A 57671-nucleotide genomic window follows, 5' to 3' on the forward strand; every position below is an offset into this window, starting at 1 on the left:
GGGCTGGTCGGGTAGGTGCCGGTGTCGAGGGCGGCGGTGTCGACCGCGGCGGGGGCGGCGTCGCCGCCGGACTTCGCGCTGGGCTCGCCGTTGGTGTCGTTGCTGCAGCCGGCGAGGAGCACGCCCGCGCAGAGCACGGCCGCGGCTCGCGGCATCCAGGTTGTTGTCCGCACGGTGGCGTTCCTTTCGTCGTGTCCCCGCGGCGATGCCCGGGGTTCGGCCCGGGTGGCAGGGGTGGTGTCACTGGGTTGGATGCGGCGAAATCGGTGAAGGTTCCCAGGTTCACGACGAATGTGCCCTGGATCACATCTGGTGGTGGGTGGGGTGTACCTGCACGCCGCGATGGCTGGTGCGCCGCGTTACTGTCTGACCGCACCGGTGCGGGACCGGATCGCCGCCTATGGGGGAGGAAGGGGAATCGTGAACGCCACACCGCAGGCAGGACAGCCCGCCGCGGCTGCCGCCGCGCCGCCGCGGCAGCGCGCCGACGCGCTCCTCACCTCGATCACCGGGAAGATCCTGCGCCCGTTCGGGCAGGACGCCCTCTCCGACCTCGCCGTGCAACGCGCCGCCGGCACCGAGCAGACCCGTTCGGTGGTGGTCGTCGGCGAGGTCAAACGAGGGAAGAGTTCCCTGGTCAATGCGCTCGTCGGGCTGCGGGATGCGTCCCCGGTCGGGGTGGATGTGACGACGTCGACGACGATCGCGCTCGGGGAAGCCACGGACGAGCAGCCCGGGGGCACCGCGCAGTTGCTGTTCCCGGATCGCACCGAGCAGATCCGGCACGACGACCTCGCGTCCTGGGTGTCCTGCGAAGGCGCCCACGTCCTCAACCCCGCCATCGACGAGTTGCCCACGCGGGCGATCGTTCCCGTCGCCGGCAGCCGCCTCGGGGACGTCGCGGTCATCGACACCCCCGGGGTGGGTGGGCTGAACCCGGCCTACGCATCGCTGGCGACCGCATCCGCGGCGCAGGCGTGCGTGCTGGTGATCGTGTGCGACGCCTCCACCCCGCTCACCGCCCCGGAGATGGCGTTCATCCGCGACACCGGCGGCGCCGTCGAGGCGTTGATCGTGGTGGTCACCAAGACCGACAAGAACGTGCGCCGGTGGCGGCCGATCGTCGAGGAGAACCGGGCGCTGTTGCTCACCCACCTCGGCCGCGACGTCCCGGTGATCGGGGTCTCGAGCCTGCGGGCCGTCGCCGCGGCGGAGATGGCGCCGGGGCGGGCCCGCGACCGCACCGAGCAGCGATCCGGCATCACCGAACTGCGGGCCCTGATCCACGCGAAACTTGCTGTCGCGGAGAACCTTCCCGCCGCGAGCGGTCTGCGGACCGCCCTCGAAGGGCTGCGGGCCCTCGAGAAGGACATGAGCACGCAGATCGACGCGATCACCACCAGCGCCCAGGTGATCCCGGACCTGACCTCTCAGCTCACCGAGCTGCAGGAACTCAAGGACCACTCGCAGCAGTGGGAGCAGTACCTCCAACGCGACCTGACCCTGATCCGGCAGAACGCCACCGACACCCTCGACAGCGAACTCGATGCGCTGCGCGAGAAGTGGACCACGACGATCAACAAGAACGGGATGGCGGTGCTGCGCAAGAACCCGCAGCACTTCACCGCGGAGATGGAGAAGGACTTCCACGCCGCGATGGCCGCCTCGCTGACGGTGTTCCTCGACCAGCTCTACAACCAGATCGTCAAGCCCCGCTTCAACTCCGAAGTCGTCTGGAACGAGATCTACCAGCAGGTCGTGGAGACGCTGGCGAACCGGAAGATCGAAACGCACCAGGTCGCCGGGAAACGCCAAGGGCTGCTCGATCCGTCGATGCTCACCATGGGTGTGATGGGGTCGTCGATGCTCGGTGGCCTGATTGGGGTGACCACCCTCGTCGGGGTCGGCGCCGTCGTCGGTGTCACCTGGGTCGGGGTCAACCTGGGATTCAAGGCGATGCGCGCCGGGAAGACGAACCTGCTCGCGTGGATGCGGGAAACGATCGGCACCACCAAGACCACGACGGCGCGGATGCTCGAATCGGCTCTCGCGCTGACCCGGCCGGAGATCGTCATCCGCTACCGCGATCACCTCAAGACCTCGATCGAGCATCTGCAGAAGCAGATCAAGGACGCCGAAGAGATCGCCCGCACCGACAAGGCCACCCGGGAGAAGAAGCTGACGCGGCTGGAAGGGAACCGGAAGGTGGTCGTCGACAACATCGCTCGCGCCGAAGCTCTGATCGGTGAACTCACCACCGCCCCCGTTGGCGGCGCGACCGCGTCCGCTGGCGGCGTGGCCGCGGCGGGGGGTGCGGTGTCGTGACCACACCGATGATGCCGCCGATGGACCCGGCGCGCGCGAGCCTCGACCGCGCCCTGCATGCCCTCGCCGCAATCGGCCCCGACCTCGCTGCGCACGCCAACCGGATCGGCGCACGGTTGTGGTCGCCGCCGCGGATCGTGATCGTCGGCCGCCTCAAGGCCGGAAAGTCCACCCTGGTGAACGCGTTGATCGGGGCGCCGGTCGCCGAAACCGCCGCGCTTGAAGCGACCCACGTCGTATCCGTCTACCAGGACGGTGCCCCGGCCCGCGCCGAGGCGGTCCTCCTCGACGGCACCCGCCGCCCCATTGAAACGGTGCGCGGGCACGTCACCGCGCTGCCCGTCTCCGCCGACCAGGTCGCGTACCTGCAGCGGTGGCTGCCGTCCGCGGCGATCCGCGACCACACCCTCATCGACACCCCGGGCCTGGCGACGTTGACCGCGGAGAACGAAGCCCGCACCCACCGGGTGCTGATCGACGGGTTCGAGCAGACCCGCACCGCATCCGTCGACGCCGACGCCGCGGTGTTCCTGTTCGACTCCACCCCCCGCGCCGACGAAATCGCGTTCCTCAAGAAGCTCGGCTTCACGCCGTTGACGACTCTCGGGGTGCTGTCGCGGGCAGACGGATTCGGTGAAGGCGCGCTCGGGGTGCGGGATCCGCTCGAGCATGCCGCCGCGCACGCCGCCGTCCTCGCCGCCCGTATGCAGGACACCGTGATGACGGTGCTGCCGGTCGCCGGTCTGCTCGCCGAAACGTCCCACACCGGTGCCCTGACCGAGGCCGATGCCCGCGCCCTCGCCGCCCTGTCCGGGGTCGAACCGTTCGACCTGCTCGACCTGCTCGACTCCGAAGCCCCCGACGCCTCCGTCCCGGTGCCGCCGGAGGTGCGGGGCCGGCTTGTGGACCTGCTCGGCGAGTACGGCATGATCCACGGCCGCGCCATCGCCGCCCGCGGCGCCGCTGCCCTCAACGATTGGCTCGTCGCCTGCTCCGGAGTACCTCAGCTGCGCAGCGTTCTCGCGCACCACCTCGGGGTGTTCGCCGGGGTGCAGCGCGCCGGCCAGATCATCCGCGAACTCGACCTGCTCGCCTATTCGCATCCGGCGCGGGACCGGATCCGCGGCATCGTCGACCAACTGAGGATGGATCCGGCGCTGCACACCGTGGTCCTATTCGAGCACCTGCAGGCGATGCTCGAAGCCGACCCCGTCTCCCCGGTCACCGGTGAGCTGCGGCGCCTCGTCGAACAACCCACCCCGGCAGGCAAACTCGGCCTCCCACCGCATGCCACCGTCGACCAGGTCCGCGCCGAGGCCATCGAGAAGCGCTCATGGGCGCACGCTCAGGCCCTGTCGACGATGACCGCCGCGGAGGACGCCGCCCTCGTCGTTCTCATCCGCACGTACGGACTGCTCGCCGCCTGAACGCACGCCGCCCCGTAGGCATCACGGAGTGACGCGAAGCGCCCTTTACTCGACAGTATCGAAGTCAGATCAGCGGGCGCCATGAGGGAGGCTGGGGTAACTCCGGGCGTATGGATCTGGGTTGTCGGTCTGTTGCTCTAGGGTTCCGGCTCGTGCACCAGAGATCGTTTCGTTTCTCCTTCGAACTTCGGGCTCCTCTCCCTATGAGCAGGCCAATTTGATAGTGCCCGCAGTCCGTGCGCTGATGAAGCGAGAGGGGCTGGAGCCGAACTACGGACAGCTCGAACCCAAGGGCGAGGATCAGTGGATGCTGTCCAGTTGGACTGCCGATCTCGACTACGACGTATTCCTGGATCGCTATCCGGGGGGGGGTCATTCCCTTGGCATGCCGGTCTTGACTACCAGGTATACCTGGAGCGCAATAGGGAAATGTCGTTCGAGGATTGGCAAGAGTCGGTGGAGCAAGCCATGAAGCAGATAGTGGCGGAAGCGAATCCGGCGGCGTGGGCGTCCTGTGAGTGGCGCTACTCGGATGACGAGGACTTTGAAGTCCTCGTCTATGAGGACGCTGATGACGAGTGATGCACTCGGTCTTTGGGTTGTAGTCGTCGTGGGTCCGGACCACAGCCAGTCGACCTGGGCAGGAGGTGGCCGATGCGCCTCCGACTGCGGGAGGTCGGTCGGGTACGGTGCCAGGCGTGCCCAGCACTGCTCGTTTGATGCAAGATGGATCCGGCGCTGCACACCGTGGTCCTGTTCGAGCACCTCCAAGCGATGCTCGACGCCGACCCGACGTCCCCTGTCACTAGCGAGCTGCGGCGCCTCGTCGAACAACCCTCTGCGGCAGGCAAACTCGGCCTCCCGCCGCATACCACCGGCGATCAGGCCCGTCGTCGGGCAGCGAGCAAGCCAACTGGGACGGTGAGCCCTCGGTCGACCCATACACTTCGTCAGGTGTGTGGGCGGTCCCCGACCAGATCGAACCCGGACGGTATGCAGTCACCGCCGGAACGGGTCCCGTTACCTCAGTTCGGTGGTATCAACTCTGCCGAGACGCCTTCTGCAAGGACACCATCGCTGGGAGCACTCAGTACGCGCCCGAAGGTGGCGGCCAGGTGTACGTCACGGTCCCCGCGGACGGTTCTGTTCAAGGGTTCCTGAACAACGGTGTTGCCCTCGACCGAGTTCCCTGACCGATCCGACGTGTACGTCCTGCTGCGTAGCGCTCAATCTCACTGGTGCAGCAGGCGCCGAATGAGGCGGACCCATAGTGAGGTCTGGCGCGGATCACCCCTGCCGGGTCGAAATGTTCCCTGCCGCGGTCAGAGACGAGACCCCTAGCTGGTTGGATGCTCCTGGCAGGTAGGCACTTGGGAGATGAATGCCAGCGCGTTCGACTCCGCGTTCTCGGCTTCCCGCGTGATCGCCTCCTGATCGTCGGCGTCCGTAGCCTCATCGGTGGCGCCCGTAACCTCGTAGGTGGCGACCGCCAGCGCGAGTTGCTCGGCGACCTGATCCTGTGTCATGCGCTCGTCCATGAGCTTGCAGAACTGGGATACGAACTCGGTCGAGGTCATTGCTACTCCGGGGGCGGTGACCGTATCAGCGAGCGACTGCAACGAGTCACTGATGGCAGCAGCATCACTTGTGGTCGACGATGCCTCCCCACCGCACGCGGCGATTCCGACCAACGCTGTCGTCGTTGCTACGCACAGCAGCATCTTCCGGACAATTCTCATGACGAGGGTTCTCCTACCGTGTTCAATCCGAATCGGTTTCCGCAGGCAAAACGCCTATATCTGCACGATTTTCGGCGAATGCTACCGGAGCGAAGAGATGGGTCATTGGCGGGCTTGTTCGCACGAGAAGGCCTCAATTGTCCTGGGCGAGCATCTACGACTTGTCGGGCGGAGCAGAAGGGCGTGAATCGTGGCGGACAGGTGCTCGAGTACGAGATATCTACTGACGCGTTAGTCGTCCGGATGCCGTGCAGTTCGCCGGCGGAGGTCTGCGACCATGTGAGCCGAAAGAGACTGTGTGACTGTAAGTCATCCCTGTTATGGCCACCGGCGGCCCGCGCTGCCTCGTTGCACGTCGACGGATGTCGGCTCAGCGGTCGTCCTGATATGAAAGCTCAGTCGGCCGGGGCATGGCCTCCATTTCCGGGGGATGTGACCGTCCCGTCCGCGCCCGACGGTCAGCCACCTGCGCCCAGGCCCCCGCCGGCCCGTCGTGGCCGCGAACTTCGGGTCGCGTAGCCACACGGGCCGGGGGTGGGCATCAGAAACTGAGCTTGGGAAACTCCAGATCAGGAAAGTTGGCGTTCTCGACGGCCTTCAGCTGTTCCGAATAGCTGTGGTCGGTCTTGGCCTGTTCCACCAGGCGTTCGCGTTCGGCGCCGGCAGGTTCACCGAGCAAGCGTGCGGCGGCTTCGGATGGGGTGAGGCCGCTCGCCACCAGGGTTCGCCACTCGGAGTTCCCGGTCGCCTGCTGTAGCAGGCGACCGATCGCCGAACCGGTGTTGTATGAACGCCCCGCGGCAATCGATACGAAGAGCGGTTTGGGCTCAGCGGATCGCTGCTGATCGTCTTCGTAGACGACTTTGTAGCCGGCATATCGCGCGAAGAGGTCGTCGACGTACCGGCCGAGTCCTTCCATCTGCTCCCCGGAAGCCTCCTTGTCGCGCACACCCGGCTGTGTCTGCCAGCGGGTGGCGCGGATGGCCAGGAAAGTGCGCAGCAGATCGCGTGCCTCTTCGTGGGTATCGGCCTGCTCGGCCAGGACGCAGTCTTCCACCAGCGCGAGTCCATGCACGTCTGCTGGTTCCCGCGGGTATGTGGACAGATCCGTGGTGCCGCCGGATTCGCTGGGGATCTGGCTGAACTGGTCGCCGCCCTGGAATACATGGAACCACTCGTGGACGTAGCCGAGCATGAGAAGTCTGTTGTCGGCGCCGTACGCACGGGAGCCGGGTTGCTGGTGTGGGGAGTAGACGCCGGCGTAGGCGCCCTCGTATTCGTAGATCAGGGATTCATCTCGGATCTTCTCCAGGACGGGGCCGTCGTCGATGCGGTAGACCGGGGGCAGTCCCAGCTCCCTTGGCAGGTCCACCGATGTGGGGTTTGTGCCCAGTGTTTCGGGGTGGGGATGACCGATCGTATAGAGGTACTGCGGGTTGATCGTGCCGTCGTCGCTTCCGGCATCAGCTGCCATGATCACGCCCTGGTCGAGTCGGTAGTTCTCCGACCAGATCTCCGCCGAATGCCGCGAGAACGTCCGGTAGACCTCGCTCATCTGGGTGAACATCTGCTGATCGGCCAGAGGGAGGTTCTGCCATATCGGGGATGCGGGGAAGGAAGCCGGCTCGACCGTCGCCCTGACGTCGGTCCTGCCATCTGGCGCGTCATCGGATCTCGCCACTCGGGAGGGCGAAGGAACCTCATTACATATTCCGGCAGCCGTTTCTGTCGCTGATGTCGCCTGGACTGTCGACTGCCCTGTGAGGGCCTGCTCGCCGCATCCGGTGGCCAGAGCCAATGTGAGCAAGACGGCCGCACTCCGAACCGCGGACGTTCTCATCGAGGTCCGTTTGGGGCGGATGTATGGGGACGGGGGCGTGTGTGGCGGCCGGAAGGTGCGCATCGGGGGGTTGCTGCTTTCGTCTGGGTGTCATGTGAACTACCCCTGGATCGTTACCGAAACCGATGTTTCGTTTCTCTAACCGGCTTTGCTCCCCGTTCTGGTCACAAGGGTTCCCGAAGGCACCAGATCGTCCGATCAGCGAAAAACAGGCATGGACGCAGACCACTACGACCTGCTGCCTCGAGTGCGTCTGGGGAGGGACCACGTCAGCGGGTTCGCCACTTGCGGCTCAGGAGTAGCAACCGACGCCGGGCTTGATCTCGCAATCTGCGCGTCCGGCCTGGGGCTCGGCAAGGCGAGAATTGCAGGCAGGGGTGGGCACGCTACTGGTCGGCTTGGCCGCGATCGGGTAGAGAGCGCCTGGCATCTGAAAGAACCGCATCAGTATCTTTCGGTGCTGAGAGCGATGTCGCGCTACTGATCGTGTGGGTGTCAGATCTTCCGTTTCGTCAGGAACCGGCTGATGCAGGGTCGGCACCTGACATGGCGACAGCTGGCGCGGTGGGTCCGCCGAAGGTCACCCAGACACTCAGGCCAACAGTCGGGTTGGTATGCGCGCTGACCCGCCCACCATGTGCGCGGGCGATGGAGTCGACGATCGAGAGCCCCAGGCCGGCCCCCTCTCCAGGAGCGTGTCTGCGCGGGTGCAGACGGCGGAAGGGTTCGAACAGGTGCGGGACGATGTCGGCGGGTACCTCGGGACCGGTGTTGCTGACCTCCAGGCCGTCGAGGCCGAGTCGCACGTCGACGCGCCCCCCGCGAACGTTGTAGCGCAGGGCGTTTTCCAGAAGGTTGCGGACCAGATGCCCGAGCAGCGTCGAGTCGCCATCCACCAGGATCGGCTCGAGGTGGGACACCACGGTGACCTCGATCCGTTCGGCGGCGGCCAGGTGATCAGCGATAGCGTCGTCGACCACCTTGTCGGCCCGCACACGCTCGCTTCTGTCCAGGCCCTGGTCACTGGCCGACAGGAGCAGCAGGCCCTCGATGAGTTGTTCGCTCCGGTCGGCGACGCCGAGCAACTTGGTGCGCACCCGCGCAACCTTCTCCGGGGTGGGGTCGGCCAGTCCAATCTCCACGGCAGCGCGCTGCACCGCGAGCGGTGTTCGCAGTTCGTGGGCCGCGTTCGCGACGAAGCGCTGCTGCGCCTCGACCAATCCCTGCAGCCGGTCGAGCATGCCGTCGAAGGTGTCGGCCAGATCCTTGAGCTCACCGGGCGGGGCCTCCAACGCGATGCGCTCATCGAGATTCTCGCCGGACAGCCGCCGCGCAGTCGAGGTCATCGCATGGACCGGGCGCAGCACCCGCCCGGACATCCACCAGGCCAGAAAGGCCGAAACGACCGCGAAGACGGCCAGCGCGACCAGGGACCGGATCAGCAACTGCTCGAAGGTGGCCTTTTCGGCGACCGCGGTGGCGTGGCTCGCGATCGAGATCGACTGCTGCGCCGGGGCGGCGCCTGCCGCATCGGTCACTCCGCGGAGAGCGGCCTCCCACTCCTGGGCATCAGTCGTCTGGTCTGAAACCGGCGACTGCATACCCGGGGCAGCCTCGATGAACGCCGAGTTCAAACGGTCACCGAGGACCTGATGCATGAGGAGATAAACCGTCGCAACCAGCGCGCTGCCCGCGATGAGCAGCAGGCCCGCGTATAGGGCGGTGAGCCGAGCCCGGGCGGTGATGCGCAGTCGGCCGACGTTCATGATCGTCATCGGGTTCTTTCGTTCGTTTTCCTCATGCGGTAGCCGGAGCCTGACACCGTCTCGATGACGCTCGGCACCCCCAATTTGGCCCGCAGCTTGCTCACCGTGACGCGCACCACGTTGGAGTGGTAGCTGGTGTGTTCTTCCCACACCCGTTCGATGAGGTCGTCAGTGCCGACCACCACGCCGTCGGCCTGCATCAGTGTCTCCAGCACCGCGAACTCCTTGGGGGAGAGCTCCAGGGGGCGGCCGTCCCGGTAGGCCTGACGGCGGGGGCCATCGAGGACAACGCCATCGCAGCGAATGGCCGGCGAGACCGCCGGGTGGGCGCGCCGGCCGAGTGCCAGCACACGGGCCACGAGTTCGTCGAAGGAGAACGGCTTGGGCAGATAGTCATCAGCCCCCAACCCGAGCCCCTCCACCCGATCGCGGACAGTGCCTGATGCGGTCAGCATCAAGATCCGCGTCAGCCAGCCGCTGTCGACCACGTGCCTACAGATGTCGTCGCCGTGCATCCCGGGCAGATCCCGATCCAGAACCAGAACGTCGTAGTCCATCTCCGCCAGGCGGCGCAGCGCCCCGGTGCCATCGTGAGCGACATCCGCGGCAATAGCCCGGCCACGGAGCCCCTCGGCGATCAACTCCGCCAGGTACTCCTCGTCCTCAACCACCAGTACACGCACCCAACCAAACGTACCTGGCCAGGCGTTTCGAAAAGGTAAGTGCCCTGCGCGAGGCTTCCGCCCGAATCACGGTGACTCTGCGCATCCGCACCGCAGATCGACTTGCATGCGTGCCGATGGGGCGCCGCTCCAATCATCCCCGCTACGGAGACTCCTCGCCGTCCGAACGCCCGCCATGGGCACCACCAGGTGGTGCGCCGACCTGTACGTTCTGTGCTCGGCGCACCTCGGTCCGAGATTTCTCCGCGACGGCGGGAACCTTTCGGGCGTTGCGTGCATCCAACTAGGTGACCGTGAAGTTCTCGCCAGACCAGGCGAGATCGTGGAAGGACCGAACATGAGCCCGTGCAGCATGCGCCCCCGCATCGCCTCCACCCCCGCCCAGCGGCGTGCGAATGTGTGCTTCTGATGGCGCGTGAATGGGTCCTCGGCATCGACTTCGGCACCTCCAACACCGCGGCCGCGCACACCGGCCCGGTGTCCGGGTCGGTGGAAGCGCTGCAGCTCAGCCACAACCGCACCACCATGTCCTCGGCGGTGTTCGTCGAATCCCCGGACAACATCGCCGTCGGTGACGTCGCCGCCGACCGCGCCGAAGCCAACCCCGCCGGCTACGTCCCCGCACCGAAGCGGGCCGTCGGGCAGGGTGTGGTCAACGTCAACGGCTACGACATCCCCGCCTCCGTGCCTGTCGCGGCGGTCCTCGAATCGGTGCTCGCGCGGGCGACCGGCGCGCACGGCGGGACGTCGCCGACGGAGCTGGTGCTCACCCACCCCGAGGGCTGGTCGCAGCGCGAAGTCCAGGTGCTCCTGGATGCGGCCGTGAAGATCGGTCTCGACACCTCGCGGATCAAGACAGTTTCCGAGCCGCGGGCGGCGGCGCACTACTACTCGCGCGCGAACACGCTCGCGCCGGGCACGAAGATCGCGGTGTTCGATTTCGGTGGCGGCACCCTCGACATCGCGGTCCTCGAAGCGAACGAGCGCGGCACCTTCGACGTGGTCGCGGCCCGCGGCGACAACGGTCTCGGCGGCAAGAACCTCGACGCGGCGGTGCGGCGGTGGGTCGATCAGCAGCTCGAGGCCCGCAACCCGGACCTGCTGACGTTCCTGCGCACGCAGGCACCGATGGATGTCCGGTACGCACTGGACGATTCGATCCGCCGCGCGAAGGAACTTCTGTCGGAGGCGCCGTCGGCGACGATCACCGTCACCGGCGTCGGGGGAGTCAGTGAGCGGTTCCAGATCACCCGCGAGGAGTTCGAGGAGCTGATCGCACCAGCTCTCGACAAGGCGGTCACCCTCACCCGGCTGACGTTGGCTGATGCGCAGGTCACCGATCCGAGTCAGCTCGAGGCGTTGTATCTGACGGGCGGTTCGTCGCGGATCCCGATCGTGCACGATCGGCTCAAGGATCTCGGTCCGATCGCGACCCTCGATGATCCGAAGACGGTGGTCGCGCAGGGCGCGCTCGCGGCGGCGGCGCCGATCGTGCGTGGTCTCGGCGGTGCCCCGGTTCCCACGGCGCGTGCGACCCAGGCCCCGACTCACGCGTCTCACCCGGCGCAGGTGGGGTATGCACCTCCCGGTGGCGGTGCGCCGCAACCCGGTTGGCAGACCAGCGCCTCGGCCGGTTCCCCGGCAGCCGGGTGGCCGCCGGCCAACACCACCCCGGTCCCGGATCGCGCCAGCGGCAAGGGGAAGTGGGGACTGGTCGCCGCCGCGGTGGCCGCGGTCCTCGCGATCGGTGTCGGGGTGGGGGTGTTCGCGCTGCGCGGCGGCGACGATCCCGCCGACGCAGCGACGGTCGCCGCCGACGCCGGAGTGGACAACGGCTCCGGTGGCGGCGCAGCAGGGTCGGGGAGCGGTTCCTCGGCGACGCCCCCGACAACCAAGGAGGCAGTGATCGCGGCGATGCCGCCGGCGCTGCGCAGCGAGGTCGAGAACTGCAAGACCAGCGGGGAAACCGAGAACGGCGGACTGCAGATCCAGTGCGAGATCAAGGAAGGTAGCTCACTGACCTCGGGGATCACCTCGGGCAGCTACCAGTCGATCATCGTCTCGGTGGACACCAAGGAAGCGAAGAAGCGGGTCATCTCGATCAGGCAGGCAATGATGAACGACACCACGTCCAAGGTGAACGAGATCGTCGAGGACTCCAGCCGCACCGCCGCCGCCCATGTCGACGGTCCGGGCTACGACGACGGCTTCTCGATCTGGTACGCCAATTCCTCCACTGGAGTGATGGCGTCGTTCAGTGGCGCGAAGGGCCTCGACGGCGCCAAGACGTTCCTGAACCGGTCGGGCCTGATCAACTAGACCACAGCACCGCACGGGCCGCGATAAGCGGCCCGTGCGGTGTTTGCATGGGGGACTGTCGGACGAAGGGGGGTTCCGGCAGTCCCCCCCTTTCGTGTGCGGAGCAGCTGTTTTCCGTGCTTCCGGGAAATCTTTCGGGTGGGCGGGAACCTTTCGGCCGATCGCTGCATCCAACTATCAACAAGCGAAACCGAGACGGTTCACGACGAGCAAAGGACGAGCAGATGAGCGGCACCGCCGAGAACACCGACGCCGAGTACAGCGACGCCGACTTCGCCGAGTACGTCGACGAACTCGACGCCATCGCCAACGATCCGACACTGACCGACGCCGAGAAGCAGGACGCGATCGACACCGCCGTCGAGGAGGAGCTCGCCGAACTCTCCGCCGCCGACACGGTCACTGCCACCGAGGCCGGTGTCGACGCCGCGACCGCCAACCTCACCGACCCCACCGCGACCGCCATCCCCGAGGAGACCACCGTGAGCGATCCGACCACCACCGACCTGAACGAGCGGCTCGACAACCTCGATGCGGCGATCGAGGACCTGGAGCTCCCCAACGCCGATGTGGTCGGCGATCCGTCCACCGCGTCGTACGGCACCACGACCGCGACCACCGCTGCGCCTGCGGCTGAGCCAGCACCGGTCGCCGAGCCTGCGCCCGTCGCGGAGGCGGCACCCGTCGTAGAGCCCGCACCGGCCGCTGCTGCCGCCACCACCGCGGAGAACGCCTCCATCGGCGTCGACGGAAACGTCGACTACTACTCGCCGCGCGACGTCGACCGCGACGGCAACGTCGACGTCATCCACTCCCGCGTCGACGGCGTCGACACCATCACCCACGTCGACGACAACGGCGAGATCACCCTCGTCGAGCAGGATCTCGACTTCAACGGCACCTATGAGACCGCGGCCGCGGCACGCCCCGGCGGTACGCTCCGGGTCGCCGAAGACTCCGACGACGACGGTGACGTCGACCTGGCGACGTTCTACAACGAGACGGGCGAGCGGTTCCGCGAGGACATCGTCGACGGTGCCCGCATCACCGAGACCAAGTTCGACACCGACGGTGACGGTGATCAGGACGTGCAGCTGATCGACACCGACGGTGACGGACGTTTCGACACGGCGTCCCTCGACACCGACAGCGACGGCTACACCAACGAAGAGCTCATCGACGTCGACGGTGACGGCCGCTTCGATGTCCGGGTCGCCGACGACAACGGTGACGGCAACCTCGAATCGACTCTCGTCGACACCGTCGGCGACGGCTGCCTCGGCGACATCAGCACCTACGAGTCGCTGATCTCCGCCGACGACAGCTACCACACCCAGGCCGGGACCGACGTGTACGAGGCGCCGGCCACCGACAGTGTGGTCACCGGCGACCTCGCCTGATCCACCTCGAGTTTCCGCGCTGCACGCACCCTGCCCTCGCTGTGGTGCGTGCAGCGCGGTTCCGCTATTTGTAGCCACACGTCCACATCACCACCGCCACAGGAGGTTCCACCGTCATGGACGATCTCGGCGACGGCTTCACCGCCATGAACTGGACCGACAGCGACGCGTCCGGGCTCATCGACGACCTGGTCGTGGAGCTGGAGCCGATTCCCGCTGACGTTGACCTCCTGCCGGAGCTTCCCGGCCTGGCGGACACGGAGGAGGGGAATGCTCCGGCTCTTGCCGATCCGTCGCTGTCGGTGCCGCCCGCGCTCGACGAAATCGACCTCACCGAAGGCGAATCCAACGTCACCGAGAGTGGATCCGACTCGAGTGAGACCGAGCCTGGCGAGGTCGTCGACGACGGCGTCCACGGCAACCCGGAAGCGTGGACGCTGAACTGGTTCTTCCAGCAGGTCGACGGCTACTGCGGACCGGCGGCGGTCTCGCAGATCGTCTCCCAGTACACCGGCGTCGACATCACCGGCCCACAGCAGTTGGTGGACCGCGCCCTCGAACTCGGACTGATGACCGACCCCAGCGAGGGCATGACCCTGCCGAACATAGAGAAGCTACTCGAGGACCAGGGTGTGCCGGCCACCCTCACCAACAGCTCCCTCGACGACCTGCGGGGCAAACTCGACGATGGGTACGGGGTGCTCGCGATGGTCGACTCCGGCGAGATCTGGAACCCCGACCAGGAACCCGACGAGGACGACACCGCCGATCACGTCCTCGTCGTCGCCGGCATCGACGACACCCGCGGAGTCGTCATCCTCTCTGACCCCGGCACCCCAGGCGGAAACCAACTCGAGATCCCCATCGCCCAGTTCGAAGCGGCGTGGGCCGACTCCGGCAACCAGATGCTGGTCACCGACACCCCCGACGACGCACTGGCCACCGCACCGACACCCGCCCATCCCGCCAGCGGGCGTGGCGGCAGGTCGGCCGTCATCGCACTGTGATCGCCGCAGGAGCGGGAACAGGCACAATAGACCCAGACGGCCCGGCAACGGCTGTCACCAAGACTGACAACGAGGTGTACTGATGGACAACGACGACCCCCTCTTCGCGGCACTGGGTGAACTGCCGCCCATGCCCGACGGGCTGTGGGAGCGGGCACTGTCGGTCGCGCTCGACCCGAACACCCCACCCATCGACCCGGACCTCGTCCCCGAGATGGATGATGAGCCCGTCTTCCCCGACGACAAGGACGGTGTCGTCCTGTTCGACGAGGACGCGGTCGGTGATGCACCGGATTCTGATGCCGCGCTCGACACCGATCTCACGCTCGACGACTCCGACGCGGACGAGCTGTTCCCCGACCTCACTGTCGGCGACGACCACTCCGCGACGACCGCGTTCGACCCGGTCATCGACGACGGCGGATTCGATCCGGGACTGGACCCCGGCGTGGACCTCGGCGGCGATCTGCACTGACGACGGCCGCAGACCGGTCACCCTCCCGCGGAAGATCAGTCGGGAGGGCCGTCGCGGCGGCAGGTAGCATTCCCGCCTGGCGCGGGGGATACGCGTGGCGGAAACAGCGAAGGTGCGGGGGAGAAGCACGATGGACGATGCAGAACTGGTGGCGGCCTGCCGCCGCGGTGACCAGTACGCGTTCGCTGAACTCGTCGGCCGCTACCGCACCCCCACCTGGCATGTGTGCCTGCAGATCACCGGCAACACCCACGACGCGGAGGACGCACTCCAGGACGCCGTGATCGGCGCCTGGCAGAACCTGGCGAAGTTCCGCGGCGACGCCCGCTTCGGGACGTGGCTGCACCGCATAGCCACCAACGCCGCCCTCACGCTGGTGCGCCGCCGCAAGGACACCAACAGCCTCGACGTCACCGACGAGGACGGCTTCGGGATCGACCTCACCGACGACCGGACCCCGTTCGACGAACAGGTCACCGTCGTCGACGCCGTCCGGCACGCACTCAACCAGCTGCCCGAGGACTTCCGGGTCGCGATCGTCCTCGCCGAGTACGCGGGATTGCCGTACGCGGACATCGCCGAGCACCAGCAGGTCACGGTCGCGACGGTGAAGACCCGAATCCACCGGGCCCGAAAGCAACTCGCCGAACTGCTGACGCCGTCCCACATCTGATCCGTGAGTCAGTCGCATCGGAGTTGCCCTCCGCCGACGCACTGAACTGCGGTGTGACAATCAAGGTGGCAGGATGCGCAGGCGATCGTGGTCACGATCATGGCAGTTGTTCATCGTGGTTCGTGGGCGAAGCCCTTCACGTCAACAATGCTCCCAGTGCACCAGCGTCAATACTCAGTCGACGGGCTCGTCTCGGCTGCCCACGTGGTCGACTTCTCCGTTGATGCCGCGTGCGCAATCAAGTACCGCCGTCCAGAATTCGTCCAAGTCGAGTTCTGCGATGGCGAAGCCCTGCGACCTACCTGTGTGGTCTTGGCCGACCAGCCGTGCCAACGCGGAGAATCCGGGATGGGATCGGATCGCCACGTACTGGTTCCAGTTACCGTAGGCCATGAGAGTGCCGGACTTGTTGATCCACAGTTGAATCGGGGAGTACCGCAGCCCATATGGATAGAAGAAGATCCCCCCGCTCGGCCGGCTCCCGAACCACAGGTCGTCGCGCGTTCCCCGGCGATCGGGAACGGCGTCGAGAAGGTCGAACAGACGCACCGCCCGGCCGCGGTCGTCATCGGTGGTTAGCGCGTCGAGGAACGACTCCTTCGTCCACGCCGGAGTCCGGTCCGACGCCTTTGCCTTGGCGGCGACGATCTCCCCGCCGTACGTCGATGGCATCAGGATTTCCACAGTGCCGTGTCGGGCGTACGACAACTGCAGCGCAGTGACGCCGACATCGTCGCGGGTGATCCGGTTGAGGTACTCCACCAACCGCCGCAGTTCCGTGTCGATGCGGTCCACCGCGAGGCACAAGTGAATCCGGCCGTCGGTGATATTGCGGTCGAGTTGATCGGCCGCCGGCTGGCCGAGGACAACGGCCAGATCGGCACCGCCGCGCCGGGTCCATTGCTCACGGAACGCGGACGCACCTGCCTCACAGATCGCGGACGCATAGTCAAGAACCTGCCCGATCACCATCCGCCGCCGCTCGGAGTTCGACGCCAACTTGCACTCGACCACAGTCAACGCACCGTCCGGCCCGACAATGCACACGTCCGCCGGGCCCGCCGAGGTCGACAGCTCCCGCACCGCCCACGCGCCCTCGGGGACGCCCGGCACCTGCTGCGGGTCTGCCGCGATCACCTGCTGCAGGTGGTCCTCGTCGGTGTAGGTGCGCATCTCAGGCGACTTCCACGCTCCTCCGGACCCGATGTCGCGTACCAACAGACCCTGATCAATCTCGAACGACATGGTGGTCTCCGATCGTGTACCGAGATTGCCGTCCCACTACAACCAGGTTCTCATCGCAACTGGCTTGCCGCCCACCGCGAATCTCGGTCAGCCCAGATACGAGCCGTCTCCGCCGTCCTGCTGGATCTCGGCCACCTCGTACCCACTCTGGACGTCGTAGCCGCCGTAGCTGTCATAGCCGACGCCACCGGACACACCGATCTCCGGGATCCCGCCGTCGACCGGGACCAGATCGAGCTCCATGCCCGCCTCGAGCGCCACACCGCCGTACCCGGACACCTCGGCTTCCCCGGACTGCACCGACACCTCGCTCGTGCCGGCGGCTGCGTCGGTGGTCAGGTCGATCGAGTCGTAGCTTCCCCGATGCTGGACTCACCTCCCGCCGAGATACCGCCCCGACACTGGCGCTGACCTGGGGGATACCGCCGGGTGCACCGACCCACAGCTCCACACCGGCGGATGCGGACACCCCACCGGCCGCAGACATACCGCCGCTGACCGAATCGATGGATACGGTGGTCGCGCCCGGCCCGGACGCCAGCTCACCCAGGTCGATATCGAGGGGACCGACGGAAAGGTTCTGTCCTGCAGGGGTACTCATCGCGGTGCCGTGCCTTTCGGAGAAGGTTGGCCCGCATGGCGCGGGCATCTACTCCTTAGATGCACGCCGGAGGCGAAAGGTTCGCTGGGTGGCGACTCCGCGGATCGACCTGGTGCACCCGCGTGAACAGTCTGAATGGGATCAGGCCTTGGTGTTTGCCATTTCGTGGGAACTTTCGTTGATTCCGGGGCATCCAATCTTGTGACAGACCCGTCCGAGAAGGGAAAGCCCATGACGACCAGCCCTCCCGGCCCGCCACCGCCGAGGAGTCCTCGGCCGACGCGGACCCGAACGTATGTCGACGCAGCCGCCACCGCGGTGCTGTCGATCGCGCTGCTGGTCTTGGTGTGGTGGGCGTTCATTCTCGGCGGGATGCTGCAGATGATGACCGGCCACTGCCATGACGAGTGCAACCTGGACCTCGCCCTGTTCGGGACCGTGTTCGCCTGGGGTGGGATCGTGGTCGCTCTGGTGATGGCCGGGATCGGGGTTTTTCGCGCGCACCGGCGCGGCAACTGGATGTTCCCCTGGCCGATCGGGGCGGCGCTGCTGATCGTCGTGACCTGGTTCGTCGGGCTATTCATCGTGGATACGGCAGTGTCCTGACGCCATGACCGAGACTCGAGACCTGCCGCTGGCCGAACCATGCTGGCGGTCGTTGTAGCGTGTCGGCGCCAGTGTCGTAACTGAGGAGAGGTTCGCGTTGCCGCGGCGTATTGACCCCGAGCAGGCTGTCGCACGGATGCGTGCCGCTGGCGCCGAGCCATTGGAGCCGTATCTGAATGCGGATGCGCCGTGGCGGTGCCGGTGCCTGAGGTGTGGGGAGGTCATCACGCCGCGGTTGTCGTCGATGAGCCGGCAGAAGCCGTGCAGGTCGTGCGGAAGGGCGACGACTCGCCACGACCCCGCCCGCGCCGAATCGGCGATGCGCGAGATGGGCCTGGAACCGTTGGAGCCGTACCCGGGTGCGGAAGAGCAGTGGCTGCACCGTTGCGTCGAGTGCGGCGACGAGGTCACGCTGTCGTACCGCCGCCGGACGATGCCCGGAGCTGGTTGCCGCCGGTGCCCATCGGATCAACGAGGTGGGGCGACGCGAACACCGGTAGAGCGCACTCCCGTTGATCCTGAGGTGGCGGCGGCGACGATGCGCGCAGCGGGCTTCGAGCCGCTCGTGCCGTATCCGGGGCGGGTCGAAGCCCCGTGGTCGTGCCGCTGCATGGCCTGTGGGCGCGAGAGCACACCCAGGCTCAGTGTTGCCCGCCACGGGGCCGGGTGCCGGGCCTGCGCCGATCGAGCGATCGGTGCACGGCATATCGCAGCGAACGCCGCCGCTGCCGTTGCGCTGATGCGCGCAGCGGGTTTCGAGCCGTTGGAGGAGTATCGCGGCTCGCATCAGCCGTGGCGGTGCCGATGTACCCACTGCGGTGAGGTATCGACGCCGAGGCGTGCCAGTGTCCGAAACGGGCACGGCTGCAAGCACTGCTGGCGCGGAGCCCGCGGCTAGCGCTTCGGGTGCCGACGACCACACGCGCTGATGGTCCGCTGGATGATCGTCGCTACGCGGAAACGCGCCCCGGAGATCGGAGTTCGGCGTAGCCACGTCCCAACGATCCCTGTGCTACACGAAGAGGAAGGTCCCCGATGCCCCGGCGTGTTGACCCCGAGCAGGCTGCCCAGCGGATGCGCGCGGCGGGCGCCGAACCTCTCGAGCCGTTTCGGGCTGTGGATACGCCGTGGCGGTGCCGGTGCCTCACGTGCGGTGCGGTCATCACTCCGCGACTGTCGGCGATCAGTCGCCACGGTCCGTGTTCTGCCTGTGCCAGGCGGCGGACAGGCGCGAGCAGGCGTCTCGACCCCGCCCAGGCCGAACGCGTGATGCGGGCAGCCGGGTTCGAGCCGCTGACCGACTATCCCGGCTCCGGTCGGCCATGGCTGTGCCGGTGCCGTGCATGCGAGCGGGAGGTCTCTCCCAAGTACGACAACGTCAAGGCCGGATACGGTTGCCGCCATTGCGCCGCGACAGCCCGCGGCATCGCGCAGCGCGGAATCCCGACCGCACTCCGACGGGCGCACGGCGGCGGCCAGGAGTCTGCGCGGAACGGGCTCGACCCCGACGTGGCAGCAGCCGAGCTGCGCGCCGCCGGCTTCGAGCCCCTCACGGACTATCCGGGCCAGATCAGTGCGCCGTGGCCGGCCCGCTGCCTGGTGTGCGACACGGAGGGGCGGCCACGCGTCAACAACATCCGCACCAAAGGTTCCGGCTGCCGAATCTGCCGCAACAGGGCGGCTGCGGCGAAGATGTTGGCGGCGAAGGCCTCCGCCGCGGTCGACGTGATGCGCGCGGCCGGTTTCGAGCCACTGGAGGACTATCTGGGTTCGGCGAAGCCCTGGCGGTGCCGGTGCACCCACTGCGGTGAGGTCTCGACCCCGAGGCACTCCAACGTCCGCTCCATCGGCAGCGGATGCCGGCACTGCTGGCCGACGCGTCGACGCTGAGAAACGCCACCTGCTCTGTTTGACGAATCGCGAACTCCCGCACGTGCCGAATGGAATGGGACGAATCCTGGATCACCTGTCCGAGGACTGCATTCGGCGGGACGATCCATCCCTGGCAGCCCTCGTCGTTACCAAGACGACTAGGTGCGTCGTCCCATCCCCGGAAGCCCGCCTCCGACGACAGACCGGACCTGAAGCTTCTTCGCACTGGTGCGGGCACGGATCTGGCGGCGGAACTCCTGCGCAATAGCGGCTTCGAGTGAGCTACTCGCCTTCTGTTGGGCGCTAGTCTCCCGACGCAGTCGTTCGAGTGTCGCATTTCCGGATAGTCGGACTATCGTGTCGACGACGGCGGTGGCTGGAGATCCAGAGGCGAGAATGTCTCGGTCAGGGATCCCTACCCGGCTCAGATACCGGTCCACGAGCTGCTGAATCGCTTGCTCGACGGTGAGTTCGTTGAGATTCGGCTGGCGCCCGCGCACCATTCGGTCCACGGCGGTGCGATGTGCGGCCTGTGTCGATTTCCTGGGCCGACCGGAAGCCTTTGCGGGAGTCGACTTGGTAGTGGGCGCAGCTCGACGCTGCGCAGCCTTCGCAGCGCAGCGCACGCATCCGCGGGCATTTGAGGCTGCTGCGTACCGATGGCCACACAGGCAGATGAACGCCATCAGCTTCTCCCTTCCCAACTGCGAGTCACAGTAGAGGCACGAGAGGCGCCTGGGGCTGGGAATCGCGTCGAGTCAGAAGGATTCCGACAAGCAGAAGGTCATCCAGAGCCCGCGCAGCGCCTCCATGGTGGCGCGCAGGCTCTGTTTCTTCCATCTGTGCAGCCGGGCCGATTGGGGGTTGGCGGAGCCAACCACGGGCCAGCCTCGAACAGTCAGCCGCCCGGCTGGTTGACACGGTTGACGCCCAACGGGAGAATGTGATTGACGTGGTTGACCTGCTAGGAGGACTTCGCATGGAAACCCCCACCCTGGTCGAGCAGGAGCGCAAGCTCATCGACCTCCTCACCCGCCGCGTCCACGCGACGTTCCGTGACGCACGCGCGGCCGGCGTCCCGGCCGAGGTCTTCGACGACGTCGAGTCGATCGCCGCCTCGATGGCCGCCGCGCTGCCCACCACCCACGTCTACGACCTGCTGGTGGGCCCGTTCTACGACACCAGCGGCCTGACCCGGTGGTGGGGCATCAGCCGCCAGGCCGTGAACAAGGCCGTGGCTGCAGGGACGGTGATTGCCTGCCGACTCGCCGACGACGGCCCGTGGGTCTACCCCACCTGGCAGTTCACCGACGAGAGGACGGTGCACCCGCACCTGATCACCCTGTGGCAGACGCTGCGCGAGGCCGCCGACCCGTGGACCTGCGCGGTCTGGCTGCGCAGCCGGCAGCCCGGTCTCGGCGACCGCAGCGCGGTCGAGTGGATCACCGACGGCCACCCGGTCGATGCCGCACTGGCGCTGGCCCGCGCCGATGCCGAGCGGTGGCGCGCGTGACACGAGACTCTGTCGCTCTGCGTCCACCGGCCCTGCCGCTGAAGGATTTCCCCGGCTGCGAGGTCACAACCGCACAGAAGCTCATCCGTGGGCACAGCGCCGCCAACGGTCCGTGGTGGTTCTCCTCCTCCGGCGGCGGCCGGTTCGACCTGACGCCGCCGCGAGGCACCTGTTACCTCGCGTTCGACGAGGTCACCGCGATCCGGGAGACCGTCGGCGAGGCCCTGGCCACCACCGGGATCATCACCGACGCCTTCGCCGCTACTCGGCAGCTCTCGACCCTGGCCGTGCCGCACGACCACCGCGTAGCCGACACCTGCGCGGATAAGGCGGCGGACTTCGGCCTCACCCGGGAGCTGGCGTCCATGACGCCGTACGCGGTGCCGCAAGAGTGGGCTTCGGCGTTCGACGCCGTCAGCTTCGGCGGGCTGCGGTACCAGACCCGGTTCACCACCGGGCCGACTCCGAACGCGGTCGCCCTGTTCCACGAGGCCGGTGAGGCTGCGACCTGGCCGACCGACCCGAGCCCGGAGCCGCTCACCGCGGCCGCCCGGCGGTGCGGCTTCACCGTCGCCAGCGCGCCTCGGACGGTGCGGATCGTCTCGCCGCCGACGGCCTGACCGCATCACCTACGACAGAACCCGCACTCTGCCTTCCCGGCAGGTGCGGGTTCTTCGTTTTCCAGTCGCCTCGGCGTCGGTTGGCGCAGCCAACATCGGACAAGGTTGCGACCCGACACCACCAGGAGAGCCCGTGAGCAACCCAACCCACTCGACCGCACAACCCGAGATCGCGAACACCCCCGACGGCCGCGCCGACAACGGCCGCCAGCCGGGGATGATGACCCCGAGGCACCGGGCGGCGATCGACGCATTGCAGGCCCGCCGTGACCGGGAGGCCGCCGCCCCGCCGCCGGCGAGCTGAGCTCATCCGGCCCCCACCCGCCTAGTCGCACACACGAAGGAGACACCTTTGACAGATCTCGACCACGCGCCCTACGCGGAGCCACTTCGGTCCACGTGGATCTCCCACACGGGCGTTGCCTACAAAGCGTTCGAGGCCGACATCAATCGAGCGATCGCCGCACTCGGCTCGTCGGGCAGCGAGGCCCTGCGGTGGGCTGTCGTGCAGATGATCACCCCGACGCTCACCGAGAGCGATCTCGAAGACGGTCGGATCCCATACGTGACCGAATCCGGCAACGGGGTCGACTGGGTGGTCATGTACCCCGATACCGGCACGGTACTGGCGATCTGCGAGCACAAACCGAGGGGTGCACCGCCACATGGAGCGTGGGGCTCGCACAGCCTGCTGTTCGACGAGACGGCGGTGGTCTGCGAGAACGGATACCTCGACGAGGTCACCGCCAATCTCGAGGTCCTCGACCGTGATGTGTTCACAGCAGACCAGGTGTCGGACCTGCGCTACTGGTCCTACCAGCCCGTCAAGGCCGTAGCTGGTGGAATGCGGTCGGCCCTGGACCAAGTCCTCAAGTACCGGGCCGACCACGGCGGTCGCATCCCGTGCCACATCCTCAGCGACCAGGGTTCGAGCGTCAACGAGATCTACTGCAGCGGACGCGAACCCTACCGCTACGTCGAGGTGGCGTTCCCGGTTCACTCGACCGCAGATGCCCTCAACCGGCTCGCTACTGCCCTCGAACGCGTCGAGCTCACGCCCGCCGAGCAGTCGGCCATCACCAAGGTTGTCGACGCAATGTGGATGCGTGGTCCAGTCTCTATCGACCACAACCTCACCGATGCGGCCCAGTCCCTCGTGTCCCCGGCCGCCCGCGATGCCGGCTACAACGCGGAGGTTGAGTGGAGGAAGCGTTGAGCGCTCACCGCGTAGCCGCACTCTCGGCCAACCCGTGGAGCAAGATCGGCCACTGCTGACCCGGGCCCCTCACCCACCAGAACCCGCACTCTGCCTCGCCGGCAGGGTGCGGGTTCTTCCTTTTCGCCGGACATCGGAGCGGGTGGCGGCAATGCTGCCGCACAACTGCCCACTGGCCGCAGTGCAGTTCTCTCGCCACAGTGCTGCTCACTGGCCGTAGTGCTGCTCAACCGCCGCAGTGCTGTTCTATCGCCGTTTAACCGGCTCATGTGCTGCCACCCCGGGCGGCAGCCATAGGGCCACACAACTGTTCTGCCACCGTTGTGGCGGCTCTTATGTGACTGTTGAACCGTCACTACGGCGTCAACGCTGGCAATTCTATGGCGGTACAACTGTCTCTAGACTGGCTGATGATCTGTACTTGAACCACTCAGGGGCCATGACAACCGCCCAACCGCCCCTTATACGGCTGTTGATCTTCTCTACCGTCCCTCATCTGCCTGCTGTGCAGCGGTACAGGTGGCAGCGGCGGGGATTGCGCGCCGCAGTGCAGCCACATGAACGGATGCCTAGTAGCCGGTACATCTGCGCGGCCGTGACAATGCATGCGGCTCTCAAGGAACGCACCATCTGCACAACCGTCCCTTCGGTGGCCTCAGAACAGTCGCATCGTCCCCACTGCGGCCGTGGGCCGCTCCGCGGCGCGGCGCCGGGGTGCCGCACCCCCGCGACCTGGGCTTTCCCTGGGCCCGTTGGCGGCCGGCGACCAGCCCTCAAAACACTCGTGCGTTTCTCTCGGGCCTTAAACAATGGCGGATTCACCGCTGAAGTAATTCCCCGGCCGAATTTCACGACCGCGCATTCACATAAACACGCTGAGAAATGCTCTCCGGGCCACAAAACCGGCCTCTCTCGCGGGCGCTGGGCCGCGAACAACGGCGAAATCGTGAGGCCCGTCGAACAACGCCGGGAACCGGCGTGTATTTCCGCATCAGCGATACTTCCCGCCGCGGCGACCAGCTCCTCCGGCGCACGTGGACACCAGGGGAAGCGATCATCGTTGGTGACCTGGCGGCCCTGGACGCTGCGCGCCCAGAGCCGGTCGCAGAAGAGCACTGCGACCGAAGCCCACGTGCGCCGAAGAAGCCGACCCTGTCTCCCCGGCTGCCGCCGGAGGCTGCAGCCCAGCCTGCAGCGAGACCGTGTCGAACACCGCCGCAGATCCCTGCGGCGGGCAGCTCCCTCGGGTCAGCTCAGAGCCAACTGGCAAACCAGTTCCACACGACGCTGAGCCATCCCCATACCCCGGGGATCGGTTGCAAATCGGTGCTGAACATCGGTGAACCTCCTGGAAAGAAGCAGGGGCCTCACCCAGGTTTGCACGCCGACACCGGCGGCGACACCGACACCGACTGTTCGCCGCCGGTTCGTGACGTCACCCGGTATCCGGGAGGCCGCCGCACGCCGCCTGCGGCGGCCTCCCCGTGAGCTCTCAGGCTGCTGCCGCAGTGGCACCGCAGGCGGCCCTTCTCGGCTCACCCCGGAGCGGCCCGCGACCGTCTGATTCAGGCCGGTGGCGGCAGCCGGCTGCGCCGCTGCCCGATCCGCACCGGCACCACCGGACGCCCCCTGCGACCGCTGACGCGGCCGACCCGTGCCGGATCCCCGACGAGACGAGACCTCGGTACCGGCCGGCCGTGGTGCGCCTTCGGCGCGCCTGGCAACGCCGCCGCCGGACCGCTGCGGTGGAACATCGTCGTGGGGCCCTCACGGGTGCCAACTGCTCTACAAGGCGCGCTCACGCGCGGGCACCCGACCCACGACGCTGCTCCGCCTCCGCTCAGGTTGTGGCCACGGCTGACGCCGCCTCCTCAAGGCAAACCTGGACCCAACGAGGTGGCCTGCGACTGCCACCCGACATCGACGCTGGGGCAGTCGCAGCGATGCTGCGACACGGCTGCGCCTTGCTCGGCACGACCCGCTGACGCGGCCCGTGTGACCCTGACGCCAACACCGATACAGCGTCACCGCTCGCTGCGCTCCCGGCGCCACTGATATGCCCCAAACCCGCCTCCGGCGTCTTTGCGACATCTGCGTCAGTGACGTGGATCATAGGTCGCAAAGCACACCCGCCCTGGACTGGGGAAACAGGAAAACGGTGCCATCTTTGCGACCCCCTGTTTTCGGGGTGTCTCGCGTCTCTGCGACCGGTCGCAAAGATGGAGAATTCGACCTGTTTCCCCAGTACGCCAACTACGCAAGCTCCCCTCGCTGACGCTCGGAGCCGCTTGCTATGGCTCTAACCAAAAAGGGCATAAGGAGTCGTGACGCACTTCGGGTTTCGGTCGCTGCGCTCCCTGCACCCTTCGTTTGCCCGGCAGAGCCGGGACGACCTCCTCGGCTGGCGCCTCGTCGCCCTCGCTGCGCGAGGGTCCTTATCGCCTCCGGGTCCGTTCAGTCCGGTCGCTTCGCGACCTCCCTCACTCCCCCTCCGGCGACCCCTGCGGGGTGCCCTGTCCGCCGCGGCCTTGTGTCCTGCGTGGTGCTCGGCGCTGGCGCGCCTGTGCCCTCTCCGGGCGGTTACTCGCTCGCTCGCAACCGCTGGCGCTGCGGCGTCCTGCCGGCCTGTGTCGCGCCCCGGGCGCGCGAGTCTGCGACGGGTGGGGCCGGCTGAGCGGTGGCCGCCGCCCGCTCCGCTGGCAGGCGGTGGAGTCACCTCCGGTGACCCGTCCGGTGGCTCGGCCAGCTCGCTCGCTCGCTGCCTGATTCGCCGCGACCCGGTCGCCCCGACGGCGACAGGAGTTGTGACATGGCGCGCCGCGGCGCCTGCTGGCCTGGCGGGTCGGTGTGACCGTGAAGCGGTTGCCACGACGGTGGCGCGTTCGCTGCGCTCGAGCGTGGTCCGTGCGCCCGGGGGCGGGATGGTGGCGGACGCGGAGACGGTGTCCGTGGGTCGATCGGTCACCTCTGTTGCGAGGCGATCCGGCACGAGTGATTGGTGACGTCACGGCCCCTGGCGGACGGCCTGATTCGGCCACCTTGGAGGTGCTCGCCGGCCGCGGTTCGTCCGGGGAGGCGAGCGAGTCACGCGTTCCCGGATTGGGAGTCAGTGCCGAGCTGGTGAGCGCCCTCGGCAAAGCGCCCGGAGGGTGCTGCGGGGACGAGCGCGCCAACGTGGATAGGAAGGTCGATCTCGTTACTTCGGAGGAATTTTCTAGTTCGGTGAATATCGTTTGTGTCCTAGTGTTTTCGGTTCGCTGTCGCCGTTGCTTCAATTCTCGACGACACTCTCGTGCGCTGGCGCCGGAATTGCCGCCAGGTATGAGTGCGTTCCTTGTTTTCTGGTGGGTCTGCGAATCTCTCACTGGCTGCTCGTAATCGATGTTCTTGGTTCGTTCTCGGAAACTTCCGCCAACGGGTCGGCCTCTGTGGACAAGGTCAGAGTGGGGTGCGGCTTGGACCGGCGAAAACCCATATATGGAAACAGATTCCGTTCCTCCCTGTTGCGTGCGTCGGCGCTTGGTGTTACACCGGAGGGGAGGACCACGAGATCGGTATGAGGACCGAGGGAACCCGTCATGGTCGACACGAGATGCTCACGCGCGGTGCTGCTTCACCTCGATGCAGCGGCACTCACCGAAGACCAAAGACTGCTACTCGAGCGGTCCGTCGGTACTTCTCGCGCGGTTTACAACTGGGGTCTGGCCACGATCAACGCTTGGAATGGGCAGCGATACGCATGGCTGCGCGAGCGTGCCCACGCGTTTGCCGGCACCGACGAAGAGGCGGAAGTGCTACTCGGCGACGCGGACTGGAAGAGGAACGCGTTGCGTCAGGCACCCGAGGAGTTGCGTCAGTGTCCCAACAGGACCTCGCTGAGTCGTCGGTTCACCGAGCTCAGCCGTGATCCGGAGAGCCGGTTCCACTGGTGGCACGTCGAGAACCACGGCGTCTCCCGATTCGTCGTGGGCGCGGCACTCAGCAATCTCGATGCTGCGATTGCCCGCTACTGGGATCATCGGGGGGCGCCCATCCGCCTATCACGCAAGCCGCGCAAGGATTGCCGCCCTTCCGGATGGCCACGGTTCAAGAAGAAGCACCGTTCGAAGGACTCGTTCGCGATCTTCAACCTCAGCGTCACCAGCCGCGGCGACAATCCGTGGAAGGTGATCGACAAGGGGCACAGGATTCGTATCCCCAACCTCGGATCGCTTCGGGTACAGGAGAACACCCGTAGGCTCCGTCGCTGGATCCAGCGTGGCGCCATACCCAAATCCGCGCGATTCGTCCGCCGCGGCACCGGATGGACGGTCAGCATCATTCTCGATGTTCCCACCGAGGCGATTCCGGCGCCGGTAGCCACCCGGCGGCAGCGGGCCGCCGGGACAGTCGGGGTCGATGTGGGAGTGCATTCGCTGGTTGCACTGTCGACCGATGAACTGGTCGCCGGCCACCCTTCTGCCGCATTCAACCGGCGGCTTCGTCGACTGCAACAGCACGCCGCTCGGCAGCGCGGCCCCAGGAATGTGCAGGGGCCCTCTGCCGGCTGGGTGGATACCACCCGCAGGATCGCGCGGTTGCAACATGCCGACACGCTTCGACGTCGGGGACGTCTGCATGAGGTGACGAAGCGGATCGCAACTGAATTCGAGACGATCGGAATCGAGGATCTGGCAGTGTCAGGGATGACGGCCGCCCCGCGCCCCAAACCCGACCCGGCCCGTCCAGGTAGCTTTCTGCCCAATGGTCGGCGAGCCAAGGCCAGCCTGAACCGGTCGATCCGCCGCGCCGGGTTCGGGGAGCTTCGTCGGCAACTCCAATACAAGACGTCGTGGTACGGCGCACGCCTGATCGCTGTCGACAGGTTCGCGCCGACCTCCAAGACATGCTCGGACTGCGGTGCAGTAAAAGCCACGCTGCGGCTGTCCGAGCGTGTGTATCGCTGCGAGCAGTGCGGCCTGATTCTCGATCGTGACCTCAACGCTGCCCGCAACATCCGATCACTTGCAGTCCACTCCCCGTCGACCGTGGACACGGCCGACGTTAAACACTGCGGCACGCCAACATCGAGCCGACCACAGCCGGGCCGATGTGTGTCAGCCAGACCTGCTGAAGGGCAGGCCAGCGAGGCCAGCAATGGACCTCCCGTCCCTACCCCGTGATGCCAGGAGTACGGGCAGATATCTCTTCCGCTCGTACGGGACGGTCCCAGTTGGTAGCAGTTGTACGTACGTACGACGAAGCAACGCACCTACCTCTCTATCTCCCCCGCGCGTACCGGGACGGCCCCGGGATTGCAGGCATCAGCGCGCGCAGGCTGAGAATCTCTCCCCGAATGCGGGGGACGGTTCAACCGGTATTCGGCAAGGGATCCTGGCGGGCGTCGTCCTGAGTTGGGTCCGATGTAGCCTTCCTTCCATGGCTACGTCACGGCAGGCGGACCTGGGCATTGCCAAAGGATTGATCCTTGACTCGCTCGTCGTGGTCGACTCGACGGAGGTCACCCGGATCCTGGCATCGACCGCTTCCTCGATCCCCAGTACTGCCCAGAAGTGTCGCCTGGCAGTCGATCTGATCGGCCTGCCCGTCGGCGCCCGCCCGAACTACCTGTATCCGGTCTTCCAGTTCGACGCCCGTCGGCACAAGATCCACGACGTCGTCCGTCACGCCAACCGACGCCTCTACGTCGACGCTGACCCCTACGGCGCCGCGAGCTGGTGGCTGACGGCGTCCGACATGCTCGACGGAAACAGCCCGCTTGAGGACCTCGAATCGGGACAGCTCACTGAGATCGCTGTCGACAACCTTATCGACCACGCCCGGCACGGGATGTGAGCTTGCGGACGTACCGTGTTGGACAGACCTTCATAGGGAAACTGTCCCGCAGAAGCTGACCGGGGTGTGGATCGTCGACGGCAACGACATGTGGTCCGCGTCGACCGCGCCGGGGCGGCGAGCAGGGCTGTGCGCCGACAGGATTCGGTCGATATGGGAGCGGGCGACCTCGTCAATCTTGTTTGTTGCCGTGACGTCTGTCGGCCCACTGTTCTCCGGTCGGCCCGAGAGACCGGGCGACGGCGTTGAGGTCTATCACCGACTGCTCGATGTCCGCGTGGTGAAGCCGGTGATCGAGTTCGGCGTAGAACGAGTCCTCGGAATCGAGGGCGCGACGGTCGTATTCACGAAGCCGAAGGAGGTCATCGATGGGGATCAAGGCTGCCACCGGCTGATCGTTCGCGCCGATGACCATCGGTTCTGGCAGACCTTCAGCGAAGCGGGCGATCATCCCCAGAACCAAACCGGGAGCGTACTCCAGGGGAATGAGGTTGAAGGATCTGTTGGCGTTCTCGGCGGACGGGTCGTGATTGTTGGTGTCGGGCATGGTGTTTTCTTTCCGCGTTGTCACAGCTTGGCGTATCGCGACGGGCAGGCCGCCAGATGGAACGGTGCGGATGACCAATGACCCGCCACCCAGCGCTCGCAGCCAATCACCATTATCTGCTCGTGGGTTGGCTTCGCACACAGTGACGGTGCTCGCTGATCCGGTTGGCGGGGGTGATTCACAGCCAGATCATGATGAGGTCATCGAGATGTGGGGCATTCTCCTTCCTGGTCGACGGTCGATAGCCGCACGTCGGGCACGTCAACTGGTCGCCGGCGGGGCGCGGACCTCCGGGCAACCTCCTGTATCGGAGTCGGACTTTGGGCCACAGCCTCGGCTGTCGGCGTGGGCGCAGCGGCGGTGACTGGCTCGAGTGGCCGCGGAGGCAGGTGCCGGTACAGGGTGGAACGGGTCAGGCCGGTCTTGGTGACGATCTCCGCGGCGGTGGCGCCGGCGTTTCGGAGTTGGACGGCGTGAGCGATCTGGGATTCGGTCACAACCGACGGGCGGCCGGTGCGTCGGCCTTTCGCGGTCGCCACGGCGCGGGCGTGAGCGGCGCGTTCGAGGGTGTAGGTGCGTTCCATCTGCGCGAACAACGCGAGCAGCACGACCGCGAGCTGCGCCATCGGGTCGTCCGGGTTGCTTGAGTCGATCCGAATCGGGTCGGCGAGGTTGCGGACCCCGACGCCGCGTTCACGCAGATCGTGGATCAGGTTGAGGGTGTCGCGGACGTTACGTCCGAGGCGGTCGAGAGTGTGCACGACTATGACGTCGCCATCACGCGCGTAGTCGAGCAGTGCGGTCAGGCCGGGGCGGTCGGTGGTGGCTCCGGACTTGCGGTCGACGTAGATGCGGTCTTCGGCGATGCCGGCCGAGGTGAGGGCGTCAATCTGCCGCTCGAGGTCCTGTTTGGTCGTCGAGACCCGCGCGTATCCCAGCTCCATGCCGTCAAGCGTATCGAAAGTTGTTCTCGTAGAAGGTTTTCGACACATGATTTCGGCATTAACTTGTGAGACGTCGTGAGCTGGGGCGATCCGAGTCGACTCACCTCCGGCGCGGATGGTCCTACTACCAAGGAAATGAGACACGCTCCTCCGAGTGTCCAGACCACGGTGTAGGAAATGTTCACAGCGAGGAAGCCAACCGCGGTCGCTGCGCCGGTCGTGCCAGCCGACCTCGTGATGCGCGGGTGTCGTGATGCGCGGGTGTCGTGATGCGCGATGATGCTGTTATGACGTACCGACTGCCCTAAACCATGCGTCGCCCGATCGGACCACACGCACACGCGTAAGCGTCCAACATTCGTTGTCGAGTGAACCTCGTAAAGGAGCCTTGTGAGCACCCTCGGTAGCTTCATCTGGTCGATCGCCGACCAACTTCGGGGTCCTTACCGGCCCAACCAGTACGGCAACGTGATCCTTCCGCTCACAATCCTGCGCCGCCTTGACTGCATCCTCGAGCCCGACCGTGAGAAGGTCCGCGCGCTCGCAGCGAAGTATGACAACCCCAACCGACTCAAGGTCGAGATCAAGAAGGCCACTGGGCGGCCGTTCTACAACACCTCGAACTACTCCTTCGCCAACCTGCTGGCTGACGCCGACGGGCTGGCGGACAACCTGGCCGACTACATCGACCGGTTCTCCCCCGATGTCGACGTGTTCGAGTACTTCGACTTCAAGAAGGAAATCCTCGCACTCGAGAAGGCGGAGCTGCTGCGCGAGGTCATCACGTCCTTCAAGGCCGTCGACCTGCATCCGGACGTCGTCTCCAACGCCGATATGGGCGATGCGTTCGAGTACATCATCCGCAAGTTCAACGAAGCCGCAAACGAGACCTCGGGAGACCACTACACCCCGCGGGACGCGATCCGGCTCCTGGTCGACCTGCTCTTCGCGGAGAAGGACGCCGACCTGACCGAAGCCGGCATCATCCGCACCCTCTACGACCCCACCGCAGGAACCGGCGGCATGCTCGCCCTGGCCGAGGAACACCTTCTCGAACAGAACCCCGACGCGAAGCTGAGCCTGTACGGCCAGGAGTACAACGGACAGTCGTACGCGATCTGCAAGTCCGACCTGCTCGCCAAGGGCCACGACGCGACCAACATCGCCTTCGGCAACACCCTCACCGATGACGCGTTCAAGGACAGAAGGTTCGACTACTGCATGTCCAACCCGCCCTACGGCGTTGACTGGAAGCAGTACGCCAAGGCGGTCACAAAAGAGCGCGACGAAGCCGGCCCCTACGGCCGGTTCGCCCCCGGCCTCCCGGCGACCTCGGACGGGCAGATGCTCTTCCTGCTCCACCTGGCCCACAAGATGCGCGCCCCCGAGGACGGCGGCGGCCGTGTCGGCATCGTCATGAACGGCTCACCGCTCTTCAACGGCGCCGCCGAGTCCGGCCCCTCCAACATCCGCAAGTGGCTGCTGGAGAACGACCTGGTCGAAGCGATCGTCGCGCTGCCGACCAACATGTTCTTCAACACCGGCATCGCCACCTACATCTGGATCCTCGACAACACCAAGCACCCCGACCGCACGGGCCTGGTCCAGCTCATCGACGGCACCTCGTTCTGGACCAAGATGCGCAAGAACCTCGGCTCCAAGGGCCGCGAGATCAGCGACACCGACCGCGCCGAGGTGGTGAAGTTGTATGCCGCCTTCACCGACGCCGACCCGGACTACTCCAAGGTGCTGCGCAACGACGAGTTCGGCTACTGGACCATCACCGTCGACCGTCCGCTGTTGGACGAGGACGGGAACCCGGTCGTGGACCGTAAGGGCAAGCCCAAGCCGGACTCGAAGAAGCGCGACACCGAGAATGTCCCGTTCACCTACGGCGGATCGACTGCCGGTGCGGCCGGCAAGGTCGAGGTCATCCAGGCGTACTTCGACGTCGAAGTGAAGCCTCACGTCCCCGATGCCTGGACCGACTGGACCAAGACCAAGGTCGGCTACGAAATCCCCTTCACCCGCCACTTCTACAAGTACGTCCCACCCCGGCCACTCGCAGAGATCGACGCAGACCTGGAGAAGCAGGTTGCCAAGATCCTGGATCTGTTGCGAGAGGTGGAGGGATGACACTGACCTGGAGTGGCGCACCGGATTTGCCGCAGGTTCCCTTCGGCCGACTCTTCCGCCGTCTCGATCGTCCGGTTCCGGAGGGCGCAGAGATTGTGACCGCCTACACAGACGGGCAGGTCACTCTCCGCTCGAATCGGGCGAAAATTGGCTACCACGAGGCAGCAGACCTCTCCAGCTTCAAAGGTGTTGAGATAGGCGATTTCGTCGTGCATGGCCTCGACATCCTGCGCGGGTCCGTCGGGATCGCCGACTCCGCGGGCGCGATCACAGCGGTGTGCACCGTCTGCGAGCCGATCGCCGACCTCGACCTCCGATACGTCGCCCACGCGATCCACGTCCAGGCGAAATCCGGATTCACGAGGGCACTTGCCCGAGGCATCCGTGAGGGTGGCGCTGACTTTCGTCGGTGGGGAACGTTGGCTGAGCTTCCGATTCCAATGCCCCCTGTCGGGTATCAGCGCGCAGTCTGTGACTACCTCGACCGCGAGACCGCCCGTATTGACACGCTCATCGAGGAGCAGCAGCGCCTGATCGAGACGCTTCGTGAGCGGCGTGAGGCAACGATCCGCTCAGCGCTGCTGGCCGGTCTCGATGATGCAGAGACCGCGCCGTCTGGGGTGGAGTTGCTTGGCGCCGTGCCGAAGCACTGGCGAATGGTTCCTACCCGGTATCTGTGCACAATCACAACAGGGTCCGAAGACTCCGGGAACGCCACTGATGACGGTGAATATCCGTTCTACGTGCGCGGTCGTGAGGTCCTGCGGATCGACCACTACTCGTTTGAGGGAGAAGCGGTCATGACGCCTGGCGACGGTCAGGGTGGCACCGGCAAGGTCTTCCACTACTTCGATGGGAAGTTCGAAGCGCACCAGCGGGTTTACGTGTTCAAGGATTTCACGGAAGTCACGGGTTGGTACTTTTACTACTTCCTGTCGACGTTCCTTCGTCCGGTCGCACTCGCGGGTAGCAACACGGTCACCATGGAGTCCCTACGGCGCCCGCTGCTCGCCGACTTCAAGGTCGCGGTGCCGCAGATCGATGAGCAGCAGCGGATCACGGCGTACCTCGATAATCAGATTGAGAAGATCGACACGTTAATCGCTGAGACGGAGCGGTTTGTCGAAATCGCCCGCGAGCGGCGGGCGGCGTTGATCACGGCGGCGGTGACGGGTCAGATCGACGTACGGGAGATGGTGTGATGGCCGCCCACAACGAGATTGTGTTCGAGTCCGAGATCTGCGCGCATCTGGAGGCTCACGGCTGGTTGTACTCGGTGAACGACACGGGCTACGACCGGGAGCGGGCGCTGTTCCCCGAGGACTTGTTCGCCTGGCTGAACGAGACCCAGAAGGTGGCGTACGAGAAGGCGTTGAAGGCCGCGGGGTCGCCGGCGAAGTTCCTCGACGTGCTGACCGCGGCGCTCGACAAGCCACTCGAACACGGCGGCGGGACGCTGAACATCCTGCGCAACGGCGTGCAGTACATCGGCGGTGGCCGGTTGAAGATGGCGCAGTTCCGCCCCGAGACCAGCCTGAACGCGACCACCAACGAGCAGTACGCGGCGATGCGGGTGCGGGTGATGCGGCAGGTGCATTTCTCCACCGCCGACCAGCGCAGCATCGACCTGGTCTTCTTCGTCAACGGGCTCCCGGTCTCGACCGTGGAGTTGAAGACCGACTTCACCCAGTCCCTCGACGCCGCGATCAACCAGTACCGCAAGGACCGGAATCCGCTGACCAACGGGCGGCCGGAGCCGCTGCTGTCGTTCGGGCACCGAGCTTTGGTGCACTTCGCGGTCTCCAACGACCTGGCCGCGATGACCACCCGGCTCGAGGGCGAGAAGACGCACTTCCTGCCGTTCAACATGGGGCACAAGGGTGGCGCGGGGAACCCTCCAGCTGAGGGCGGGCGGTCGGCGACGGCGTACCTGTGGGAGCGAGTCTGGGACAAGGACGCCTGGCTCACCATCATCGGCCGGCTGATGATCGTGGAAACCAAACAAGAATGGGACGTCGCGACCGGGACATCGGTGCGGCGCACGAGCATGCTCTTCCCCCGGTTCCACCAGTGGGAGGCCGTGACGAACATCGTGGCCGCCGTCCGCGAGGAGGGCGTGGGACAGCGCTACCTGATCGAACACTCGGCCGGGTCGGGGAAGACGAACACCATCGCCTGGACCGCACACCGGCTCGCGCGGCTACACGTCAGCGACAAGAAGGTCTTCGACTCGGTGATCGTGGTCGTGGACCGCACCGTGCTCGACGGCCAACTCCAGGACGCGATCCGGCAAATCGACGGGTCCGGCAAGATCGTGGCCACGATCAGCCCGGAAGACGTCCGCAAAGCGGGAGCGAAGTCGAAATCCGGGCTGCTGGCCACCGCTCTGAAGAACGGGGAGCTGATCATCGCGGTGACGGTGCAGACCTTCCCGTACGCACTCGACGAGATCCGCGCCGACTCCTCGCTCAAGGGGAGGCGGTTCGCGGTGATCGCCGACGAGGCCCACTCCTCGCAGTCCGGCCAGATCTCCTCCAAGCTCAAAGCAGTCCTGACCGCGGAAGAAGTCAAGGAGATCGAGGACGGCGGCGACGTCGACGTCGAGGCGATCCTGGCCGCGGAGATGACCGAGCGGGCCGAGTCGGAGAACATCTCCTACCTCGCCTTCACCGCGACCCCGAAGAACAAGACCCTGGAACTGTTCGGCCGCAAAGGTTCTGACGGGAAGCCGGCCGAGTTCCACCTCTACTCGATGCGCCAGGCGATCGAGGAGGGCTACATCCTCGACGTGCTCAAGGGCTACCAGACCTACGACACCGCGCTGAAGATCGCCGGCCAGGCCGAGAGCGGCGACGGCGGCGACGTGGAGGAGGCCGCGGCACGGAAAGGGCTGATGCGGTGGGTGAAACTGCACCCGACCAACATCAGCCAGAAGGTGCAGATCATCGTCGAGCACTTCCACACCAACGTCGCCCACCTGCTCGAGGGCAAGGCGAAGGCGATGGTCGTGACCGACGGGCGCAAGGCCGCGGTGAAGTACAAGAAGGCGATCGACGCCTACATCACCAAGCGCGCCGCACTGGACGACTCGTACAACTACCGCACCCTGGTCGCCTTCTCCGGCTCGGTGACGATGGACGAGGACGAGCAGTGGACGCCGGAGTGGGGGCCGCAACCGAGCAAGGACGACGAGTTCACCGAGGCCAACCTGAACCCAGGCGCCGGCTCGGACCTGGCCGCCGCATTCAAGGGCACTACGTACACGATCATGCTGGTCGCCAACAAGTTCCAGACCGGGTTCGACCAGCCACTGCTCTCCGCGATGTACGTCGACAAGAAGCTCTCCGGGGTCACAACCGTGCAGACGCTCTCCCGGCTCAACCGCACCCATCGCACCGCGAGCGGCGAGCAGAAACGCAAGACGTTCGTCATCGACTTCGTGAACAAACCCGAGGACATCCGGGCCGCGTTCGAGCCGTACTTCACCGGCGCCACCCTCGAGACCGAGACCGACCCGTACGTCGTCGTCCACCTCGCCACCAAACTCGCCCAGGCCGGGATCTACACCCCCGAGCAGGTGCGCGAGGTCGCCGAACTGTGGGTCACCCGGAAGGGCAACAACGCGCTCTCGGCCGCGATCAGCCCAGCCAAGCACGACTTCGCGCGTCGCTACGCGGCGGCGCTCGAGGCCGACGACAAAGTCACCCTCAACACCCTCGACCTGTTCCGCAAAGACGTCTCCACCTACGTCCGGCTCTACGACTTCATGAGCCAGATCGTCGACTACGGCGACCCGTACATGGAGATGCTGTCGATCTTCCTGCGGCTCCTGGACAAGGTCATCGCGGACTCGTCCTGGGCCGCGGAGATCGACCTCTCCGACGTGGTCCTGGTCGGGGTCAAGCACAACAAGGCGGCCGCGGTCGACATCTCGCTGACCGGTGACGGTCAGCTCAAGGGCATCAGCGCCGCCGGCACCGGCACCCGGAAGGAGCCGAAATATGTCGCCTTGCAGGTCGTCATCGACAAGATGAACGACCTCTTCGGCGCCGAAGCGTTCACCGAGTCCCAGATCCGCGAGTTCGTGCAGGGGTTGGTGCAGCGGCTGCTCGCGTACCCGGACCTGGTCAACCAGACGAAGGTGAACTCGAAGAAGCAGTTCATGGAGTCGCAGGACTTCCAATCGGCGGTCGTCGAGGCGGTCGTCGACAACCAGGAGGCCCACAACACCATGGCCGACTACTTCTTCAGCGACGGCCCCAGCATCGGTGCTGTCGTCGTCGCGCTCGCGGATGCCTTCTACGAGGCGGCGATTGATCAGAAGGCGGCCGTCTGATCGCCCGGATCCGGGCGTCGGTTGCTGCGATCCGCCGATGCTATTTGAGTGACGTTGGCGGACAACTTGCGCCGACCTCAGGCGGGTGCGAGTCCCGTCCAGGTGTGAGAAAAGTGCTGGTATACATGCGGTTTCGACGCTGACACATTGCCAGCGTCAAGGACCGCGGTATGTTGGCGCGACGAAATTGCTCAATCAGGTAACCAAGGGGGAAGACTGCGCGTGATCCCGACGACAGATCCTGCAAGTGGAAATCTCCCTGTCGGGAGATACACATGCACGCTTGAGGAGGTCCAGCAAGCGTTCGTGGATGATCCGCAGTTCGCAGGATCCAGCACGCGCCAGAGGCTGTTCAAGGGCCTAGTTCGCTACATGGCCGAATGGGAGCGACTCGAGGAGATGGTCGGAACGAGCGACGTACTCCGCCGGATCTGGGTCGGCGGCAGCTTCACCACCTCCAAGCTCCATCCCGAGGACGTAGACGTATCACCGATTTTGGATGGACCCAAGCTTGACGCGATCAAAGGCAAGCCGGGCTGCGGGAAGATGAGCAAGCTCTTCGAGAACCGAGACTCGGTTGTAAGGGATTTCGGGGTAGAACCGTTCCCGGTTACTTGGTGGCCCGTCACGACGATGCATGCGCGCGAGATATCGATTTTCGAACATGACTACGTGTTGGCCCGCGGCTTGATGGATGATTTTTGGCAGCGAGTCCGTTCATCCCCAGTGAAGGGACCACTCACCGTCGCAGATTCAGAGCCGCGCCGCGGGTACCTGGAGGTGATCAGAGATGGGATTGGCGGATCGCTTTCCCCAGCTGCTGCATGATTACCAGTCCCCGGACTGGCTCGACGCAGAAGACTGCGACGACGACGTTGACCTCGTCTCCGGTGCTCGTCGCTCACTCGCGGCGTCACTTCAATCGATCGAGCCGCGAATGGGCCTGTCGACCTTGATCAGCCTGCGCATCTTCGGAGAGCACGTTGAGAACGGCAGTCTCACCGGCGACATCGCGTTCGTCCTGCCTCGGTTCCAGAAAGAGATCGAGGCAGCACTATCCCTGGACGCTGTGAGGCGGGGAATCGGACGGATCGAAGCTGTCGGTTTGCGAGAGGGAAGCACGATCATCGACCTGCGCCCGGTCTTTCCGGAACCTGCACCCGAAGGGTCGATAGGTGAGGACGCCGATACGGAATTCGACTTTGCTGTACGCCGCGTCCTCGCGATCCACGACGGTTTCGAAGAGGGATCATCGCCACTGATCTGGAAAAGAGGTGACAAGGAACTCCTCAACGCGGTGCGCATGATGGCCGACGATCTCCGGACCGCCGGCGTCGGCCTGGAGGTGACTGCCTTTCAGCATCGAGGTGACCTACGGAGATCGAAGCTCTCCATGACGGGCGTTATGTATGCCAACGAGGTTTTCAAGGGTCGCCAGAGAACCACCCGGGAGGAATTGGGCGGTTACACACACAGCATCAGCATGGACGGCAAGCTTGTCCTTGCAGCCCGCATAGCGAAGCGGGCAAAGAAGCACGAGGTGGTTAGAGTCCCCGAGGCACTAATCAAGGCGAACCAGATGCCGCTCGGTGAGTACGTGCGGGTTGAAGTTGATCAGACGATCACTTCTGATGGCACGGGGAAGATACTCGACACCACCAATGTATTCCGCCAGATCATCCAGCACGACGAGAAGCTGTTGGACGACTGATCGGGCGCCCAGTTCAGCCGAAACGTCATAAGAGCTGCTATCGGCCCGCCGGCAGAGGACCGACGGCCCCAACCAGCTCTCGGCACCCCGGTCGGCCGGATAACTCTCGGAGGGAGTCGTCACACAGTCGGTGGTTGAATGCCGCTTCCCGCGTAGATACCGGTCAGACCAGCGTTGTAGCGCGGCTGCGCAGAGCCAAACAACTGATGGAACCGGTCGAGTGAACTGGCTGCGGCGACTCCCTCAGCACTGATCAGTGTGTCCGCGGCGTGCTGAAACTCGCGGATCGCCTCCTGAGTCTCATCGGCGTCACTATTGACCACCTTCGGTGCATTCTCAAACTCGTCCCAGAGCACACCAAGGGCCTTGTTGATGTCGCGCAGGCTCGCGAGGTCGGCAACCGTCACGACGCCGCTCGAGGCGATGTCGTCGGCCGCGGCGGCCAGGTCCGCGACGGCGTTCTGCATCAGCCGCAGGCTCGGATCAACCTTGTCGACGAACTCCTTGAGATCCTTGGCTGCTTCGGCGACCTCAGCTTGCCTCCGCTTCTCTGCCTCCGCCGCGAGCTTCGCGTCCGTCGCCGCGTTGCGTGCGTCGATCGCACTCAGTTCCTCCGCGACCGGAGAACCAACCGGGATGCGCGCGCGGACGCCGTCGTCCTCAGGCTTGGCGATCTCGAGGCGGATCGTCGAGTCGACCTCGGCGGATTCTCCAGCACCGGGACTTTGGCCGAGAACCACCCAGTTGGAGTCCACGAACGGGTTCCGGTCCTCGATCGCGTCTACGTCGTCGAACTGCTCGAATCCGACGTCCTTGAGGATATTGTGCGCGTCATCGAGGCGGTATCCGACCACGTTGGGGACGCTCGCGGACTCACTGCCACATCCCGCCAGCAGTACGGCCGCCACCACTGTCGTCGCCACTGCTGTTGCACCAGTTCGCATGCGCGCAGCATATTGGAGCAACTGGGAGGTCCGGCCACGAAGGTCGACTGGCGCCCGCAAGGGGAGATGTCGTAATGGCTGCTATCGACCTGCCGGCGAACTTGGTGGTTCGCCCAAGTGGTTCGGCCAGGGTCGCAGTCCTTCCCGGACTTGCTGGTACTTGATCGGCTGGTCCGGCGTCAGGTTCACCAGGTGTGTCTTCCGTACCCACGATTCCGGAACCCAGCTATCGGTAGCGTTCCGCTGCGCGATCACGGCCGGGGCGGGGGAGTACCAGCCCTTGTTCCGGCCGATCGAGTCGAGTTCGCCGATCGAGTCGGATTCGTAGCAGGGCGGGTTATTCGAAACCATGAAGTGCTTGACCGACTGCCACAGCCCGTACGTCGCCATGCGCGGAATCGTACGTTCCGCGCCGGACAGTTGTGCCGTCACTGCCGCGATGGTGTCAGGACTGACGACACGGTTCCTGCCGCCGCAGTGAAGTCCGTCAGCCAGGCGCAGCGTGGGGTGGTCTGGCTCGGGGCGGGGGTCTGTTGTTGTGGCTGCACCGATTTGAGGATCGGAGGCAGGTCGTCGGGGATGAGTGCGTCGACCTGGACGAGTGCATCGCCTGACGGTGTGACCAGCAGCCATTCACTGCCGATGCTCACCAGAGCGGTGAGTTCTCCGTTCCTGGAGGCGATCCCGACCTCGAGTTTCAGAGCCCCGGCAAGGGCGGCCAGGGTCAGTTCGTACTCGTCTGGTGAAGCATGTCCGGAGGCGAGGACCGTCGCGGCGGGACGAGGTGTGTCGGCGGCGCGTTCGGTGAGCAGACGGGGCAGGTTCTCGCGCAGGGCGATCACCGCGAGGTCCGGTTCGGCTTCGTGCCCGGCGAGTGCCGCCGCGACAGGCTGGAGTTGAGGATCCGGGGCCAGCAGCGCCATCAGCGATGCGGCACGTTTGCGGCGTTCGGTCATCAGCATCCGGCGTACCTTGCCGAAACGCTGGGAGACCACCGCGACCGGCTGCAGGTCGGGGATCAACGAGGCCGCCTCGGCGACCGGGTCGGTGCGGCCGGAGAGGGCATCGGCCGGCAGGTCGGTGACCAGATTCCGGTAGGCGAAGTCACCGGAGCGGGTGTAGAGGAAGACGTCGGCAGCGATCCGATCGGTGATCGCGCCGCGGGGTACGGGGATCTCCACCCGGCCACAGGCGGGGTGGGTGGTCGCCACCGCCCGGTGGTTGCCGGTGGTGCTCATGATCGTCACCCGGGCATCGGTCGTCGACGTCGTGACCGGCACCGTCAGCCGCTCCGGCGGCGCCATGTCCAGGTCGGCGCGGCCCCGGGCCAGGTCGGTGAACTGGTCGGGGGAGATGTCGACGCCGCCCGGGCGGGCGTTGATCCGGTCGGGGCTGGTGCATCCGGCGCCGGTGGCGCGCCGCCAGAGGTCCTGCATGGCGGTGTGGCGGTTCTGCGGTTCGAGGGTGTTCTCGAGGAACCAGAGCAGCCGGCCGCTGCCACGACCGGGATGCGGGGTCAGATGCCACCAGGAAAGGCGCCGCGCCAGATCACCGGCGACGGCGGGCATCCAGGTCGTGGTGTCGAGGTAGCCGAGAGCGGCGATCCAGGCCAGGTAGCGGGGCAGGTCGTCGATCGCCCGCCGGAACTCGGCCAACGACACACCTTTCGGTGGGGTGGCGTGCAGTTTGCGGGGATCACGCAACGCCAGATGCGCCGCCGCCATACAGAACTTGGCGCCGAAGCCGTCCCGGACACGACCGAGGACACGCCGTGACCACGGCGCGAGGACCCACTGCACGTGAGGGTCGTAGACCTTCCGGTTCACCGGCCAGTCCCGCAGCTTCCCGACGCTGCCAGCGGTCACTGCCAGCACGAACTCCTCTGCTTCGGACGCGGACGTAGGCAGCGGTGTCTCGGCCATCGCGGTCAGCATGGCGCCGGCGGAGTCGACGTCGACCATCAGGCGTGAGGTCAGAGCGCCGAGCTCGGTGACGGCCAGTCCGCCGTCGAATTCGGTGACGAAGCCGCGGTGGACGAGGTGATCGACCGCGTCGTCGACGTCGAGTGGTTCACCGGACTGGGCGTAAGCGAAGGTTTCCTCGAACCACGATGCCGCCGAGCGGCGGTCGGTGATCGAGCCGAGCAGGATCTCGGCGAGGATCACGTCGGTGAGCTGAGCGATCACCTGGGATCGGGCGGCGTACCCATCGGCGAGGCGGCGCCGCCACAGCGCCTCCTGGTGGCGGGGCACCAGCATGAACCCGAAACCCTCGGGTTCCTGCCCGGCCCGGCCGGCGCGGCCGAGCATCTGCTGCGCCTGACTGACCTCCAATGGCGACATGCCCAGTTCGAGGTCCCGGATCACCACCGCCCGCGCCGGGGTGTTCACCCCCGTCGACAACCCCGACGTCGCCACGAGCGTCGGGATCGAACGGTCTTTGAACGAGGAAAGGGCCCGCCCAGCACGCGGCGCGTCCCGGAAATGCAGACCCACTCCACGTTCGAAGGTTGCCTCGACGAGTGTGTCGTCGGCGAGGGCACGGAAATCGGTGAGACCGGCGGCCAGCGCCGCGGTCCGGCGGGCCGCGTTCTTGCTGCCGCAGAAAACGAGCACACTCGCCGGCGCCGTCGACCCGTCACTGCCGGTAGCCGACGGTGACGGCGCGTCGCACAGTTCGGCGAGCAGCGACCGCATCACCCGGTCCTTCGCCCCCTCGAACTGCTCGCGCCGCGACCCCTCGGGGGGTTCGTCGTAGGGGACGAGTTGGGTGGTCAGGAGCGTCGGCCGCCAAGCCGACCGGATCAACTGTGCGTTGAACCAGGATGCGAGTTCGTCGGCGTTGGACACCGTCGCCGACAACGCCACGATCCGGGTGCGGCCCTCTACGGCACGCAGCCGGGCGATCAACGACTCCAACGTCGCACCACGCTCGGGATCCCCGACCAGATGGACCTCGTCGATGATGACGCACCCCACCTTGGCGATGAAGTCCCGCAACGACGAACGCCTGTAGAGGGCCTCGAACTTCTCCGTCGTCGCCACCCACAACTGGGCTCGACGCACCGCGTCACTGGAGATGTTCGTTTCGCCGGTCAACTCGATCGCGTTGATCCCGTGCTCACGCCACCGCCGGGCGGTCTCCCCGATCTCGGCGGCGAGCGCCCGCGCCGGCAGCAACCACACCGCGGGCTTGCCGTCACCGATGATCGACCGTAGCGCCGCGGCCTCCCCGATCAACGTCTTGCCTGCGCTGGTCGGTGCCACCACCATCACATGCCCTGGCGTCGAGAGCACCGCTGGCACCGCTTTCGACTGCAACGGATTCAGCCGGTCGTAGCGGGTCAAGAACTTCTGCAGTGTCGGTGGGATGATCTTGTCGCTGGCGGTCCATTCCTCGTCACCGAGGGAGGCTGCGGCACGGTTGTCCACCAGCATGCGGAAACCCGCCTCCAGGGACTCGATCTCCTCGGGCCGGGTGAACCGGTTACCCGAGTTCTCGTTGCGTTCCATCTCGGTGCGGGTGAAGTTCATCGAGTGAGTGATCGCCTCGTCGTCCGCGATCAGTTCCTTCTCGTGGATGTAGCGGACCGCCACCAGCTCCACCCCGGCCGCGCGCAGCTCCCGGTGCACCGCATCGTTCGATGCTTCGGGCCGGCCGAGTACCAGGACATCGACACCACGCCGCTTCGCGTCGATCACCGCATCGAGCAGTGCGCGGGCGGGAATGCTGGTGTCCCACCACGGAATCTTGATCCACACCCGGTGCCGTGCCCCGGAGATCATCTCGAGCAGCTTGCCGTGCAGCGACGGTCCGTTGCCGTAGTTCGAGAACCGAAGCTGCTCGCTCACCCGACCTCCACACGCTTACCCGCACGGCCACCTTGCGGGCACAGCGTACCGAGGAGTCTGCCCCAAGCAGCGTGCGTGCAAGTGAACCCGCACGGGGAGCCCGCTGCTGCGCCTTGGCCGGATTGGAGTCAGCGCCTCTTCTTCAACTTCCCGTACTTGTTCACGTAGACGGACAGCTCGGTACCGAAATCCTCGATTGTCGACCCGTTTTCGTCCTCAACCCACCAACGAACCAGGGTCTCTCCATCTCGAATGATCAGTCCGACCCAGTATTCGAGATGGTCCTTCGCGGTGGTGATGCTTTCCGGCAGAGAGTCCTGGGACGTTATGTGAACCTCCTTCGTGTAGAGGTTGCTCTCCGTCTGACAAACGAAAATCACTTGGCTGGCCATCGGCTACCTCTCCCTCCGGACTCGGGTCGAGTGCCATCTGGCACGCCCGATTCGTCTCGTATGGTCCAGGTTCGGTCGGAGAGTAGCGATCGCCCCCGACAAGGCCCGGACTGTGCACGTGCGAGCCCGTGATGACGCGGTGAACTGGAGGTGTACGACCTTAGCGATCTCGCGTCGGCAGGGGCAGCGATGTGGAGCTGCCGGAACCCGAACCCAGATTCCCACCACCCCAGGGGACTCTCCCCCATCCACGCCGGTCAGTACATCGCACCCGGCTGCACTCGCGCACCGAAACCAAAGTCTGGGCCCGATCCAAGCGGTGAGGGCGGTGGTGCCGGGAGTAATTCGCAGTGACGCCAAGAGGGCACAACATGACACAGATGTGACACACCCCGGGGGAGTGTCGAGCTGTTCGAACAGGTCATTCGAGAGGCAAAGGCACTGACCAGCGGAAATTCTGGCTGGATTTTGTGTTATTACCCGCTCACTTCTTGAAAGCGAGCTTGGGTAACACCAACGGGGGTTCAAATCCCTCCGCTTCCGCCAAGAGGTCAGGGGCGGTTCTCATGGACCGCCCCTGACGTCGCAAGATCCGCCAACCTGTCGATCTGACGCGGACATGACACTCGATCGCCTGTATCGCGAGCGTGGCCGCACTGCGACCACCAGGTCGGCATCCCCCCTACAGATGCCGATCCGGTGGTCGCAGTTCAGGCCGCAACAGGTCTCGTGGGAATGTCCTGAGCGGCCTTCGTCACCCGTACGCATGCCGGGCAGTGGTCCACGCCGTTGATGTGAACCCAGTCCGGCTCGAGTTCACTGTCGATGACGTTGCTGCCGGCGGCGTATCGGGTTGGTCTCTCGACGTGGGTGAGGCAGCGATCGCGGCCCGTCGAGCGAATCATCATCGCCTTCCTCTGCATGTCCCGCAGATGTATCGATCTGCGATGCGCAGGAACAGGGCAGCTACGAGCCCACGATCAGTTTCGTTGCCATACTTGTTGTTTCGACATCAGTCGATCCGATTCGGCGTTGGCGCTGATCGAGGTATCGATGCGCCCGGATTTCACCGGTGGACACCCCAGTGACGTTGGGGTGACCAGTTACTTCGCATTGGGTTCAGTCGATTGGCCGACGACTGCAGACAGTCGCCATCGTGCTGTTCCCCCCTGCGGTGTGACGGGTGTCAGCCAACCACACGGCATGGCGTGGTGTCGCCCCTGAACAGGCCTTTTCCGTGACAAGGATTACTGTCATCTCCGACCCACTGACACAGTCGCAGTGTCACTCCCCCCTGATGTAGCACTGCGCAGTGTTACCAGGCATCCTTGTGGCACTCGGAGTGTCACAAGGGGAAGTGGTCTGGCGTGGTCGGGAATCCATTGGCGCGGTTCATCAAGTCGCACCGTTCGCAGCGGGGCCTTACCCAGAAGCAGTTGGCCGAGGCCGCGCACGTGAGCGCCAGCTACGTCACGAAGATCGAACAGGGGCGGGCACCGCAGCCCGGCGATGCCGTTCTCAATCGGATGGCCGAGGCGTTGGCACTCGACAGCTCGGACACGCACACCCTGTACATGCTGGCCGATCGCACCCCACCACGCGAACTGAACAGCGCACCCATCACTGCGACGGGCACGAATCCCCTGATCAACCTGTTCCGCCGCGACCACGACGACGTCCTGTGGTCGATCGTCGACGCGCATCTGAACGTGATCGACTCGAACAGTCTCTACCAGAGCAGTTTTCCCGGGATCGGGGATCACGCCAGCTTCGCGGAGTGGCTGTTCCGGGACTCACGAGCACGGCTCGTGCACGAGGAATGGGAGGTCCGCGCAAACTCCACGGTGTGGTGGTTGCGGCGCGCGGCCACCAGGAGCGGTGACCGCGGCGCCTTCGACGAACTTCTCGGACGGCTCGAGGAGTCCTTCGACTTCCGGCGGCTCTGGAACGACCCGCTCAGCGCGCGCGGGCCGGAACAGACCATGAAGATCCGCGACTACAGGACCAGGAAGGTGATCACCCTGGACAGCGGGTACTACTCGCGGTTCCCGGACGATCAGACTTACGTGTGGGTCGGTGTTCCCGCGGGCAGCTGAGACAGCCACTGCGTGAGGATCGGGTTCACCAGGTCCGGATGGGTGAGGTTCGCGCCGTGTGACGACTGTTCGATGACCCGAACCTCCGTAGGACCGCCCAGTCGCGCGACCATCTCGTTGACCGACGCGTCGGAGAAGGCCTGATCCGCTGCCCCTCGCACAACCAGTGCGGGGGAACGGATCTCGGCGAGAAGGTCTTCCACGGAGTCGTGCTCGACCAGGCAGTCGATCGCCGGAGCGAAGTCGGACCAGTCGCGTTCGAGCCACCGGTCACGCCACGGAATCTGGTCCCGTTCCCGGTCGCCGCCGATCATCGACGATGCGAGCGCCCACACCATGGGCTCGAAATCGGGGGATCCGATTCCCTCGATCCACCGCGTGAACATGCGGCGGTAGCCCTCACGTTCCCTGTCGGTGTAGGCGCCGGCCGCGGTACCGAACAGCATGAGGCCGCGGCACGCGGAGGGGGAGAGCAGCGCCATGCGTAGCGCGATGAATCCGCCCTGGGAGTGGCCACCGAACACGGCGTCGTCGATTCCGAGATGGTCGAGGATCGCCAGTCCGTCGCGCGCCTGGTCCCAGAAGCTGTATGCGGTGGCATTGCCGTGGCTACGGCCGTGGTTCCTGGTGTCCCATCGGATCAGCCGGTAGTCGCTCAGCGCCTCGACTTGAGCGTCGAACATTCTGTGGTCCATGAGAAATCCGTGCGAGATGATGATGGCGGGGCCCGTGCCGCCCGAATCCTCGTAGAACACCGAGCTGTCCGAGGTCTCGATGAATGGCACTGCGTTTCCTCCCCAATCCTCGCGGTTCACGCGAAGCCCTTTGTCATGCGTTGGATTCGGAAGCGAACGTACCAGCTGGAATGATTCGCCACCGAGATCGTCAGACCTCGGCATCGCCTCTGTCCGTGCCCGTGGTTCGGGCCCCTGACCTGGTGTCTCCAGGCCGGGGGTTCTTTCTTGCGGAGCGGCATGCGAGTCTGTCCGCTATGAGGCTTTTCGCAGCGGTGGTGGTCGCAACGGTGGCGGCAGGCTTGGCGGCCCGGTGGATTCGCGCCGGCTCGGCGATGTCGGCGCAGGACTGGGCGCGTGACCCGATCGGACCGGACGACCTCGCGGGCTAGGGGTGGAGACACACGTGGCTACGGCGTGTTCAGGTACGTCTCGATCGACTGCTGCACCTTGGGGTTTCCGTTGCCCATGCCGATCAGGCCACCGATCGTCGCGCCCGTCGGGGCACCGATGATGCAGCCGGCGAGGCTTCCGGGGAACATCGACACGCAGCCGATGCCGAGTCCGACGACGGCTCCGATGGCGGTTCCGGCGGCGCCGCCCTGCGCCCATGCGACGCCGAGTTCGCCCAGCATGGCGTCGAGGGCCTGCTGTTTCGTCGGCGGTGGGGGCGGAGGTGCCGGGTCGGCGTGCGCGGTCGCCGTTCCTGCGAGCACAGCCCCGGCGATCAGGGCGGACGCTGTCAGCTTCGTGAGCGTGTTCATCGCGATCCTCACCTTGCGAACGAAGGACGAGTCGAACCGACTGTAGGCGCGGCGTCCACTGGAGGCGCGACGAACTGCCTGACCGTTACCGTTTTGCCGCAGGCGCCGCTCACGATGCCTCGCGCATCGTCATCCCGCCGAGTTCGACCACGTACTCGTCGGTGGTGTCGTCGTAGTTCACCGTGTAGGTGGTCGGGTAGTAGCCGGACTCCGCGTATGCCGCGGGCTGTTTCACGGCTTCGTCGACGCTCTGCTTGGTGAGCAGCCACTCCCGGGTCATCATCGGTTCGAGGAACGTGAATGCGCCGTCCCAGGATCCGGCAACGAGGATCTGGTCGAAGACGAAGTCGGGTGTGCCGACGCCCTCTGTCGCATCGGTCCAGTGCAGGCCCATGTTCGGCACGGTCTGGAGAGCGGGAGGCCCGGGCGGGGGGACGTAGTCGGCGGGCATGTACTGGCCCGGCGGGAGGGTCGACGCCTGGATCGCGAACTCGGGGCGGGTCGGGGTGATCGCCGCGATCTCGGCGCGGTCCTGCATGAAGAAGTGCATGTCGAAATGGGGTGCGGTGAAGACGCCCTGGGGTTCGTGCCCGTGCGGATTCCAGTCGACGGTCACGGTGTCGAACACCGTCGGTGGGGCGTCCGGGGGCAGGTCGAGTTGGAACACCTGCATCGGGGCGTTCATGTCGTGGGGAAGGCCGTCGAGCGCGGTCGCGGACAGTCGGATGCCGACTGCGTCGGGCGTACCGTCGTCGGCGAGCGTGACGTACGTGTGTCCGCTTCCGTCGCCGACGGGCACCGACTGCCCGGTGAGCACGTTGTCGGCCGGTGATGCGTCGGAAGTCTCGGAACACGCGCCGGCAAGCAGCGCGCAACTGCTGATGGCGAGCGCGGTCGCTGTGGTTCGGGTACGGCGATGAATGCGCATGATTCACCCCATTCGCGAGTGTGATTGCGATCACACTAGCAGCTTTCGTGGTTCGCGCCCTTTGCTGATCACGGTTGTGAGCTGCGAGAGTGTCCGGAACCAGCGGACCCGGGGGCGGGGGTCGCGCCGCACGACGAAGGCGGACACGATGAAACTCTTGATGGCGACGGCGTTGGCCGCGGCGCTCACAGGTCTTGCCGCCCCTCATGCGAGCGCAGGCGGCACCCACTCCGCTACGGCAACCGTCGATCACGTCACGATGCTGACCGACCGCCGAGCGGCGGTGTTCGTCGACTCACCCGCCATGGGTCGTGTCGTGCAGGTGCAGGTGCTGCTGCCCGCCGACCGCGATGCGGCCAGGCCCACGCTCTACCTGCTCGACGGCGTCGGCGGGGGCGACGAGTCCGACGGCCAGGAAAGTGACTGGACCACCCAGACCGATGTCGTGGACTTCTACGCGGACAAGCCGGTCAACGTGGTGCTGCCCGTCGGTGGTCCCGGCAGCTACTACACCGACTGGCAGAAGCCCGATCCGGTGCTGGGCGTGAACCAGTGGGAGACGTTCCTGGCGGAGGAGCTGCCGCCGCTGATCGACTCCCGGTTCGGCGGCAACGGCGTCAACACCGTTGCGGGACTGTCGATGGGCGGAGCGGGCGCACTCAACCTCGTCACGCGCCACCCGGACCTCTACACCGGCGTCGCCTCGTACAGCGGCTGCGCCGACACCACCAGTCCCGAAGCGACTTTCATGGTCCGTCGGACCGTCGGCTACGTCGACGGCGACGCCGACAACATGTGGGGCCTGGACGGCGATCCCGACTGGGTGGCGCACGATCCGATGGTGAACGCGGAAGCGTTGCGCGGCAAGGTCGTCTACTCGTCCGTCGGCAACGGAGCGATGGGACGGCACGAACGCTTCGACGACCCAGACCTGCCGCTGATCATGGCGCTCGGCGGGACGCTCGAGGCGGCCGCGTACCACTGCACCCTCGGGTTCGAGCGTCGACTCGGCGAGCTGGGAATCCCCGCCACGTTCGACTACACCCCCGGTGGCACGCACACGTGGCCATACTGGCAGGACGCGTTGCGCACGTCCTGGCCGAGTCTGGCGCGCGCGATGGGTGTGTAGCCGGACGCCCAACCGTGAGGAACGGCAACGAGATTCGGCTCGCCCTGCGACGGGTCCGGTGATCCGATACCGTTGCCGCCAGCGGCTCGTCCGCAACCCGGCGGTGTGCCGCACGAGGTGGGCCTGTGAAGCTACTCGTGACGTTGGTTCTGTCCGTGGTCCTCTGCGGCCTGATGACGGCCCCTGCCGGGGCCCGAGGTCCGTCGAGTAGGCAGTCCGCGACCGTCGACCATGTCACCATGCTCACCGACCGCCGGGCCGCGGTGTTCGTGCACTCGCCGTCCATGCGGGAGACCGTGCAGGTCCAGGTGTTGCTCCCGCCGCCGGGCACCGGTCCGCGGCCGACCCTCTACCTTCTCGACGGTGCGGGCGGCGGTGAGGAGTCGAACTACCGGGAGAGCACCTGGACGCAGCGCACCGACGCCGTCCGCTTCTTCTCCGACAAACCCGTCAACGTGGTGCTGCCGGTCGGCGGCACCGGCAGCTACTACACCGACTGGCTGCGACCCGATCCGAAGCTCGGCGTCGACGAATGGGAGACGTTCCTGACGGAGGAACTGCCACCGATCATCGACGCCCGGTTCGACGGCAACGGGATCGACGCGATCGCGGGCCTGTCGATGGGCGCCCACGCCGCACTGAACCTCACCACGCGGCATCCCGACATGTACGCCGGTGTGGCGGCGTTCAGTGGCTGCGCGGACAACAGCCAGTCGAACTCCCGGCTGTCGGTGCGGGCCACCGTCGCGTGGAAGGGCGGCGACGCCGACAACATGTGGGGCCCGGACGGCTCCCCGGCATGGGCGGCGAACGATCCGATGCAGAACGCGGAAGCGTTGCGCGGCAAGCAGATCTACGTGTCCACCGGCAACGGTGTCGCGGATGCGCTCAGCGACCCGACCACCGCGGACGGCCTCAGTGCGATGACGCTGGGCGCCGGGCTCGAGGCGGCCGCGCTCACCTGCACCCGCCTGTTCGACGCACGACTGCGCGAGCTCGGCATCCCCGCGACGTTCCGCTACCGGGACACCGGCACCCACTCCTGGCCGTACTGGGAGCGGGATCTGCACGACGCGTGGCCGACACTGGCCCGTGCGATGCGGGTCTGACCCGGCGTCAGGACTTCGCGATGTCCAGGCCGGCGCCCGACGCGAACACGAGAAACGCGTCGTTCTCGTGCGGATCGCCGATCGTGATCCGCACGCCGTCCGCGCCGTACGCCCGCACCACGACTCCGGCGTCGGCGCTGGCGCTCGCGTACCCCTGCGACTTCTCGCCCAGCGGAAGCCACACGAAGTTGCCGTTCGACTCGGGCACGTCGTAGCCGGCGGTGAGCAGGGCGTCCCGAACCCGGGTCCGCTCCGCCGCCACCTGGTCGGTGCGGGCGAGGAGTTCGTCGGCGGCGGCGAGGGAGGCGACTGCCGCGGCCTGCGCGACGACGTTCACCGCGAACGGCGTGTGTACCTTGCCGAGCGCCGCGACGATCGACGGATCTGCGACCGCATAGCCGACCCGCAACCCCGCCAGTCCGTATGCCTTCGAGAACGTCCGCAGTACAACGACGTTCGGGCGCCCCTCGGCGAGCGCGACGCCGTCCGCGATCGTCTCGCCCGCGTCACCGCCGGGTCGCACGTACTCGAAGTACGCCTCGTCGAGGGCGACCAGGACGTGTGAGGGCACCTTGTCGAGGAAGGACGTGATCTCGGCTGCCGTCAGCGCACGGCCCGTCGGGTTGTTCGGGTTGCAGACGAAGATCAGCCGCGTCCGGTCCGTCACCGCGGCCGCCATCGCGTCGAGGTCGTGCGCGTGATCGGGCGTCAGTGGCACCGGCACCGGTGTCGCCCCCGCGACCTGCGTGACCACCGGGTACGCCTCGAACGACCGCCACGGGAAGACCACCTCGTCCCCGGGGCCCGCGGCGATCTGCACCAGTTCCTGGCACAGGCTCACCGACCCGCAGCCGACGGCGATCCGGTCGGTGCCGACTCCGAGGCTCTCGGACAGTGCGTCCCGCAATGCGAGGTTGGTGTTGTCGGGGTAGCGGTTGACGCCCGCCGCTGCCTCCGCGATCGCCGAGGCCACCGAGGGAAGCGGGCCGGAGGTGGTCTCGTTGCTCGCCAACTTGAACGCGCCGGGGAAGCTCTTACCGGGGACGTAGGTGGGGAAGTTGTCGAGATCGGGGCGGATGCGTGCGGTCACGAGGTCACATTATGCGCGGTGACCCGATCCGGATCGCGGCCACCTGCGCAAACGGGGGATTGACCAGGCGTTTTGCAGATCACGCCGGTCCATGTGTACTGTTTCGTCTCGGCGGTTCGAAAGGACCTGAGCCTAGGAAGCGTGCCAGAGCGGCCGAATGGGACTCACTGCTAATGAGTTGTCCTCCTCAAAGGGGACCGGAGGTTCAAATCCTCTCGCTTCCGCCATGTCAGCTTGCTGACAGTGCCGGATTTCCGGTGCAGCCGGTTCTCCGGCACAATTGAAGAACATGCGCCCGTAGCTCAACGGATAGAGCACTTGACTACGGATCAAGAGGTTAGGGGTTCGAATCCCTTCGGGCGCACCAACGAAATCCCCGTCACCATCAGGTGGCGGGGATTTCGTCTATCCGGGGTCCGGCTGACGAGAGTGCAGTTTCCGTCGCGGCCTCTCGGCCGATGTGACGAAAACTGCACTCTCGGCGAGAGGTCAGGCGCGCAGGCGCGCCCGCAGACCGAGGACGGCGTCCACGACGAGGAAGCCGAGCAGGCTCAGCCCCAGCAGCGGCATGAACCAGCCGACGGCGACGGCCACCACCACCACCGCGACGGCGAAGGCCGGGTTTGTCTGGCGGAGTGCACCGCGCAGAGGCGCCCGTCCGACGGCCCAGTCGGAGCCGCGCGTCGGGCGGCGCCGCCACCACATGACGTACCCGCGCACGATCACCGTCACCAGCGCGACGGCCAGCGCCGCGAGAGCGAGCTGGTTGAGCAGGCCGAACAGCAGACCCATGTGCAGTTGGATGCCCCACGCGGTCAGCTTCGCCGCGATCGGCCAGTCGGCGAACCGCAGCTGGTCGGTGACCTGACCGGTCGTGCCGTCGACGGCGATCGAATCGGCGCTCATCACCCAGGGCTGACGCGTCTCGGCCACCGCGAACGCCGTCGACGCGTCCGCGGGGATGGACGCCTCGACGGCGTTGTCGACGCCGTTCTCGCGTGCAACGGTGAGCACGCTGTCGATCTGCCCGACGTGGGTGTCGACGATGCCGGTGTCGGATACGGCAGGGGCCGCGCCGCCGTGGCCCTCGTGTCCGCCCCCGCCTGTGGCCGGTGCGCCGGTATCGAGCGTCTTGTCGAGCGACGGCGTGGTCCAACTCAGCGCGGTGCGCAGGTCGGAGACGTTCTCGCCCGCGTACTTCGACCACGTGAGGCCGGTCGCGGAGAGGAACACGAGACCGACGGCGATCCAGGCGCCGACCGCGCCGTGCCAGTTCACCGTGCGAGCGCGGCCTTGTGCCGTCCGGTCGACGGTGAGCAGCCGAGCGGAGGTGTTGCGGGCCTTGGCCTTGCGGTAGCGGTCCCACCACAGGTAGAGGCCGCCGAGCGCGATGACCCACAGCCAGGACGTGGCGAGCTCGCTGTAGATGCGTCCCGGCTCGCCGAGATGCAGATGCCGGTGCAGTTGCGAGATCCAGGTGCGCATCGGCAGGGCGCTGCTGGAGCCGTAGACGGCCAGCTCACCGACCGGTTGCGCGGTGGACGGGTCGACGAACACCGCGAGGCGCTCGGATTCGCCGAGCGTCGGGTCGGTGAACAGGACCCGTGTCGTGTCTCCGGCCTCCGGGGCGGGACGCACCGCGGAGACGGTCAGGTCGGGCCGAACCTGCTGCGCGGCGCGGATCTGGTCGGCGACCGGTTTCGGTGCTCCGGAGTAGTCGACGCTCAGGTAGTCGCGGTAGACGATCTGCTCGATCGCGGGGGCGACGGCGTAAAGGCCGCCGGTGATCGCGGCGATCAGGATGAACGGCGCGACGAGGATGCCCGCGTAGAAGTGCAGACGCATCATCAGCGGGCGGACGGTCCGCCTCTGGCCGGGCGGGGCGGACTGGGACGTGCCCGCGGAGGGGCGTTCGATGTCGGGTGCAGACATGGGTGTATCTCGATTCGCGTCAGGCGCTGCGCGCTCGCGCGCGTTGTGGGAGCCGGAGCCCACCACACAGGCGCACGGGCGGCGACGCCGCCAGGGGGTGTCGTGTGAGAGCGCGCGCCACTGACTCGCCGGTCGGAAACGACTCGGCGAGCAGGGTTTTGCGCGGGGGCGCGGGACTCCGGGACCACTCGGGTGCCCCTGGCGATCAGGTGCCGGGGCGGCCGAAACGGGGAACCGGGCGACGTGCCCTAGGCGGTGAGGGGCGGGCCTCGCCTGCCGACACGGGCGCCGACGAGGATGCGGCGTGCGAATCTGGGACGGTACGCGGTGACGCGACGGCCGACCGGCGTCGCGATGGGAAGCGGCACGAACTGTGCCGGGAGGATTCGGTGCAGGGACGCGGCGGCGAGGGCGCAGCCGCGCCGACCACCACGGATCGCGAGCGCACACACGACGACCGCGACCGCGTGCGCGGTGAGCATCGCGGGGGACAGCTGCATGCCGTGATGGGCGGGGGCTCCGGCCGTTAGGGCAGCGTGGCCGACGGCCTGCCCTGCGGTCAGAGCGCCGAGGAGGAACGGCAGTTCGGCAGTGCGGACGCGGGCGGTGGACGCCAGCGCACCGACCGCGGCGCACGCCAGGACGAGCAGGACCGCTGCGCTTTCCGTCGGCGCGGCGCCGCCTCCCATCGCGTGGGCGGCGACCGCAACCGCAGCGGACAGGGAGCCCACGAAGCCACCGCGCATCCGCGCGAAGGCCGGGCCCCGAGATTTCACGCCGCGAAGACTACAAGTCCGCGGTTACCTGCGCGAATGCCGGGTGGGTCGAATGGTGGCAGGGCTTGGTCACGGCACGATGACCGCGCGCCCTCGCAGGGTGCCCGCGGCGAGTCTGCGATACGCCTCGACCCCGTCGTCGAGGGTGAACCGCTCGACGGCGATGTCGAACACGCCCTGGTGCGCGAGGTCGATCAGTTCGATCAGTTCGCTGCGCGACCCCCAGTACGGCGAGGTGACCGCCGCTTCGTAGGGACTCTGGCCGAATCCGACCTTGGCGTGGGCGACGAAGTCGCCGAGTCCGACGATCGTCACGTCGGACGCGACGCCCGCGACTCCCATGGCGATGTCGATGGTCGGCTGGTATCCGACGAAATCGAGGACGAGGGCGGCGCCGGCGGTGCCGGTGATCTTGCGGACGTTGTCGATGGCGTTCTTGTCGGACAGCACGGCCTCGTGCGCGCCGACCGACCGTGCGAACTCCAGCTTCTCCTCGGTGATGTCGAGTGCGACGACGCGGGCGGGGGACAGGTGCCGCAGGAGTTCGATCGCGACGTGGCCGAGGCCGCCGGTGCCGATCACCACCGCCGTCGAGCCGCCTCGCAGCTTGTGCAGCGACCTCTTGATCGCGTGGTACGGCGTCAGGCCTGCGTCGGTGAGCGGAACCGTCGCCACCGGGTCGAGGTCACCGATCGGAACGAGGTGCCGTGGCGAGTCGATGATCATGTACTCGGCGAGCGCACCCGGTGAACCCAGTCCGGGCGGCATGATGCCGAGTTCCGCGGCGCGGGAACAATAGTTCTCCTCGCCGCGGGCGCAGTGCCAGCAGGTCCCGCAGCCCCACGGCCCGTACACCACGACATTGGTGCCGATGTCGATACCGGACACCCCGGCGCCGAGTTCGACGACGGTCCCGGCGCCCTCGTGGCCGAGGGTGAGGGGCAGGCCGTAGACGTACCGCTCCTCGGGCAGACTCATGATGAAGTCGTCCGAGTGGCAGACGCCGGCCGCGGTGACCTTGAGGAGCACCTCACCGGGACCCGGTGACGGCTTCTCGATCTCGGTCACCTCGGGTTCGGCGCCGATGGTGGTGTACTGGATGGCCTTCATGCGACGCACCTTTCCCGCGGTCGCGCCGGGCCGGAGGTCGGCCGGGAGGTGCGAGGCCGCTACGTGGTACGCCTTGGACGCTAACCCCGCTCCGATGTCGGCGACAACGGGAGCGGCGCGCCGGTCACCAACTGCAGCCGCACGTCCCGGTCAGCGACTGCACCTGGAAGCAGTCACCGCACGTGGTGACGAGCTCGCGTCGCCTGCTGCGGTCACGCTTCTGCGCCTTCGCCCGCGCCAGCACGACGCTCGGTGCCAGCGTCGCGATGCCGCCGTCGGCGGGCAGGTCGACCGCGCCGAAATGCCGGTAGCAGCTGAGGCGTTCCTCCGCAGCGTGCTGTTCGAGATCGTTGGGGACGAAGCCGTACGTCGCGCTGACCGACTTCGCGTAGCCCTCGCCGACCGTGCCGTTGACGCTGATGCACAGCGCGGACAGCAGTGGTTCGCCCCGAGCGGCGCATTCGCCGCCGACGCGGCTGAGGGTCTTGCCGATCCAGTTCTGCAACAGGTTGCGGGTGCGGACGCCGGATCGCTCCTGGATCTCGTCGGCGAGTTCCTGATAGGTGACGGTGCGCTGATAGGTCCCTGCCACCTCGATCAGGACTCGGCGGGCTTCGGCTGACCAGATCTCTTGATTGTCGGCCATCGAATTCCTCCTGGGGCTGTCATCCGATCAATGTCATTCTGTGACCAGGGCGTTATTGCGCGGTCGGGTTTCGTCATTCCCGGCCGTCGGGGGAGTGGATGGGGCACAATGCCTCGGCATCGCGCGCGGCGGCACATGCGACCGCGTCGCGGGCGACGCGTCCGGTGAGACACGGCACCTCGGCTGCTGATCGGGGCGGCGTCGCTTACCGTAGACAGGTGACCACTCCAGCACAGCGCGACGACACCGTGTGGCCGGCGGTACTCACCTGGCGGGCGCACAATGCCCCTCGGATGGAGTCGGTGCGAGTGCAGTTGGTGGGCAACCGGATCAAGGCGTCCGGACGCATCATCGGTGGCGAGTGCGCCGATCACCCGGCCTTCAGCGCGTCCTACGACCTCGTCACGGACGAGGCCGGGGTGACGCGTCGACTGTCGGTGCGGACGAGCCTCGCCTCGGGTGAACGGCACGTCTCGATCAGCCGGGACGCCGAGGGCTACTGGATGGTCGAGGACGGCACGAACCACCACCGGTCGGGTTTCGGTGGCGCGCTCGACGTCGACGTCGTGCTCAGCCCCTTCTTCAACACGCTGCCGATCCGGCGGTTCGCGATGCAGCACAACGCCGAGAACCATCAGGTCCCGGTCGTGTACGTGTACCTGCCCGACCTCAGCGTTCGTGCGGCGGATCTGACCTACAGTTCCGGACCCGACGGCATCCAGGTCCTGTCCCCGGTGTCGAGTTCGACGATCACCGTCGACGGCCAGGGTTTCATCGTCGACTACCCGGGTCTCGCCGAGCGGATCTGACGCGCACTCACGGTCGCGCGGCCGGGACCGCGCGGATCACACCGCCGCGACGTCCGGCGTCACGCAGCGCGTTCGCCCAGCCGGGCTCGCCGATCGCCGTGTCCGTGATCTCCCACCGGTCGAGGGTGTCGTAGCGCGTTCGCGCGGCGTGCCCGGCATCGACGAGGACCTCGGTGCTGCCGGTGTCGTGCAGAGCGCGGCGCGCAGCCGTGAGCAGGGCGAGCGCCTCGTCGAGGGCCACGGTCAACGCCTGCGCATTCGCCTCGCACATCGCCCGGACCAGTGCGGGCGCGGTGCCGGCGACGCGGGTGCCGTCCCGGTAGGACCCCGCGGCCAACGCGAGCGAGAGGTCACCGCCCGCCGCCGCTGTCACCGCGAGTGCCTCTGCCAGCAGATGCGGCAGGTGCGAGATCCGCGCGACCGCGGAGTCGTGCTCGTCGGCGCCTGCGGGGACGACGACCGAGCCGCAGTCGAGCGCGAGTCGGGCGACCCGCGTCCACGCGTCGGGGTCGGTGTCGTCCTCGG

General features: G+C 66.5%; 48 protein-coding genes and 2 tRNA genes (1 of these 50 running past the window's edge). 28 read left to right on the top strand and 22 right to left on the bottom strand.

The window, feature by feature from the left end; translation table 11 throughout:
* Nucleotides 1-420: 420 nt before the first annotated feature.
* On the top strand, nt 421-2325 hold the full coding sequence (locus FFS72_RS19290) for a dynamin family protein (protein WP_137875438.1): 1905 nt from the start codon (nt 421-423) through the stop codon (nt 2323-2325).
* Complete coding sequence (locus FFS72_RS19295) at nt 2322-3752, top strand: GTPase (protein ID WP_502704132.1); 1431 nt, start codon at nt 2322-2324, stop codon at nt 3750-3752. Before FFS72_RS19290 ends, FFS72_RS19295 begins: the two co-directional genes overlap by 4 nt.
* Nucleotides 3753-5089: 1337 nt before the next feature.
* Here FFS72_RS19295 and FFS72_RS19300 read toward each other — a convergent pair.
* The 4 genes from FFS72_RS19300 to FFS72_RS19315 form a co-directional block, all read right to left on the bottom strand.
* A complete protein-coding gene (locus FFS72_RS19300; RefSeq protein ID WP_137875439.1) occupies nt 5090-5329 on the bottom strand; it encodes a hypothetical protein in 240 nt (79 codons plus the stop codon).
* A 703-nt stretch (nt 5330-6032) separates the two neighbouring features.
* The gene (locus FFS72_RS19305; protein ID WP_137875440.1) at nt 6033-7046 is read right to left on the bottom strand and encodes a hypothetical protein; all 1014 of its coding nucleotides are present in this window, start codon (nt 7044-7046) and stop codon (nt 6033-6035) included.
* Nucleotides 7047-7843: 797 nt separating this feature from the next.
* Complete coding sequence (locus tag FFS72_RS19310; RefSeq protein ID WP_212744374.1) at nt 7844-9106, bottom strand: sensor histidine kinase; 1263 nt, start codon at nt 9104-9106, stop codon at nt 7844-7846.
* Nucleotides 9103-9780 (bottom strand): response regulator transcription factor, encoded by a 678-nt coding sequence (locus FFS72_RS19315; protein ID WP_137875441.1) that lies wholly within the window; start codon nt 9778-9780, stop codon nt 9103-9105. Before FFS72_RS19315 ends, FFS72_RS19310 begins: the two co-directional genes overlap by 4 nt.
* Nucleotides 9781-10188: 408 nt before the next feature.
* Here FFS72_RS19315 and FFS72_RS19320 point away from each other — a divergent pair, with 408 nt between their 5' ends.
* From FFS72_RS19320 to FFS72_RS19340, 5 genes are all read left to right on the top strand, one after another.
* Nucleotides 10189-12099: an Hsp70 family protein gene (locus FFS72_RS19320; RefSeq protein ID WP_137875442.1), complete on the top strand. Its 1911-nt coding sequence runs from the start codon at nt 10189-10191 to the stop codon at nt 12097-12099.
* Nucleotides 12100-12323: 224 nt separating this feature from the next.
* Nucleotides 12324-13499 (top strand): hypothetical protein, encoded by a 1176-nt coding sequence (locus tag FFS72_RS19325; RefSeq protein ID WP_249353410.1) that lies wholly within the window; start codon nt 12324-12326, stop codon nt 13497-13499.
* 116 nt (nt 13500-13615) lie between these two features.
* A complete protein-coding gene (locus FFS72_RS19330; RefSeq protein WP_249353411.1) occupies nt 13616-14506 on the top strand; it encodes a C39 family peptidase in 891 nt (296 codons plus the stop codon).
* 82 nt (nt 14507-14588) lie between these two features.
* Complete coding sequence (locus tag FFS72_RS19335) at nt 14589-14981, top strand: hypothetical protein (protein WP_137875443.1); 393 nt, start codon at nt 14589-14591, stop codon at nt 14979-14981.
* A 130-nt stretch (nt 14982-15111) separates the two neighbouring features.
* Complete coding sequence (locus tag FFS72_RS19340; protein WP_137875444.1) at nt 15112-15654, top strand: RNA polymerase sigma factor; 543 nt, start codon at nt 15112-15114, stop codon at nt 15652-15654.
* A 174-nt stretch (nt 15655-15828) separates the two neighbouring features.
* On the opposite strand, the gene FFS72_RS19345 is transcribed toward FFS72_RS19340, so the two are convergent.
* Nucleotides 15829-16899, bottom strand: coding sequence for a hypothetical protein (locus FFS72_RS19345; protein ID WP_137875445.1), 1071 nt, complete (start codon nt 16897-16899; stop codon nt 15829-15831).
* An 87-nt stretch (nt 16900-16986) separates the two neighbouring features.
* A complete protein-coding gene (locus FFS72_RS19350) occupies nt 16987-17199 on the bottom strand; it encodes a hypothetical protein (RefSeq protein WP_137875446.1) in 213 nt (70 codons plus the stop codon).
* 619 nt (nt 17200-17818) lie between these two features.
* Here FFS72_RS19350 and FFS72_RS19355 point away from each other — a divergent pair.
* The 9 genes from FFS72_RS19355 to FFS72_RS19385 all read left to right on the top strand — a co-directional run bounded on the left by FFS72_RS19355 (nt 17819) and on the right by FFS72_RS19385 (nt 29162).
* Nucleotides 17819-18106 carry a hypothetical protein gene (locus FFS72_RS19355; protein ID WP_137875447.1) on the top strand — a complete coding sequence of 96 codons (288 nt, stop codon included), beginning with the start codon at nt 17819-17821 and terminating at the stop codon, nt 18104-18106.
* 538 nt (nt 18107-18644) lie between these two features.
* Nucleotides 18645-19004: a DNA repair protein RecO C-terminal domain-containing protein gene (locus tag FFS72_RS27140; protein WP_502704133.1), complete on the top strand. Its 360-nt coding sequence runs from the start codon at nt 18645-18647 to the stop codon at nt 19002-19004.
* Between the two features lie 368 nt (nt 19005-19372).
* Nucleotides 19373-19996 (top strand): hypothetical protein, encoded by a 624-nt coding sequence (locus tag FFS72_RS19360; protein ID WP_212744375.1) that lies wholly within the window; start codon nt 19373-19375, stop codon nt 19994-19996.
* A gap of 961 nt (nt 19997-20957) precedes the next feature.
* Nucleotides 20958-21491 carry a hypothetical protein gene (locus tag FFS72_RS19365; protein WP_137875448.1) on the top strand — a complete coding sequence of 178 codons (534 nt, stop codon included), beginning with the start codon at nt 20958-20960 and terminating at the stop codon, nt 21489-21491.
* Nucleotides 21488-22111 carry an RES family NAD+ phosphorylase gene (locus tag FFS72_RS19370; protein ID WP_137875449.1) on the top strand — a complete coding sequence of 208 codons (624 nt, stop codon included), beginning with the start codon at nt 21488-21490 and terminating at the stop codon, nt 22109-22111. The genes FFS72_RS19365 and FFS72_RS19370 overlap by 4 nt, the downstream gene beginning before the upstream one ends.
* 133 nt (nt 22112-22244) lie before the next feature.
* Nucleotides 22245-22415, top strand: coding sequence for a hypothetical protein (locus tag FFS72_RS26545; RefSeq protein WP_171018746.1), 171 nt, complete (start codon nt 22245-22247; stop codon nt 22413-22415).
* Nucleotides 22416-22463: 48 nt separating this feature from the next.
* Nucleotides 22464-23327 carry a hypothetical protein gene (locus tag FFS72_RS19375; RefSeq protein WP_137875450.1) on the top strand — a complete coding sequence of 288 codons (864 nt, stop codon included), beginning with the start codon at nt 22464-22466 and terminating at the stop codon, nt 23325-23327.
* Between the two features lie 3578 nt (nt 23328-26905).
* The gene (locus tag FFS72_RS19380) at nt 26906-28489 is read left to right on the top strand and encodes an RNA-guided endonuclease InsQ/TnpB family protein (RefSeq protein ID WP_137875451.1); all 1584 of its coding nucleotides are present in this window, start codon (nt 26906-26908) and stop codon (nt 28487-28489) included.
* A gap of 256 nt (nt 28490-28745) precedes the next feature.
* Nucleotides 28746-29162 (top strand): hypothetical protein, encoded by a 417-nt coding sequence (locus FFS72_RS19385; protein ID WP_137875452.1) that lies wholly within the window; start codon nt 28746-28748, stop codon nt 29160-29162.
* A gap of 172 nt (nt 29163-29334) precedes the next feature.
* Here the strand turns inward: FFS72_RS19385 and FFS72_RS19390 are convergent, their stop codons facing one another.
* Both FFS72_RS19390 and FFS72_RS19395 read right to left on the bottom strand, forming a co-directional pair.
* A complete protein-coding gene (locus tag FFS72_RS19390) occupies nt 29335-29709 on the bottom strand; it encodes a hypothetical protein (RefSeq protein ID WP_137875453.1) in 375 nt (124 codons plus the stop codon).
* Nucleotides 29710-29909: 200 nt separating this feature from the next.
* Nucleotides 29910-30653 (bottom strand): recombinase family protein, encoded by a 744-nt coding sequence (locus FFS72_RS19395; protein WP_137875454.1) that lies wholly within the window; start codon nt 30651-30653, stop codon nt 29910-29912.
* A gap of 390 nt (nt 30654-31043) precedes the next feature.
* Here FFS72_RS19395 and FFS72_RS19400 point away from each other — a divergent pair, with 390 nt between their 5' ends.
* The 5 genes from FFS72_RS19400 to FFS72_RS19420 all read left to right on the top strand — a co-directional run bounded on the left by FFS72_RS19400 (nt 31044) and on the right by FFS72_RS19420 (nt 38836).
* Complete coding sequence (locus FFS72_RS19400) at nt 31044-32789, top strand: HsdM family class I SAM-dependent methyltransferase (protein WP_137875455.1); 1746 nt, start codon at nt 31044-31046, stop codon at nt 32787-32789.
* Nucleotides 32786-33991 (top strand): restriction endonuclease subunit S, encoded by a 1206-nt coding sequence (locus tag FFS72_RS19405; protein ID WP_137875456.1) that lies wholly within the window; start codon nt 32786-32788, stop codon nt 33989-33991. The genes FFS72_RS19400 and FFS72_RS19405 overlap by 4 nt, the downstream gene beginning before the upstream one ends.
* A complete protein-coding gene (locus FFS72_RS19410) occupies nt 33991-37125 on the top strand; it encodes a type I restriction endonuclease subunit R (RefSeq protein WP_137875457.1) in 3135 nt (1044 codons plus the stop codon). Before FFS72_RS19405 ends, FFS72_RS19410 begins: the two co-directional genes overlap by 1 nt.
* A gap of 222 nt (nt 37126-37347) precedes the next feature.
* Nucleotides 37348-37953 (top strand): DUF6932 family protein, encoded by a 606-nt coding sequence (locus tag FFS72_RS19415; RefSeq protein WP_137875458.1) that lies wholly within the window; start codon nt 37348-37350, stop codon nt 37951-37953.
* The gene (locus tag FFS72_RS19420) at nt 37916-38836 is read left to right on the top strand and encodes a hypothetical protein (RefSeq protein WP_137875459.1); all 921 of its coding nucleotides are present in this window, start codon (nt 37916-37918) and stop codon (nt 38834-38836) included. Before FFS72_RS19415 ends, FFS72_RS19420 begins: the two co-directional genes overlap by 38 nt.
* Nucleotides 38837-38955: 119 nt before the next feature.
* Here the strand turns inward: FFS72_RS19420 and FFS72_RS19425 are convergent, their stop codons facing one another.
* The 5 genes from FFS72_RS19425 to FFS72_RS19445 all read right to left on the bottom strand — a co-directional run bounded on the left by FFS72_RS19425 (nt 38956) and on the right by FFS72_RS19445 (nt 44931).
* The gene (locus FFS72_RS19425) at nt 38956-39759 is read right to left on the bottom strand and encodes a Stk1 family PASTA domain-containing Ser/Thr kinase (protein WP_171018747.1); all 804 of its coding nucleotides are present in this window, start codon (nt 39757-39759) and stop codon (nt 38956-38958) included.
* A 102-nt stretch (nt 39760-39861) separates the two neighbouring features.
* Nucleotides 39862-40212 carry a hypothetical protein gene (locus FFS72_RS19430; protein WP_137875461.1) on the bottom strand — a complete coding sequence of 117 codons (351 nt, stop codon included), beginning with the start codon at nt 40210-40212 and terminating at the stop codon, nt 39862-39864.
* Nucleotides 40209-43631, bottom strand: a complete 3423-nt coding sequence (locus FFS72_RS19435) for a DEAD/DEAH box helicase (protein WP_137875462.1) — start codon at nt 43629-43631, stop codon at nt 40209-40211. The genes FFS72_RS19430 and FFS72_RS19435 overlap by 4 nt, the downstream gene beginning before the upstream one ends.
* 128 nt (nt 43632-43759) lie before the next feature.
* Nucleotides 43760-44023 (bottom strand): hypothetical protein, encoded by a 264-nt coding sequence (locus FFS72_RS19440; RefSeq protein WP_137875463.1) that lies wholly within the window; start codon nt 44021-44023, stop codon nt 43760-43762.
* A gap of 710 nt (nt 44024-44733) precedes the next feature.
* On the bottom strand, nt 44734-44931 hold the full coding sequence (locus tag FFS72_RS19445) for a hypothetical protein (protein ID WP_137875464.1): 198 nt from the start codon (nt 44929-44931) through the stop codon (nt 44734-44736).
* A gap of 459 nt (nt 44932-45390) precedes the next feature.
* Between FFS72_RS19445 and FFS72_RS19450 the strand changes: the two genes are divergently transcribed.
* Entirely contained in the window at nt 45391-46119 is a 729-nt protein-coding gene (locus tag FFS72_RS19450) for an MmyB family transcriptional regulator (RefSeq protein WP_171018748.1), read from the top strand.
* On the opposite strand, the gene FFS72_RS19455 is transcribed toward FFS72_RS19450, so the two are convergent.
* A complete protein-coding gene (locus FFS72_RS19455) occupies nt 46086-46904 on the bottom strand; it encodes an alpha/beta fold hydrolase (RefSeq protein WP_171018749.1) in 819 nt (272 codons plus the stop codon). The two genes, FFS72_RS19450 and FFS72_RS19455, sit on opposite strands and share 34 nt — an antisense overlap.
* Nucleotides 46905-47110: 206 nt before the next feature.
* On the opposite strand from FFS72_RS19455, the gene FFS72_RS27005 reads away from it, so the two are divergent.
* Entirely contained in the window at nt 47111-47245 is a 135-nt protein-coding gene (locus tag FFS72_RS27005) for a hypothetical protein (RefSeq protein WP_283235433.1), read from the top strand.
* Nucleotides 47246-47263: 18 nt separating this feature from the next.
* Here FFS72_RS27005 and FFS72_RS19460 read toward each other — a convergent pair whose 3' ends face one another.
* The gene (locus tag FFS72_RS19460; protein ID WP_137875467.1) at nt 47264-47617 is read right to left on the bottom strand and encodes a hypothetical protein; all 354 of its coding nucleotides are present in this window, start codon (nt 47615-47617) and stop codon (nt 47264-47266) included.
* A 109-nt stretch (nt 47618-47726) separates the two neighbouring features.
* The gene (locus FFS72_RS19465) at nt 47727-48545 is read right to left on the bottom strand and encodes a DUF5602 domain-containing protein (protein ID WP_137875468.1); all 819 of its coding nucleotides are present in this window, start codon (nt 48543-48545) and stop codon (nt 47727-47729) included.
* Between the two features lie 148 nt (nt 48546-48693).
* On the opposite strand from FFS72_RS19465, the gene FFS72_RS19470 reads away from it, so the two are divergent.
* Together FFS72_RS19470 and FFS72_RS19475 are read left to right on the top strand one after the other, a co-directional pair.
* Entirely contained in the window at nt 48694-49674 is a 981-nt protein-coding gene (locus FFS72_RS19470; RefSeq protein ID WP_137875469.1) for an alpha/beta hydrolase, read from the top strand.
* A gap of 173 nt (nt 49675-49847) precedes the next feature.
* Complete coding sequence (locus FFS72_RS19475; protein WP_249353413.1) at nt 49848-50783, top strand: alpha/beta hydrolase; 936 nt, start codon at nt 49848-49850, stop codon at nt 50781-50783.
* 7 nt (nt 50784-50790) lie between these two features.
* Here FFS72_RS19475 and hisC read toward each other — a convergent pair whose 3' ends face one another.
* Complete coding sequence (hisC, locus tag FFS72_RS19480; RefSeq protein WP_137875471.1) at nt 50791-51873, bottom strand: histidinol-phosphate transaminase; 1083 nt, start codon at nt 51871-51873, stop codon at nt 50791-50793.
* 135 nt (nt 51874-52008) lie between these two features.
* Between hisC and FFS72_RS19485 the strand changes: the two genes are divergently transcribed.
* Together FFS72_RS19485 and FFS72_RS19490 are read left to right on the top strand one after the other, a co-directional pair.
* A tRNA-Ser gene (locus FFS72_RS19485) sits at nt 52009-52100 on the top strand.
* A 64-nt stretch (nt 52101-52164) separates the two neighbouring features.
* Nucleotides 52165-52240, top strand: a tRNA-Arg gene (locus tag FFS72_RS19490).
* A 122-nt stretch (nt 52241-52362) separates the two neighbouring features.
* Here FFS72_RS19490 and FFS72_RS19495 read toward each other — a convergent pair.
* From FFS72_RS19495 to FFS72_RS19510, 4 genes are all read right to left on the bottom strand, one after another.
* On the bottom strand, nt 52363-53805 hold the full coding sequence (locus FFS72_RS19495) for a PepSY-associated TM helix domain-containing protein (RefSeq protein WP_137875472.1): 1443 nt from the start codon (nt 53803-53805) through the stop codon (nt 52363-52365).
* A 248-nt stretch (nt 53806-54053) separates the two neighbouring features.
* A complete protein-coding gene (locus FFS72_RS19500) occupies nt 54054-54581 on the bottom strand; it encodes a hypothetical protein (RefSeq protein ID WP_249353412.1) in 528 nt (175 codons plus the stop codon).
* Between the two features lie 69 nt (nt 54582-54650).
* Nucleotides 54651-55691, bottom strand: coding sequence for an NAD(P)-dependent alcohol dehydrogenase (locus FFS72_RS19505; RefSeq protein ID WP_137875473.1), 1041 nt, complete (start codon nt 55689-55691; stop codon nt 54651-54653).
* A 124-nt stretch (nt 55692-55815) separates the two neighbouring features.
* Nucleotides 55816-56337 (bottom strand): hypothetical protein, encoded by a 522-nt coding sequence (locus FFS72_RS19510; protein ID WP_137875474.1) that lies wholly within the window; start codon nt 56335-56337, stop codon nt 55816-55818.
* Nucleotides 56338-56555: 218 nt separating this feature from the next.
* Here FFS72_RS19510 and FFS72_RS19515 point away from each other — a divergent pair, with 218 nt between their 5' ends.
* Complete coding sequence (locus FFS72_RS19515) at nt 56556-57146, top strand: putative glycolipid-binding domain-containing protein (protein ID WP_137875475.1); 591 nt, start codon at nt 56556-56558, stop codon at nt 57144-57146.
* A gap of 7 nt (nt 57147-57153) precedes the next feature.
* On the opposite strand, the gene FFS72_RS19520 is transcribed toward FFS72_RS19515, so the two are convergent.
* On the bottom strand, nt 57154-57671 hold the 3' portion of the coding sequence (locus FFS72_RS19520) for a prephenate dehydrogenase (protein WP_137875476.1). Its footprint extends 466 nt past the window's final position; the window shows 518 of its 984 coding nt (coding positions 467-984); its start codon lies beyond the right edge, outside the window — the gene reads right to left on this strand; its stop codon occupies nt 57154-57156.

The sequence above is a fragment of the Rhodococcus sp. Q genome, assembly GCF_005503035.1.
Taxonomy (GTDB): domain Bacteria; phylum Actinomycetota; class Actinomycetes; order Mycobacteriales; family Mycobacteriaceae; genus Rhodococcus_G.

What these genes read in the sequence shown, in the direction of transcription:
- FFS72_RS19300 (WP_137875439.1), bottom strand. Translation starts at nt 5,329, where the DNA reads ATGACCTCGACCGAGTTCGTATCCCAGTTCTGCAAGCTCATGGACGAG.
- FFS72_RS19305 (WP_137875440.1), bottom strand. Translation starts at nt 7,046, where the DNA reads ATGAGCGAGGTCTACCGGACGTTCTCGCGGCATTCGGCGGAGATCTGG.
- FFS72_RS19310 (WP_212744374.1), bottom strand. Translation starts at nt 9,106, where the DNA reads ATGACGATCATGAACGTCGGCCGACTGCGCATCACCGCCCGGGCTCGG.
- FFS72_RS19320 (WP_137875442.1), top strand. Translation starts at nt 10,189, where the DNA reads ATGGCGCGTGAATGGGTCCTCGGCATCGACTTCGGCACCTCCAACACC.
- FFS72_RS19325 (WP_249353410.1), top strand. Translation starts at nt 12,324, where the DNA reads ATGAGCGGCACCGCCGAGAACACCGACGCCGAGTACAGCGACGCCGAC.
- FFS72_RS19330 (WP_249353411.1), top strand. Translation starts at nt 13,616, where the DNA reads ATGGACGATCTCGGCGACGGCTTCACCGCCATGAACTGGACCGACAGC.
- FFS72_RS19335 (WP_137875443.1), top strand. Translation starts at nt 14,589, where the DNA reads ATGGACAACGACGACCCCCTCTTCGCGGCACTGGGTGAACTGCCGCCC.
- FFS72_RS19340 (WP_137875444.1), top strand. Translation starts at nt 15,112, where the DNA reads ATGGACGATGCAGAACTGGTGGCGGCCTGCCGCCGCGGTGACCAGTAC.
- FFS72_RS19345 (WP_137875445.1), bottom strand. Translation starts at nt 16,899, where the DNA reads ATGTCGTTCGAGATTGATCAGGGTCTGTTGGTACGCGACATCGGGTCC.
- FFS72_RS27140 (WP_502704133.1), top strand. Translation starts at nt 18,645, where the DNA reads ATGCGCGCAGCGGGCTTCGAGCCGCTCGTGCCGTATCCGGGGCGGGTC.
- FFS72_RS19365 (WP_137875448.1), top strand. Translation starts at nt 20,958, where the DNA reads ATGGAAACCCCCACCCTGGTCGAGCAGGAGCGCAAGCTCATCGACCTC.
- FFS72_RS19380 (WP_137875451.1), top strand. Translation starts at nt 26,906, where the DNA reads ATGGTCGACACGAGATGCTCACGCGCGGTGCTGCTTCACCTCGATGCA.
- FFS72_RS19385 (WP_137875452.1), top strand. Translation starts at nt 28,746, where the DNA reads ATGGCTACGTCACGGCAGGCGGACCTGGGCATTGCCAAAGGATTGATC.
- FFS72_RS19390 (WP_137875453.1), bottom strand. Translation starts at nt 29,709, where the DNA reads ATGCCCGACACCAACAATCACGACCCGTCCGCCGAGAACGCCAACAGA.
- FFS72_RS19395 (WP_137875454.1), bottom strand. Translation starts at nt 30,653, where the DNA reads ATGGAGCTGGGATACGCGCGGGTCTCGACGACCAAACAGGACCTCGAG.
- FFS72_RS19405 (WP_137875456.1), top strand. Translation starts at nt 32,786, where the DNA reads ATGACACTGACCTGGAGTGGCGCACCGGATTTGCCGCAGGTTCCCTTC.
- FFS72_RS19410 (WP_137875457.1), top strand. Translation starts at nt 33,991, where the DNA reads ATGGCCGCCCACAACGAGATTGTGTTCGAGTCCGAGATCTGCGCGCAT.
- FFS72_RS19420 (WP_137875459.1), top strand. Translation starts at nt 37,916, where the DNA reads ATGGGATTGGCGGATCGCTTTCCCCAGCTGCTGCATGATTACCAGTCC.
- FFS72_RS19440 (WP_137875463.1), bottom strand. Translation starts at nt 44,023, where the DNA reads ATGGCCAGCCAAGTGATTTTCGTTTGTCAGACGGAGAGCAACCTCTAC.
- FFS72_RS19445 (WP_137875464.1), bottom strand. Translation starts at nt 44,931, where the DNA reads ATGATGATTCGCTCGACGGGCCGCGATCGCTGCCTCACCCACGTCGAG.
- FFS72_RS27005 (WP_283235433.1), top strand. Translation starts at nt 47,111, where the DNA reads ATGAGGCTTTTCGCAGCGGTGGTGGTCGCAACGGTGGCGGCAGGCTTG.
- FFS72_RS19460 (WP_137875467.1), bottom strand. Translation starts at nt 47,617, where the DNA reads ATGAACACGCTCACGAAGCTGACAGCGTCCGCCCTGATCGCCGGGGCT.
- FFS72_RS19465 (WP_137875468.1), bottom strand. Translation starts at nt 48,545, where the DNA reads ATGCGCATTCATCGCCGTACCCGAACCACAGCGACCGCGCTCGCCATC.
- FFS72_RS19470 (WP_137875469.1), top strand. Translation starts at nt 48,694, where the DNA reads ATGAAACTCTTGATGGCGACGGCGTTGGCCGCGGCGCTCACAGGTCTT.
- FFS72_RS19475 (WP_249353413.1), top strand. Translation starts at nt 49,848, where the DNA reads ATGACGGCCCCTGCCGGGGCCCGAGGTCCGTCGAGTAGGCAGTCCGCG.
- FFS72_RS19495 (WP_137875472.1), bottom strand. Translation starts at nt 53,805, where the DNA reads ATGTCTGCACCCGACATCGAACGCCCCTCCGCGGGCACGTCCCAGTCC.
- FFS72_RS19505 (WP_137875473.1), bottom strand. Translation starts at nt 55,691, where the DNA reads ATGAAGGCCATCCAGTACACCACCATCGGCGCCGAACCCGAGGTGACC.
- FFS72_RS19510 (WP_137875474.1), bottom strand. Translation starts at nt 56,337, where the DNA reads ATGGCCGACAATCAAGAGATCTGGTCAGCCGAAGCCCGCCGAGTCCTG.